Below are 57,671 nucleotides of genomic sequence, written 5' to 3'. Positions count from 1 at the left end.
CCGACCCAGGGGCTCGCCCCGGTGGCTCCGGTGACCGGTCAGCTCGGAGCCGACCCGCTCGTGGCAGACGTCACCGGCGCCGTCAGTCAGCTGCAGACGGCGACGCCGGAGCTCAGCATCGGCGGCCACAGCGGCCTGGACGTCAAGGCCGGTGTGCTCGGCGCCATCACCGTCGACCCGGCGGCCGTCGGCGTCACGGCCACCGTGCTGCCCGGGATCGGCCTGGGTGTCGGGCACAGCGGTCTCGACACCAACCTCGTCGGGGTGCACGACCTGGCGCACACCCTCGACGCCGACGTGGTCGGCGCGGTGGACACCACGGCCGACCCGGTGGTCGGGGATCTGGCCGGCACGGTCGGCAACCCGGGCAGCGTGCTCGACGCCACCGACCACGGCCTGCTCGGCACCCCGGACGGCCTGCTCGGGGGCGCGCTGTCCGGCACCGAGGGCCACGTCGGCGGGATCGTCGGCTCGCTGGGTGGCGACGACGCGCTGGGCGGGCTCGGTCTGGGCGACGGCGGCACCGGCCTGGTCCCGCCGGTCGACGTGCCGTCGACTGTGAGCGGCGTGACGGGCCAGGTGGACGGCGCCCTCGGCGGCGTCACCGGCGCGGTCGGCGGCGTGACCGGTGACGTCACCGGCGGCGTGAGCGGCAAGGCCGAGGTCCACGGCGAGGTCTCCGCCTCCTCCGGCGGCGGGCTGCTGGGTCTCGGCGACGGTCTGCTCTGACCGTTCCGGACGACGGCGAGAAAAGCCGGATCGCGGACGGCGATCCGGCTTTCTCCGCATCCCTCTTGATATTTGAGCCGAAATCCGCACACTTGGTGCGGTGATGGCGGGGATCTGGTTGGACGTGCTCGACGGGATCGCCCGCACGTGCCGCGAACACGGACGGGGCGACCTGCTCCAAGCCGTCCGCGACAAGCGCGTCCAACTGCTCGACCCGACCCTGCGCGTCCTGGTCGTCGGCGAGCCGAACCAGGGCAAGAGCCAGTTGGTCAACGCGATCGTCAACGCTCCGGTCTGCCCGGTCGGGGACGGTCCCACCACTGTGCTGCCGACGGTCGTGCGCCACGGCGAGGTCGCCTCGGCGGCGGTGGTCCACACGCCGCCCGCGGCGGGCCCGGTCGATGCCGCCACCGTCGAGCGAACCGCGGTACCGGTGGACCGGATCGCGCCCGCGGTGGCCGGCACGCTCGGGCGCCGGCCCGGCGGCGGCCCCGCGCACGTCGAGATCGGACTGCCCCGCGCGCTGCTCGGCGCCGGACTGGTGCTGGTGGACACCACCGGCAGCGACGAGGCGACCGCGATCGGTGGCGGCGCCCCGATCGCCGCCGTGAGTCGTGCGGACGCGGTGCTGCTGGTCTCCGATTCGACCCGGGAACTCTCCGTCGCCGAGATCAACATGCTGCTGCACATCACCCGGTCGCACCCGAACGTGGTGGTGGTGCAGACCAAGACCGACCTGGTGACGGATTGGCGTGCCGTCGCCGAGCGCAACCGGCGACACCTCGCCGAGGCAGGCGTACCGGCGGCGCTGATCCCGGTCTCGTCGGCGTTACGCCTGCGGGCGGCCGTCACCGACGACCGCGAGCTCAACGCCGAGTCGGGCTTCCCGGTGCTGATCGCCCGGCTCCAGCGGGACCTGGCCGGCAAGGCCGATCCGCTGGCGCGCGCCTCGGTGGCGCTGACCGCTCGAACGGTGGTCGAACAGCTCGCCGCGCCGCTCCGCGCCGAGCTGGAGAGCCAGGAGGCGCAGCGGCAGTCCGGCCCGATCTCCCAGCTGCACGCGGCCCAGCGGGAGGTCGACGAGTTGCGCCGCTGCTCCACGCGCTGGCAGAACACCCTCAATGACGAGATGGGCGACCTGCTCTCCGACATCGAGTACGACCTGCGCGACCGGACCCGCCAGATCCTGCGAATGGTCGACGAGGCGTTCGACACGGCGGACCCGCTCGTCGCCTGGGACACCTTCCAGGACTGGCTCGAACGCAGCCTGACCGAGGCGGCGAAGGCGAACCACGAGTGGCTGGTCCAGCGCTGCGACTGGGCCGCGCGCCGGGTGGCCGCCAACTTCGCCCGGTACGGCTACGACGTGCTGCCACCCTGGTCGGTGACCGTGCCGGAGGACATCGGCGACCGGCTGCCGGAGATGGAACGGCCGCACATCGACCGGTTCACCGCGAGCCAGAAGGTGATCACCGGCATGAAGGGCTCGTACGGGGGCCTGCTGATGTTCGGCCTCGCGCTCACGCTGGCCGGCATGCCGATGATCAACCCTGTCTCGATCGGCGCCGGCGCGCTGTTCGGCGGCAAGAGCATCCACGACGAGAGCAGACAGCTGCTCCGCCGCCGCCAGTCGACGGTCAAGACGGCGATCCAGCGCCACGTCGACGACTACTTCGTCCGCATGAACAAGGACTGCCGGGACACCGTCCGGCAGGTGCAGCGGATGCTCCGAGACCACTTCACCGCGCTGACCGAGGAGTTGCAGGAGGCCATCATCCAGTCGTTCCGCACCGCCAAGCAGGCTGCCGACACCGACCTGGCCGTCCGCGAGCAGCGCCAGCGCGAGATCCGACTGAAGATGACCCGGCTGGCCGCGCTCTACGACCAGGCCCAACAGTTGACCGGGGCCCGGACCGCCCCGGCGGGGCTGGGGTCCCCCGCATGACCGTCGGCCTGCGGCTCGACGAGGCGGTGTGGGGGCTGCTGCAGCGCGCCCTGCAGCTCTACCGGGACAACCCGCGGGCCACCGCTGCTCTCCGCCACCAACTGGCGCGGTTGGAGCAGCCGCTGCGCCTCGCGGTCGCCGGCCCCTGGCGTTCCGGAAAGTCCACCATGCTGAACGCCATCATGGGCGAGGAGGTCGCGCCCGTCGGCGACGCGGACGGCACCGACGTCTTCACCTGGTACGAGGACGCGCCGCAACCACGCGCCCTCGCCTACTCGACCAGTCACCCGCCGCAGGAGCTGGCGATGGTCAAGTCGGCGACGGGGATGCGGGTGGACCTCGTCGGCTGGCGAGCCGGCGAGCTGCGCGACATCGTGGTGCGGTGGCCCACCCGGGCCCTGCGGCAGGTGACCCTCATCGACACGCCCGCAATCACCGGCGTGGACGAGCACGGCCGGGCGCCGGTGATGGACCGGGTGCTGCGCGACGCCGACGCGGTGTTGTACCTGACCCGGGACGGTCGCGGCACCGACCTGAGGGTCCTGGAGACCAGCCGGGAGAGCGCCGTCGGCCAAGCGGCCCCGGTGAACGTCGTCCTGGTGCTGTCCCGGGCCGACGAGACCGGCGGCGGACGAATCGACGCCCTGATCACCGCCCGCCGACTCGCCCGCCGGCAGTACCGCGACCCCCGCGTGAACGCGCTCTGCGTGGACACAGTGGCGTGCAGCGGGCTGATCGGCCTGGCCGGCCGGGTGCTCAGCGAGTCGGACTTCGCGGTGCTCGCGCAGTTGGCCCGCGTGCCCCGCGAGGCCCTGGAGCCCCACCTGCTCTCGGCCGACCGCTTCGCCGGCGGCAAGCTACCCGTACCGCTGGACGCCGAGGTACGCGCCGCGCTGCTCGACCGGCTCGGCCTCTTCGGGGTCCGGCTCGCGACCACCCTGGTCCGTACCGGCTGCGACAACCGGGCCAAGCTGTCCGCCGAGCTCATCCGCCGCAGCGGCCTGACCGACCTGCGCGAGTCGGTGAACCGCCTCCTCATCGACCGGCGGGACGCGCTCAAGGCGCGCTCGGCGATGGTCGCCGTGGAGGCGCTGCTGCGAGCCGAACCCGAACCGGGCACCGATGAGCTGCTCACCATGCTGGAGCAGATCCTCGCCGGCGCGCACGAGTTCCAGGAGCTGCGACTGCTCGCGGCGTTGCGGAACACCCGGCTCGGATTCGACACCGGGTTGGCCGAGGAGGCACGGCGGCTGGTCGGCGGGGACGGCGTCGGCCTGGCCGCCCGACTCGGCGTCGAACACGACGCGACCACGCAGCAGCTCTGGGATGTCGCCGCCGACGCGCAGTGGAGCTGGCGGAACCGGGCGGAGGACAGCTCGCTCCGGCTGACCCAGCGGCGGGGCGCACAGGTCGTCGTCCGCAGCTGCGAGGGGATCCTCGCCGAACTGGCCGAGGGCAGCCGCTGACGTCGCCTGCGACTCCTGTTGTTCCGTCGGTTCCCGCGCGAAGCCAGTCGATCATGATTGAATGCTGCGCGTCGCGGTGCTCGGGGTGCGGATGCCGCGCCCCCGCCCCCTCATCGCAATGTGACGCGGGCCATGTCAGCCCATGTCACGAACGGAACGGCAGCTTGCGTCTGGTGGTCGTCCGCACAGCGGGAACGACCGACACGAAAGAGACAGCAGAGCGATGAACGCGACAACAGCGCAACAGCACGAGGTCCTGGTCCTGGGCGCCGGCTACGCCGCGCTCTCCGCCGCGATCCAGCTCGCGGCCCGCACCAGGAAGCGTGGGAACCTGCGAGCGACGCTGGTCAACCCCTACGACACCTTCACCGAGCGGCTCCGACTGCACATGACTGCCACCGGCCAGGAGACGGCCGAGATGAACATCCCGGAACTGCTGGACGGCACCGGCGCCGACTTCGTCCGCGGCTGGGTCACCGCCGTCGACGCCGAGGCGAAGACCGTCCGGATCGACGACGACCGGGTCCTGCGCTACGACACCCTGGTCTACGGCCTGGGCAGCATCGCGGACGCCGTCGCCGTCCCCGGCGCGGACGACCACGCCTACACCCTCAACGGCCCGGAGGATGCCGACCTCCTCCAGAAAACCCGCTGGCCGGCACCCGAACGGGGTACCGGCCAGCGGCATCACGCAACTGTCAGTTGTTCCAGTGCTCGGCCACGAGGTCGGCGGCCTGCTGCTCCCACTGGGCGTAGTGGTCCGGGTACGCCGACACCTGCACCGTCTGCGCGGCCTCGGTCAGCGGCATGTCCTGCCACCCGTCGACCTGCTTCAGACCCTTCAGGAACGCCGTCGTCGAGTACTCCGGGTCGGTGATCTGCTCCACCGTGCCCCAACCCGAGGACGGGCGCTGCTGGAACAGACCCTGCGAGTCGTGGTCGTTGCGGTCACCCAGATGACCCAGGTTCTCCAGCTTCGACTCCTGCAACGCCGTCGCGATCGACACCACCGCGGCCCGCTCGTCCATCCCAGCCTTCTTCGTCGCCGCGATGATCGCCTTCACGTTGGCGACCTGCTCGTCGGTCAGGTCGATGCGCGACTGCGCACCCTGCACGCCATGCGGGATCAGCTTCGTCTTGTCCACGGCCGGCTTGTCCGCCTGCACCGCCACGGCGGTGACCGGCGTCGCCGCCACGGGGGTGGTGTCGGCGTGGTTCAGCGGACCAGCAGCCAGACCACCAGCAACAGCCAGACCAGCAATACCAAGAACGCTCTTACGCACGATCGTGTTCATCAGGATGCTCCATTCGGGGGTTGGCACCACGACGCCGAAGGGGGTCAGCGAGGGGTGCAAGCACCGTCCGGCGCTCAAAGAACAGGGGATCCGGCGTCTCACCGGGAAGATCAGAACCGGCCATCCACGCGGGGCGAGGGGGTCGCCCTGCACGGGCCGGGACCATGTGTAACGACCGGCGGCCCACCATAATTCCGGGGACCCACACCCCGCCACCCGGAGGCGGCGCGGCCTTGCTCGGCCGTACGCATGGTGTAACGACCCCGGCCCCGCCACGATTCCGCGCCCACGATGCCCCCGGTCACACCCAGAAGCGAACCCGTCGGGGGTGCTACCCGGCCCCTGTCGAGCTGCCCCACAGATGGGGCACATGGTGCCGGCGCAGACCACCGAGCCTGGGGTGACACGTGGTCTCCCAGACGGGGCAGCTCGACGCCAATCGGACATCCCGGCGCGGACGGCCCCGCGACCACCGACGGGGTGTGGCCCGCCGTGCCCGGCGCAGGGATCAAGCCTGACCGCCCGGAGCCGGGCACGGCGGGGGGGGGCCCCGCCCCCCCGGGCCGGGGCGCCCCCCCCCCCCCCCGGGCGGGGGCCCGGGGGGGCCACACCCCCACCACGACGCACAGCAAACCCACACCCCACCACGACCGCAGCAGCAGCGGAGAGAAGAACTCAGACCCCGAGATACCGCAGCACCGCGAGCACCCGCCGGCTGTAACCCCCCGCCCGCGACAGCTCCAGCTTGTCGAAGATCGTGTTGATGTGCTTCTCCACCGCGCTCTGCGACACGTGCAGCCTCCCAGCGATCGTGGCGTTGGTGTGGCCCTGCGCCATGTGGTGCAGCACGTCCCGTTCGCGCGGTGTCAGCCGCGCCAGCGGGTCGGTGCGGTCGGCGCCGGCCAGGACCTGCCGCACCACCTCGGGGTCCAACGCCGTCGCGCCCTCGGCCACCCGGTCCAGGGCGTCGAGGAAGTCGTCCACCTGGGCGACCCGGTCCTTGAGCACGTAGCCCACGCCCTCGGGACGGTCGGCGAGCAGCCGGGTGGCGTACCGCTTCTCGACGTACTGGGAGAGGACCAGGACTCCGGTGCCGGGCCAGCGCCGCCGGATCTCCAGGGCGGCCCGCAGCCCGTCGTCGGTGTGGGTGGGCGGCATCCGTACGTCGGTGACGACGACGTCGGGCCGGTGCCGGGCGACGGCGTCGACCACGTCGTCGGCGGTGGCGACGGCGGCGGCGACCTCGTGGCCCTCCTCGGTCAGCAGCCGGACCAGGCCCTCACGCAGCAGCGTGGAGTCCTCCGCGAGCACTATCCGCACGGCAGCTCCACCGACACCGTGGTGGGCCCGCCGGCCGGGCTGTCGACCCACAGCCGCCCGTCCTGCGCCGCGACCCGTCGCGCCAGGCCGGACAGCCCGCGCCCGGCGGGGTCGGCCCCGCCGACGCCGTCGTCGTGCACCGTCATCCGGACGAACTCCTCCCCGGCCCCGATCTCGACGGTGATCAGGGTAGCGGCGGCGTGCTTCGCCGCGTTGGTCAGCGCCTCGCACGCGACGAAGTACAGCACGGTCTCGACCTGCCGCTGCGGGCGTACCGGCAGGTCGCAGCGGACGCGGACGGGAACGTCGGAGCGCTGGGCGACCATCTCCAGCACCTGCCCGAGGTCGGCGTCGTCGAGCGCGGACGGGTACACCCGCCAGGCCACCTCGCGCAGCTCCGCGACGGCCTGCTGCGCGTCGGCGTGGGCCTGGGCGAGCAGCGCGGCGGTGCGCTCGGCGTCCCGGCTGCGGCGGGCCCGGCCGAGCAGCATGCCGAGGGCGACCAGGCGCTGCTGGAGACCGTCGTGCAGGTCCCGCTCGATGCGCTGCCGTTCGGCGTCCACGGCGGCGATGACACCGGCGCGGCTGGCGGCCAACTCCCGGACCCGGTTCTCCAGCAGGGTGCGGGCGTTCGGGCCGAGCAGGCGCCGGGCAAGCCGGACGTCCAGCGCGGCCACGCTCACCACGGCCTGCACGTTGACCAGGAGCAGCGCCGCGCCGACGACGGCCTGCAGCAGCGCGTCGGTCACGCCGAGGTCGCCGCGGAACACGGCCCGCACCACGATCGACGCCAGCACCACGCCGACGGCCAGCACCCCGTACGCGAGCAGGCCCAGCGCCCCGGGCAGCAGGCGGGCGGCCAGGTAACCGACCTCCCGCCGGCCCGCCGCCCCGGGCGGAACCTCGACGCCGTGGAACCGGGCCAGCCGGTCCCGCTCGTACCGCGCCAGCGTCGCGGCGTACCGGCGGATCGCGGTGCGGACGCGGCGACGGGCCGGCGGCACGGCCGCGGCGCCGGCCACGGCGACGGCCGCGCCGAGGAGGAACAGCGCCTCGACCACGGCCGTGAGGATCCCGAGGGCGACCCCGACGGGGATCCGGGCCGGGCGTGGCGTCACCGACCGGGGCACCTCCACCGGCTCAGCGCACCCCGTCGCGGTCCCACGGGGCGGGCTGCCCCTCCGAGTGGGCGCTGCGGTAGATGGTGCCCCGCCCGGCCGGGTCGGGCCCGTGGTGCAGCGGGGCGGGTCCGGGGGTCGGCTCCGGCTCGACGGCCGCTGCCGCGCCCCGCCGGGCACGGATCACCCGGGAGACCACGAACCAGCCGACGGCCGCCACGCTGGCGACGATGACCACGTTCTGGAGCACGCCGACGTACCCCTCGACCAGGTGCCAGTTGTCACCGAGCAGGTAGCCGGCCATCACGAAGGTGGTGTTCCAGATCAGGCTGCCGAGGGTCGTGTAGACCGCGAACGTCCACACGGGCATGCGCTCCACGCCGGCCGGGATGGAGATCAGGCTGCGGAAGATCGGGATCATCCGGCCGAAGAAGACGGCCTTGACCCCGTGTCGCAGGAACCACTCCTCGGTGCGGTCCACGTCGCTGAGCTTGACCAGCGGCAGCCGCGCCGCGATCGCCCTGATCCGCTCCCGACCGAGCGCGGCGCCGATGTAGTACAGCGCGAGGGCGCCGAGCAGCGAACCGAGGGTGGTCCAGAAGATCGCGCTGACCACACTCATCCGCCCCTGACCGGCGACGAAGCCGGCGAGCGGCAGGATCACCTCGCTGGGGATCGGCGGGAAGAGGTTCTCCAGGGCGACGGCCAGGCCCGCGCCGGGACCACCGAGCCGTTCCACCAGGCCGGTGACGTAGCCGACCAGGCCGTCCTCCGGTGGTGCGGCCTCCCCCGTGGCGGTTCCGGTGGCGAGCAGGGCGTGCGCGGTACGAATCATGGCCCCCACGCTACGAACTCATCCTGAGAGCCGACCATGGGGCCGGCCGCCCGGTTCCGCCGGGCGACCGCACCGGGCGGGTGCGGAAAACCGCAGGGGCCGCGCCCGACGGACCCGGCGGCGGCCGCCGTCCTAGCGGGCCGCCCGCGCCGCGACCGCGCGGGCGGTCCGGCGGTGCGCGGCGGCCTCGTCGGGGCGGCCCAGCGCGGCGGCGAGGTCGCCGAGGTGGTGGGCGACCGGGCCGAGGGTGAGGATGCCGCTGCCGGCCCCGGCCAGCTCGTCGGCGGCGGGCGCCAGTTCGGCGTACGCCCACCGCATCGTCGCGCCGTCACCGAGGGCCAGGGCGGCTCGGGCGGCGAGGCAGAGCCGGGCCTCGCGGAGCAGGTCGTGCGGTGACTCCGGGAGGGCGCGCAGCGCGGCGGCGGCCTCGCCACGGTGGCCGGTGGAGAGCAGCACCAGGGGCCGGGCCCAGGGCTCGTACGGCCCGAAGTCCCCGTCCGTCCGATCGTGCCGCCCCGGCCCGCTGGCTCCCCGCTCCCCCGGTGCGGGTGCCAGGCGCAGGCACAGCAGCGCGAGGGCGAGCAGGCCGTGTTCCATGCCGGGCATCCCGCTGCCGGTGAGCGTGGCCTGCGCGGCCCGGTACGCGGCCTCCGCCCCTTCCGGGTCACCGCCGACCGCCAGCCGCAGGGCGGCGTACCACCGGGTGAAGACGCCCACCAGCGGCAGGTCGTACCGCTCGGCGAGGCGGTCCGCGGCGTCGGCGTGCGCGTCCGCGACCGTGAGGTCGGCGAGGGCGCAGTGCGCCTGCAGGAGGACGAGGTGGCCGAGGACCTCGAAGCTCACCAGCTCGTGCCGGGCGGCCAGGTCGACCAGTTCGGCGCCGATGCGGGCGCGCTCGGCGGCGAGACCGGCCCGGCCGAAGGAGTGCAGGAAGCGGGCGTTGAGCGCGTGCGCGAGCAGCGCCGGGTGCGACAGCCGCCGGGCGATGGCCTCCGCCTCGCGCGCCGCCCCGTGACCCCGGTCGGTGGTCGTTCCGCGCAACTCCAGGGCGAGGGTGCTCAGCAGCCGGCTGCGCCGTTCCGGCTCGTCGTCGCCGAGCGCGGCCAGCGTGCGCTCGGCGGCCCGGACGACCTGGCGGGAGAGCTGCTCGTCGTCGTTGCGGGTCCAGATCGCCGGGACGTCGAACGCGGTCAGCACGCTCGTGGCCAGGCCCGGATCGTCGAGCCCGACGGCCGTGGCGATCGCCGCCGACCGGAGCCGCCGCGCCTCGTCGAGGTGGCCGGTGACGGCGAGTGCCCGGCCCAGTCCCATCGCCGCGTCCAACCGCCCGCGTACGTCGTCGTCGCCCGCACGGTCGTGGGCGGCGACCGCCTGCCGCCACAGGCGGGCCGCCTCGTGCGGGTGGAAGCGGCGTTCGGCCTGCGCTGCCGCCGCCCGGGCGTAGCGCGCGGCGCGGGGCGCGGTGGCGCGGGTCGCCGCGCGGGCGAAGTGGTGGGCGAGGGCGGCGACGTCGTGCGGGTACAGCCGCTCGATGGCGTCCCCGGCGGCGGCGTGCCAGCGGGCCCGGCGCGGCCCGGACAGGTCGCCGTAGAGCGTGTCCCGCACCAGGATGTGGGTGAACCGCAGCCGCCCGTCGGCCTCGTGCTCGCCGAGGAAGCCGGCCGCCAGGGCGCGGTCCAGGGCGTCCAGCACCGGCGCGGGGTCGCCGGCCAGCGCGGCCAGCACATCCGGGTCGACGTCGCGGCCGAGCACCGCCGCCTGCCGCAGCACGGTCTGCGCCGCGTCCGGCAACCGGGCGAGGCGGTGCCGGATCACGTCCCGCACCCCCGCTGGGACCTGGTGCAGCGCCGACTCGCCCTCGGCCGCGAGCAGCCGCGCCAGTTCCCGGACGAAGAACGGGTTCCCGCCGCTGCGACGGTGGATCAGGCGTACCACCGCGTCGTCCAGTGCAGGCCCGGCGACGGCGCGGGCCAGGTCGCCGGTCGCCGGCTCGGGCAGGCCGCCGAGGTAGACCCGGACCGGTTCGGTGGGGGCCACCCGGGCCAGCGCGGCGGTCAACTCCGGGGTGATCTCGGCGGCGCGGTACGTCCCCACGACCAGCAGCGGGCCGGCGACCGGCTCCGGCTCGCCGACCAGGGCGGTCAGCAGGTCCAGGGTGTCGGCGTCGGCGCGGTGCAGGTCGTCGACGACCAGCAGCACCGGCGCCCGGCCGGCCGCCGCCGACACCACGGCGGCGGTGGCGCGGTGGACCCGGAACCGGGCCGCCGCCGGGTCCTCGCCGGGACCGACGGCGTACGGCCCCGCGCCGGTGCCGTACGAGCCCGGGCTGGTGCCGTCCGACCCCGCACCGACGGCGTGCGGCCCCGGGTCGGGGCCGCCGGGCGACGGCGCCTCCCGCCAGCCGGTGGCGTGCGGCGCCGGGTCGGTGGCCCCGGTGAGCGCGTCGGTGATCTGGGTCCACGGCCAGGCGGCGGGAGCGCCCTCGTACTCGGGGCAGTGGCCCCACGCCGTCGTCCAGCCGTCGGCGGTCAACTCCCCGGCGAGCGCGTCGGCCAGGGCCGTCTTGCCCGCGCCCGCCTCGCCCGAGACGAGGGCCAGCACGGGGGCGCCGTGCCGGGCGACGTGCCGGGCGGCCTGCCGCAGGAGGGTCAACTCCTCGTCACGGCCGACGAACGGGCGGCGGTCGTCGCGGTCCCGGGCACCGGTGGGCGAGGTCCCGCGCGGCGCCGCCGGGCGGTCGCGTCCCTGCTCGGTGCCGCCGCGAGCGGGCGGCACGGCGTCGGCCCGCGCCGGCGGGGACACCTCGGGCGGGATGAGTTCCGGCGCCTGGGCGAGGATGTCGGCCTCCAGTCGCCGCAGCCGGGGGCCCGGGTCGACGCCGAGTTCCGCCACCAGGGTGTCGCGGGCCTGCCGCAGCACGGCCAGTGCCTCGCCCTGGCGACCCGACCGGTACAGGGCCGTAGCCAGCAACTGCCAGGCGTCCTCCCGCAGCGGGTGACCGGTGGCGTGGGCCCGCAGCCCGGTGGCCGCCTCGGCGGCCCGGCCCAGGGCCAGCAGCGCCTCGGCCCGCCGCTCGACGGCCAGCATTCGCAGCTCGTCGAGCCGGTCAATCTCGGCCCGGGCCCAGGGCTGCCCGGCGAACTCGGCGTACGCGGGGCCGCGCCACAGGGCGAGCGCGCCGTCCAGGCACGCCAGCGCCGGGCCGGGCCCGCCCGCTGCCAGCAGCTCGCCCGCCTCGGCGACCGCCGCCTCGAACCGCCAGGAATCCACCGCCTCGGGCGCGGCACGCAGCGCGTACCCGGGTGGATCGGTCACCAACAGCCGGGCCGGCTGCCGGGGTGGCCGGCCCGGTTCCAGGGCCCGGCGCAGGTCGGCGACGAACGTCCGGATCGCCCCCACCGCGCCGTCCGCGGGCTCCTCCCACAGGTCACCGACGAGCCGGTCGACCGGCACGACCCGGCCCCGGGCGACGAGCAGGCGGGCCAGCACCGCCCGCTGGCGGGGGCCCTTCAGCGCGACGGGACCGAGGTCGTTCACCGCCTCCACCGGCCCCAGCACGCCGAAGGCCACCGGGGGTGCCGCCGACTGCCTGGTCATGTCACCAATCTAGGCACGCCCGAGCGCCGGCTCTCCCACGGCCGGGTCCGCGCGCCACTCACCCGTTGCTGACCGTTCACTGACCGGCCCCGGGCAGGCTCGACGCCGGACGACGTGGTCCCCGAGGACCACCGCGCCCGCCACCTCACCCGCACCGCAGAGAGGACCACCCGTGAACCCGACCATCAGGGGATTCGACTACCGGCGCGTCACCGTCGCCGACGGCGTCACGCTCAACGCGGCAGTCGCCGGCTCCGGCAGCCCGGTCGTGCTGCTGCACGGCTTCCCACAGACCCACCTCATGTGGCGGCACGTCGCCGCCGATCTCGCCGCCGACCACACCGTGATCTGCCCGGACCTGCGCGGCTACGGCGACAGCGACAAGCCCGCCGACCCCGACGGCACCGCGTACGCGAAGCGGACCATGGCCGCCGACGTCGTCGCGCTGGCCCGCGCGCTGGGGCACGACCGCTTCGCCCTGGCCGGGCACGACCGAGGCGCGCTGGTCGCCGTCCGCGCCGGCCTCGACCATCCGCGGGCGGTCACCCACCTCGCCGCGCTCGACGTGCTGCCGACCCTCGACATGTGGGACGTCCTGCACGGCACGACCGCCGCCGTCGGCTTCCACCTCTACCTGATGGCCCAGCCGCCCGGCCTGCCCGAGCAGCTCATCGGTGCCAGCCCGGACGCCTTCTTCGGCCACTTCCTCGACGCCTGGACCCGGGACCCGGACGCCCTGCCCGCCGACGTGCGGGCCGCGTACCTGCGGGCGTCCCGGGAGGCCGTCACCTCGATCGTCGCCGACTACCGCGCCTCGGCCGGCATCGACGTCGAGCACGACCGGGCCGACCGCGCGGCCGGCAACAGGCTGCGCATGCCGGTGACGGTGCTGCAGCAGGACTGGGGCGCGGCCCTCGGCTACGACGCGGCCGGGCTGTGGCGGGCGTGGGCGCCGGACCTGGAGCACCGCACCGTCTCCTGCGGCCACTTCATGGCCGAGGAGTCGCCCGCCGAGGTCGTCAAGGCCCTGCGCGCCCTCCTGGCCAGGTGACCGGCCGGCGGCCGTAGTGGGCTGGGGTGACCCAGCGCACCCCGCACGCCGACGACCGGCCCGGATCTGGGGTCCGGGTCGGCTGAGCGGGGCGTCGGATCGGCTCGGCGCGGCTCAGTCGTCGTCCTCGTCGTCGCCCGGCGAGCCGATGTCGACCCGGTCGAGCAGGGCATCGAGGCGGGCCGCCGTGTCGGGCGAGATCCGCCCCTCCTCGACCGCCTCGGCGAGCCGCTCCCGCAGGTCCTCGACCCGCTTCGGCCGGTCCTTCGGCTTGCCGCGGCTCAGGTCGGCGAGCTTGTCCCGAAGCTGCTCGACCGTCTTCCGGTCGATCTCGCCCCGGGCCTGTGCCTGCACGAGCGCGGCGGCGAACTCGGCGGCGAGTTGACGCAGGCCGATCGGGGCCGACTGGGCGGTCGACGGCGGGGCGGAGGGGCTGGCCTCCGGCGTCGGCGACGCGGTGCTCGGCTCCTCGGCCGGCGTGACCACGGACGGGGCGGCGGTCGGCGGCGGATTCCCGTTGTCGTCGAGGGCGAGCACCCCGACGAGCCCGACGAGCAGCGCGACGCCGGCGGCGACCAGCACGGCGATCGGCCGGTTCCCCGAGGCCCGCGAGCCGGTGGCGGGGACGGGACGCGGGCCGCCGGCGGCCACGGGTCGGCCGCCCGCCGCCGGCACGCCGGCCCGGCCGGCGGTCACCGGGGATCCCGGCCGACCGGTGGAGGCCGCCGCCGAGGTGGGCAGCGAGCGGTCGACCAGCGTGGGCGGGTGCGCCGGCGGGACCGCGCCCGCCGCCGGTGCGGGCAGGGTCGGCAGGACCGCGGTGTGCGGGTCGGCGGGCGCCGCGCCGGCGAGGCGGGCGGCGAGCTGGGCCGCGGTGGGCCGGCGGGCCGGGTCGGCGGCGAGGCAGGCCAGGGTCAGGTCGGCGACGTCGGCGGGCAGGCCGGGGATCCGCAGGGGCGGCACGGGCGTGTGCCCGGCGTGCACCTCCAGCGCGTCCTCCCAGGTCCGCACGGGCAGCGGGGCCCGGCCGGTGAGGGTGCGGTAGAGCAGCGCGCCGAGGGCGTAGACGTCGCTGGCCGGGTTCGGCGGCCCGGGCCGCATCCGCTCCGGCGCGAAGTAGGCGGGCGTGCCCATCAGCAGCTCGCCGGTCTGCCCGGCCAGCGGGTGGTCCGGGCCGGCGAGCGCGGCGATGCCGAAGTCGAGCACCTTGGCGCCGGTCTCGGTGAGCATGACGTTGCCCGGCTTGATGTCGCGGTGCACCACGCCGATGCGGTGGGCGGCGGCGAGCGCGGCGGCGACCTGACCGGCAAGCCGGACGGCGTCCGGCCAGGCGAGTGGGCCGTCGGCGAGCCGGTCGGCGAGGTTGCGCCCCTCCACCAGCTCCATCACCAGGTACGGCACGACCGCGCCGCCGGCCAGGCTCGCCTCGCCGTAGTCGTACACCTGGGTCACGTGGGGGTGGGTGAGCCGCGCGGCGGCGCGGGCCTCGCGCTGGATGGTGGCCCGCAGGTGCGGGTCGGTGCCGAACTCCCCGGCGAGGGCCTTGACCGCGACGGGGCGGTGCAGCACCTCGTCGTCGGCGCGCCACACCTCGGACATCCCGCCGAGGCCGATGCGCTCGCGCAGGACGTACCGGTCGTGCAACCGAAGGGTGGGCGAGAACGGCGACATAGCCGTTCAGTCTGCCTGGCCGGCGGGGCGGCCACCACCCGCCATGCCCGGTTGGGCTCCGGCCGTCCCGATGCTGCCGAGACGACCGGCCGCGCGGGTGACGCACACCACCCGCGCGGCTCGCAGCGGGTCAGGAGCAGCGCTGCGGCGTGGGCAGCGACGGCGGCTGGATCCGGTCGGCGAGCCGGCGCAGGGCGCCGGCGGCGGCCAGCCGGGTGGGGGCGAGCCGCGCGGTGCGGGGACGCTCGGCGCGGACCGGTGCGTCCGGCCGGGCGGAGTTGACGTGTCGGGTCACCGCGTCGATGGCGACGACGAAGCCGGTGGGCTGTTCCATGGTCAGCTCCTCGGGACGGGTCCGGTGGAGGTCCGGACGACGAGTGCGGTGGGCAGCAGGACATGGCCGGCCGCTGGGTCGGCGGGCGGGTCGAGCAGGAGTCGGGCGGCGATGCGCCCCTTCTCCTCGGCGGGTTGCCGCACGGTGGTGAGTCCCGCCGCGGCGGCCTCGGCGATGTCGTCGAAGCCGGTGACCGAGACCGGTGGCGAGCCGGCCTCGGCGAGCGCGTCGAGGGCACCGAGGGCGAGCACGTCCGAGCAGGCCAGCACCGCGGTGGGCGGCTGCGGCGCGGCGAGCGCGGCGGCGACGGCCGCGGCGCCCGCCGCCCGGCTGTTGCCGGTGGCGGCGAGCAGGGTCAGCTCGGACCAGGCGACGCCGACCTCGGCGAAGGCGTCGGCGAACCCGGCGAGGCGCGCCCGGGTGGTGGGGTGCGCGACGTCGGCCACGTCGGCGAGCCGCACCTCGCCCGGGGCCGCGCCGGGCCGGACGGCGTCGCCGAGCAGGGCGACGCGGCGGTGCCCGAGCCCGGCCACGTGCGCGGCGACGGCGCGGGTGGCGGCGCGCTCGTCGATGCCGACGTAGCGGTCGTCGGGGCCCGCGTCGTCGCGGGGCGCGGTGGTGACGACGGGCAGGCCCCGGTCGCGGAGCACGTCGACGATCCAGCCCTCGTCGCCGACGCAGTAGACGCAGAAGCCGTCGACGGCGGCGTTCTCCACCGCCCGCCGCGCGGCCGCCTCGTCGGCGGGCAGGGGCACGAGCAGCAGGCTGGTCCCGTGCCGCTCGGCCGCCTCGGCGACGCCGGCCAGGAAGCGGACCGCGAAGGGGTCGGTGAAGGCGTACGACAGTTGGGACTCGAAGAGCACCCCGACGGCGCCGACCCAGCCGCGCCGCAGCGACCGGGCCGTGGGGTTGGGACCGGGGTAGCCGAGCTGCCGGGCGGTGTCGAGGATCCGCTGGCGCAGCGCGGCGGAGAGCTGGTCGGGGCGGCTGTAGGCGTTGGAGACGGTGCTGCGGGACACGCCGACGGCGTCCGCGACGGCCTGCAGGGTCGGCTTCACCGCGCGCTCGCTCCTCTGTATCGATTCAGTCTGGATCGGTACAGAGATTAGTGCCGACGGGCGGCGGCGTCAATGCGGCGCAGCGATCGGCGGCGCCGACACGCCGCGACGGGCGGAGAGGAGAAGGTAGCCGCACCGCCGCCCGGGGCGGGGCCCTGCGGCCGGTCAGCCCGGGTAGAGGTCGTCCAGGATCCGGCCGAGGATCTCCGGCGTACGCTCCGGCGGCTCGGCCTCGACGCAGAGTCGCTCCATCGCCACCGCGTAGTAGTCGAGGTCGTCGCGCTTGTCGAGGTAGAGCGCGCTGGTGAGCTGTTCGATGTAGACGATGTCCGGCAGGTCCTGGTCGCCGAAGCGCAGGATCGTGAAGGCGCCGCCCGCCGCGGCGTGCCCGCCGGCCGCGAACGGGATGACCTGGAGCCGGATGTGCGGCGACTTGGTCGCCTCGATGAGTGCCGCCACCTGGCCGCGCATCACCTCCGGGCCGCCGATGGGCCGGCGCAGCGCGGCCTCGTCCACCACCGCCCAGAGCAGCGGCGGGTTCTCGCGGCGCAGCAACCGCTGGCGCTGCATGCGCAGGGCGACCCGGCGCTCGATCTCGGCCGGCGCGGCCGTCCCGTGGCCGAGCAGCACCACCGCCCGGGCGTACTCCCGGGTCTGGAGCAGGCCGGGGACGAACTGGACCTCGTAGGACCGGATGAGTGCCGCAGCGGCCTCCAGGCCGAGGTACGACTGGAACCAGCTCGGCAGCACGTCGCCGTAGCGGTGCCACCAGCCCGGGCTGTTGGCGTCCAGGGCGAGCTTGAGCAGCGCCTCGCGTTCCTCGGGCGCGGTGACACCGTAGAGGGTGAGCAGGTCGGCGACGTCGCGCTCCTTGAAGCCGACCCGGCCCAGCTCCATCCGGCTGATCTTCGACTCGGAGGCCCGGATCTCCCAGCCGGCGCCTTCCCGCGTCACCCCGCTGGACTCGCGGAGACGACGCAACTGGGCGCCGAGCAGCATGCGCAGCACGGTGGGCCCGGTGGCCGGGCCGCCCTCGGCGGGAACCATCGTCACTGCCGACCTCCGCATGCCGGATCGTGCCCGGCCGGGAGCCCCACCCCGGCCGACGTGTAAGCATGCCATGGACCGTGAGTGAGGAGAACTCCCAGGGAGCGGGGCCGTCGGTACCGCAGGCGGGACGAGCGATCAGCCGATGAGGTGATCGAAGTCGCCGTCGCGGGCCCCGAGCACGAAGGCGGCGATCTCGTCCATCGTGTAGATCAGCGCGGGTCCTTCCGGGTGTCGCGAGTTGCGCAGGGCGATGCCGGCGCCGCCGGGCAGTTGGGCCAGCTCGACGCAGTTGCCGCTCGGATTGCTCCGGCGGCTCTTCTGCCAGTTGAGCGGGGGCAACTGGGTGGCGGGAACGCCGTTCGGTGGCTGCTGCATGGGGCGTCTTTCTCTCCGCGGGACGCCGCTGCCGGGCGGGCGGGGCTGCGGAGAGTCGCACGGCATCGACGAGAGGGGTTGGCTGCACGTGCATCTGCTCTTGCATCTGCACCGGCCAGCGAGCATGATAACGCAGGTGCGCGGTGCCCATCCGCTCACTCTGCGTCACCAACCGCTGGGCTGCCACCAGCGACGAAAGGGCCCCGGGACGGGGCGCGGCACGCCGCGCGCCGGGGCCACGGGCATCGTGGCGATGGGAGGTCTCGTGCCGGATCCGTTCACCGTCGCGTCCGGCATCTGCGCCGCGGGGGCCCTCGTCACCACCTGGCAGCTACGCAGCCGCGCGCTGCGCGCCGAGGCCGAGATCCGGCACCTCCAGGCGGAACTGACCGCCGAGCGGCACGCCGCGAGCCACGACCCCCTCACCGGCCTGCCCAACCGCCGCGGGTTCTACCGGATCGCCGCCACGCTGCTCACCGACGCGGCCGGGCAGCCGCTGATCGCCGTGGTGCTCGACCTCGACGACTTCAAGCAGATCAACGACCGCTACGGGCACGCCGCCGGCGACCAGGTGCTGATCAGCGTGGCCCAGCGGCTCGCCGCGTTCGCCGGGGACAACCTGGTCGCCCGGCTCGGCGGCGACGAGTTCGCCGGGCTGCTCACCAGCCCGACGGTGGACCGGCGATGGATCGAGCACGCCACCCGCCGGCTCTGCGAGAGCCTCGCCGCGCCGATCCCCCTCGGCGGGCTCAGCGTCCGGGTGACCGCGTCCGTCGGGCTGGCGCCGGTCACCGGGCCGACGCAGCTCACCGAGGCGCTCGACCGGGCCGACGCCGCCATGTACCGGGCCAAGAGCCTCGGATCGGCGGGCGCACCCCGGCAACTCGTCGACACCACCCACCTGGCGGAGTGCTGACCCGGCGGAGCCGCCCCGGCCGACCGCGGCGACCGGCCCCGTCGGGCGTCGGTCAGCGCTGGCAGGCCGGGTCGGCCAGCGCCGCGTCGGCCAGGGTGACCAGACCGTGGGGTGACACCAGCCCCCGCACGATGTCGAGCGCCTGCCGCCGGTCGGCCTCGGCGGAGGCGGCATCGAGCACCTGGCGGGACCAGTCGCCGATGTCGTCGAGGGCGCGCACGCTCAGGAACCAGGCCAGCCGGGTGGCGTCGACGTCGACCCGGCCGTAGCCGGCGAACGCGGCGGCCTGTTGCGCGGCGGTGACGGGAGCGAAGGCCAGCACACCGCCGATGAGGAACATCAGGTCGCACTCGCGCGGGGCGAGCACGGCGTCGTCCCAGTCGATCAGCCAGACCTGGCCCCCGGGCCCGAGCAGCAGGTTGCCCAGGTGCGGGTCCGCTGCGCGCCAGCAGAACGTGGTTTCGACGTGTCTCGCGCCGCCTGCCGGGTATGCCGACACTGTCAGCGCAGCGCCAGCGGAGAGGAACGCTCGTGGCCACCATCCGGGCCCTGGTCCTGAACTGCACCCTGAAGCGGTCACCCGCCCCGTCCAGCGCGGAGGTGCTCGGGCGCGAGGTGCTCGAGGAACTCGCCGAGCAGGGCGTCGAGGGCGAACTGGTCCGGGTCGTCGACCACGACGTACGGTTCGGGGTCTCCACCGACGAGGGCGACGGGGACGGATGGCCGGATATCCGGGCCAAGCTGCTGGCCGCGCAGATCCTCGTCGTCGCCACACCGATCTGGCTCGGCCAGCCGTCGGCCGTGTGCAAGATGGTCCTCGAGCGCCTCGACGCCGAGCTGTCCGAGACCGACGCCGAGGGTCGGCTGCTCACCTACGGCAAGGTGGCCGGCGTCGCCGTCGTCGGCAACGAGGACGGCGCGCACCACACCATCGGCCAGGTGCAGCAGGCCCTCAACGAGGTCGGGTTCACCTGCCCGGCGGCCGGCGCCAGCTACTGGGTGGGCGAGGCACTGCACAAGGTCGACTACATCGACGCCCGGCCGAAGCCGGACACCACGGGCCGCACCACGAAGGCCCTGGCGCTCAACAGCGCACACCTCGCCCGGCTGCTGGCAGAGCAGCCGTACCCGCCGCCGGACGCGAAGGGCGCCGGGGTCGGGCCCAGCCGGGAGCCGGCCTGACCGTCAGCGCCCGGCGGTCGTCGGCACCGGCAGAAGCCGAGCGGTCAGCGCCAGCCGTAGCCGGCGCGCAGGGCCTGCCCGACCCGGTCGAAGCGGGCCCGGTCCAGCACCGCGCCCTCCCGGCGGATGCTGTCCTCCCGCATGGTCAGCACGCGGTCCAGGCGCACCCAGCTCGGCCGGTTGTCCCGGTCCCACTCGCCCGGGCCGAGCGCGAGCCAGTGCCGCTGGCCGTCGCGCTCGCTCTGGCTGGAGAGCATCAGCCCGAACAGGGTCCGGCTGTGCCGGCCCACCACCAGCACGGGGCGGTCCTTGCCCTGGCGCGGGTCGTCCTCGTACGGCACCCAGGTCCAGACGATCTCGCCCGGGTCGGCGTGCCCGTCGAGCTCCGGCGCGTACGCCAGCACGCGGCGCTGCAGCGCGGCGACCTGGCGGCGCCGGGCGACCTGCGCCGGGGCGGGGCCGGGCCGCCGGGGCGACGGGATGACACCGCCGATGCGCGCCGCGACACTCCTCAGAAGACCTGCCACGAGCGGCAGCCTATCTGCCGCCGCGCGGCCCGGGCGGACCGGGACAATCCGGTGGACCCGGGGCCCGTGGTCGATCAGGATCGGCGACATGACGGTCCCCGCCCACCAGATCCGCGCCGACTTCACCGCCGACACCGTGACCGTGTACCAGGCGTACCCGCCGGAGATCGCCCGCGCGGCGCTGGCCGCCGGCCGCTTCGTGCCACCGTTCAAGCGGGAGCGGATGACGTGGATCAAGCCGTCGTTCCGCTGGATGATGTACCGCTGCGGCTGGGCCACGAAGCCCGGCCAGGAACGGGTGCTGGCCGTTGAGATCACCCGGTCGGGCTTCGAGTGGGCCCTGGCCCACTCCTGCCTGAGCAGCTTCGACCGCGACCGCTACCCCGACCGGGAGACCTGGTCTCGGCGGCTGCGCGCCAGCCCGGTGCGGGTCCAGTGGGACCCCGAGCGGTCGCTGCGGCTGGCGCCGCTGCCGCACCGGTCGCTCCAGGTCGGGCTGGCCGGCGAGGCGGTGCGCCGGTACGTCGACGAGTGGCTGGTCGCCCTCACCGACATGACCCCGACGGCCCACTCGGTACGCGCGGCGCTCGACGCCGGCGACGACTCGGCCGCCGAGGCGCTGCTGCCGCCGGAGCGCCCGTATCCGCTGCCGTCGGACGTGGCCGCCGTCGTCGGCGCGACGATCCCGTGAGGGGATTCCGCGACCGGGCGGGCGTCGGCCCGCCCCGTGGTGCGGCACGTGCTTGACTGAGGTGTCGGTGCCAGAGCAAGGAGGCGGTGCAGGTGGCCTTCGAGGTGCGGGGCCTGCCCGACGCCCGCCGGTGTGAGCCGTACCGCCCACGCGGCCCGTGGCCGGCTTGCCGCAGGCGGAGCGTCGCGGGCGCGACGGCTCTCGCCCTGGCCCTGCTGGCCGGCGCGGCCGGTTGCGCCGGGAGCGAGCGCCCGCAGCCCCCGCCGGCCGACGGCCCGTCGGCCACCGCCGCCTCACCTCGCCGGCTGCGCCGGCGGTCGAGACCCGCGACGACCTGGCGAGCCTGTTCCGGCAGGCCGGCCTCCAGGGCACCTTCGTCCTGTACGACGTGACGGCGGCGCGCGTCGTCATGGTGGACCGCGCCCGGGCCGAGCGCCGGTTCATCCCGGCCTCGACGTTCAACGTGGCCTAACGACCTCGTGCACGGTTGGGCGGGACATCGCCTGCGGCGGAGAACTGCTTTCACCGGCTGTGGGGTCTGGCTGGTGGGGCCTTGAGCGGCGTCACACGGCATTCCGCTGAGGCCGCCCTATTCTGGTCGCTCTTACGCCCCCGTGGTGGTGTCGAACCGAATGCCGCTGGAGCCTTCGCCGCGGCCCGGGCCCTTGCGGCGTGCCCGCCACAGGTGACTCCGGCCATCCGCAGACCGACCCAATGTCCACAGTCGGGTCAGCCTCACCCCTGTCTGTGGCACCTCCTCGTCATAGATCTCCAACGGGGTACCAGGTTCCGGGAGTCTTCCGCGCGGTGGGATGGCGGCGCCGCCGACTGGTTCACGTATGGCGCCCCGCGCCAGCCATCGCCCGGTGACGCTACCGGTCCCGTCGCTGTCGAACCTGGGCAGCAGCGGAACCCAGTTGCGGGGTACCAGCGTCTGTAGCAGGTACCGCCGAAGGCCGTCGCCGTCGGGGCCCTGTTGCCCCGCCCGCCGGGTCACCTCGTCCTCGTGCAGATCCAGCGGGCGGCCGGTACGGCTCTGGACGGTCTTCTCCACCGCCCAGGCCATGTTCGCCAACTCGCCGCGTAGCAGCAGGACCTGATCGGCCGGAGCCACCCAATGGCGACCGACCCCACCGGCAACTGAGCCGTCAGGCGCCAGACCTGCACTCCCTTCGCACGCCCTCGGCATCTCCGCTCGAATACCTCGCGCCCCGGCAAACGAGAGCGGCAGATCCGTGCGCCGTTCCCGAGGCAACTCTCGGCGCGAACGGACCGCTGCCAGAAGATCCGCGATGTCCGCGACGGGGAACAAATCGACGAGCAGCCGACCATGCATCCCGCGCAGGGCAGCGGCGAAGCGCCGGCTACAACGATAGGCTGCGTCGATGCGCCTGGCCGTCCTCGGACCACCCGGCTCCGATCGGGATACCATCGCCGGCTCCATCGCCGCGAGCCTCGGCGTTCCGTGCCTCAGCCTGACGGACGCCGTCCAGGCCGAGATGCAGGCGAAAACCCCTGCCGCGCTCCAGGCCCTACAGCATATGAACGCTGGCGAACTCGTACCAGACCAGGTTCTCCTGTCCATGATCCGTAACCGCCTCGCCTGACGTGGTGTTGCGCCCGTACAACGCTGAGCGGACTCTCCAAACCTGTTCCGGGTGCTGGATGACCCGATCGTCTGGCTGCACATCCCCGTAGGACCGTCCATTTCGAAGTATCGGGGCGACGGTGCCTGGCCCGGGCCCTGTACCGTGTGACGCACTCTGGCAGAACCGCCCGGCGCCCTCGGCCCGGGCACATGACATCTGACGTGAGGGCGCGCATGACGGCCGCCGACTTCGGCGTCGACCCGACCACCGCGACCAGTCCGGAGCAGTACGTCAGGCTGCTGCGTCGCGTCCGCGACCAGTCCGGCCTCGCCTATCGCGAGATCGCCCGCCGCGCGCAGCGCAACGGGGACGTGCTGCCGGCGAGCACCCTGGCGACGATGCTGGGCCGGTCGACGCTGCCCCGCCGTGATCTGGTGTCGGCGCTGCTGCGGGCCTGCGACGTGCCGGACGACCGCGCGACAGCGTGGCTGGCCGTCTGGGGCCGGCTGGCCGCCGCCCGTACGGCGGCGACGCCCCCGACGGCCACGCGGGCGCGCTCCTCGGGCCGGCCCGGTCACTCCCCGATCGGTCCGGCCGCGCGCGTCAACGGTCCGAGCGGCCCGGTCGGCGGGCCGGACACCACGGGTGCCGGGCCGAGATCCCACCCGCAGCGCTCCGCCGCCCTACGCCTGATCCCCGCAGGTGGCGGGACCGGGTCGGCCGGCCCGGAACGGGGGCGGGTCGCCGCGTCCGGCGGCGGCCGGGATCGGGCCGTACTACGGGGGCTGTCGTGGCCGGCGGCAAGCGAGCCGCCGCCGGTGGAGAGCGGGTCGGGGACACCGGTCCCCTATCAACTGCCACCTGCGCCCCCGATGATGACGGGCCGCTCGGCGGAGGTCGGCCAATTGCTCACGGCCACGGAGACCGACGCCGCGGTGTGCCTCGTCGAAGGTGCCGGCGGGGTCGGCAAGTCCGCGCTCGCCCTGCACGTCGCGCACCGGATCGTGGGACGTTACGACGGCGGTTGCCTCTACGCGGACCTGCGCGGGGCCACCGACGGCGTCGCGGCGGCCGAGCCCGCGGACGTGTTGGGCCGGTTCCTGCGGGCGCTGGGCCTGCCCACCGTCCCTGCCTCGCTCGACGAGGCCTCGGCGTTGCTGCGCACGTGGACCGCCGGACGGGGCGTGCTCATGGTGCTGGACAACGCCGCATCGGCGGCGCAGGTCCGACCGCTCCTGGCCAGCGGGCCCGGATGCACCACGATCGTCACGAGCCGGTGGATGCTCCCCGACCTCGACACGACGGCGCGGATCCGCCTCGGCCCGTTACCCGACGACGAGGCGCTCGCCCTGCTCACCGGGCTCACCGGCGCCCACCGCGTGCAGGCGGAGCCCGCCGCGGCCGCGACGGTGGTCCGCCGGTGCGGCGGGTTGCCGCTGGCGTTGCGAATCGTCGGCGCCCGCGCCGCGGCCCGGCCGGACGCCTCGCTGACCGGCCTCGCCGAGCGGATGGACGACGAGGGCATGCGGTTGGACGTCCTGGAGGTCGGTGACCTGTCCGTACGGGCCAGCCTGCACCTGGGCTACCAGGTGTTCGGGGACGCGCGGCAGGGCGGACGCTGGCAGGCGGCCCGCCTCTTCCGGCTCGCCGCGCTGCCCGACTGGACGCACCTCACGCCGTACGGCTGCGCGGCACTGGCCGACCTGCCGGTGACCGTCGCCGAGCAGGCCCTGGACGCGTTGGCCGACGCGCACCTGATCGAGTCGGCCGGTGGCGGCGGATACCGGTTCCACGACATCGTCCGGCTCTACGCCCGGGAGCGGGCGCAGGCGGTGGACGACCCGCACCACCGGGAGTCGGCCCTCGGTAACCTCACCGCGTGGCTGCTCGCGGCCACCACCCGCGCGGCGCGGCTGCTCTACCCCGACGACCGGTTCGGCATCGACGAGCCGACCGGCCCGACTCGACCCGGCCCGCCCCTCGCCGACGCGGCCGACGCGTGGACCTGGTTCGAGCGGGAGCACACCAACCTGTTGCTGGTGGCCAGCCAGCAGGCGACGGCGGGACGGGCCCTCACCGAGGTCCGCGACCTTGCCCTTGTGGCGGTCAAGTTCCTCGACTACGCCGGGCACATCGCCGAGCAGCAACAGTTCGGCCACCTCGCCGCCTCGGCGGCGAGCCGATGTGGCGATCGCTCGGGCGAGGCCGCCGGGCTCAACATCGTCGCCGTCGCGCTACTGCGCCAGGGCCGGCTCGACGAGGCGATCCCCATCCTCGAGCGGTGCCTGGCCGTCCAGCGCGAACTCGGCGACCGGAGCCGGGAGGCCGCCATCCTGAACAACCTCGGCAACGCCCTGCGCGACGGCGGCGACCTGACCGGCGCCCTGAACCACCTGCGGGCCGCCCTGGTCATCCGGCGGCAACTCGGCCACCGGCACAAGGAGGGGTTGGTGCTCGACAACCTGGCCCTGGTATACCAGCGCCTCGGCGACCACGCCCGGGCCGTCGCCTGCCACGAGGCGGGACGCGCCGTGGCCGACGGCGGCACCGATCCGTTGCGCGAGGCCCAGGCGCTGGTCAACTTCGCCGAGACGCTGCACGCTGGCGGTGACCACCGGGAGGCGATCGCTCGCGCGACCGAGTCGCTGGAGATCTGCCGACGCTACGAGCACCGGCGGGGCATCGGCTTGGCGCTACAGGTGCTCGGCAACGCCCACGCGGGCCTCGGACACCGCGCCGTGGCGCGCCGGCACTGGCGGGAGGCCTTGGGCCGGCTCGACGGGCTGGACCCGCAGGCGTGCACCCGCCTCCGCGCCGCCCTGGCGGCGGACCCGACTGCCTGACCGTCGCTGGCGGGGCAGCGCGGTTCCGGGTGTCGACGCCACCCCGGTGCGCTCCCGCCCGCGGCCTCACGACGCGCGTCTGGCGGCTGCCGGGCGGGCGCTCGCCGTGCTCAGCAGCGTATCCGTGGTGCCAGCCGGACGTCGGCGGGGCCGGCGCGGTCCAGGTAGGTCGACTCGGCGAAGGCCAGGAAGCGTTCCGCGTCGGCCGCGGTCGAGGCCAGACCGAAGGAGACGCGTACCGCTCCGCCGGTCGGCAGCCGCAGCGCGGCGAGATGCTCGTCGATCGTGCCGGCGTGGGCGAGGTTCGTACGGCGCAGCGAGCGGCGGCTGATCCCGAAGGCGGCCTCGGCCGCGCCCGGGTTGCAGAAGCAGCCCGTACGCAGGGCGAAGCCGGCCGCCGACGATTCGAGCGCGACGAGCCGCTCGTCGACCAGCGAGCCGTCCGGGTAGCGGAAGTTGAACGCCACGGTGCCGCCCCGGGCGTCGCCCGTCGACGGCCCGTAGACGTGGACGAGCGGCCGGCCATTGCGGTGTCGCAAGGCGGTCAGCCGCTCCAGCAGCCACCCGGTGAGCAGGCCGACCCGGGTGTGGACGAGGTCAACGCCGATCGAGTCGAGCCAGCGCAGCCCGAACTCCACGTCGGGGAGGCTGAGGAAGTTCAGCGTGCCGTCCTCGAACCCCGACTCGTCCCCCATCGGCTGGTGCCAGTCGCCCTGCACGCTGACCGCCCGGACGGTGCCACCGGCGAACCAGGGTCGGCGCAGTCGGGCCAGCGCCTCGCGCCGGGCCAACAGCGCCCCCACCCCGGTGGGGTAGCCGAAGAGCTTGTACCAGCTCAGGCAGACGAAGTCCGGCTGCACGACGCTCAGGTCCAGCCGGTTCGTCGGGGCGAAGGCCGCGGCGTCGAGCAGCACGTCGTAGCCGCGCTGCCGGGCCAGTTCCACCCACCCGAGCGGATGCTGCACGCCGGTGAAGTTGCTCTGTGCCGGGTAGGCGAAGAGCCCGGCGGGGCCGGACCTGCCCCGCCGGCCACGACCGCCCGGCCCGCCTCGGCCGGCGGCCAGCGCGGCGATCACGTCGGACTCGGCCACCCGCAGGTCGGGCCTGGCCAGCGGCACGTAGCGGACCGGCGCGCGGGCCGCGCGGGCGTACTCCCGGACGCCGTTGACGGAGTTGTGGTTGTCCCAGGTCAGCACGAGCGGGCGGCCGCGGCCGAAGACGTACGCCTCGCCCACCAGGCGGCAGGCGCCACTGGCGTTCGGGGTGAAGACGACCACGTACTCGCCGGGGTCGGCGCGAAAGAAGTCGAGCACCGCGCGTCGGGCCGAGGCGAGCAGCGCGCCGGTCGCCTCGGAGGTGGGGTTCTCCGAGTGCGGATTGCCGTACGGGCCGGCGAGCAACCGGTCGTGGTGGGCGGTGACCTGTGCCCGGGCGGCCACCCCGGCCCCCGTGTAGTCGAGGTAGACGCGTCCGTCGCGGTCGAGGTGCCGATACTCGGTGGCGCGTAGCTCGTCGATCCGGGCGGTGCTCGCGTACGCGGCGGTCGCGGCGACGCGCACGCCGGCCGGCGCCGGGGACCCGTGCCGCTCAGCCATGAGGTGGAGTGTGGTCGGACCGGCCCAGAGCGCGCCTGTCGAGTTTGCCGTTGGGCAGGGTGGGCAGCCGCTCCATCCGCTCGAAGGCGGTGGGTACGGCCACGGCGGGCAGCCTGTCGAGCAGGTGCGCGCGCAGGGTCCGCTGAGGCACCGGTTCGGCGCAGACCACGTACGCGACGCCCTGGTAGGGGACGGCGACGCCGGCGAGGAGCACCGCCGGGTGGGACATCAGGGCGTGCTCGATCTCGGCCGGTTCGATGCGCATCCCGCCGACCTTGAGCTGCTCGTCGACGCGCCCGTGGTAGCGGAGCAGGCCGTCGGCGCCCAGGCTGACCCGGTCGCCGGTGCGGTAGGCCGGTCCCCCGGACACCACCCCGGGCGAGGAGATGCACAGCTCGCCGTCGTCGATGGAGATCGTGGTGCCGGGGATCGGCCGGCCGATGGGGACCGGGTCCTCGCCCGGCGCGCACCTGTGCACGGTGCTCCAGACGGTGCACTCGGTGGGACCGTACTCGTTGTAGAGCGTCGCGTGGGGCATCCGCTCGTGGTGCAGGTCGACCAGGCCGGGCGGGCAGCTCTCCCCCGCCACGATCACGGTGGTCAGGCTGGGCACCGGCGAGCGCAGCACCAGCCGGTACAGGGACGGCACCATCAGGGTGTGGGTGGGCCGGTGCACGGTGCCGGCCCGGACCAGCGCCCGCACGTCGAACGGCCGGTCGCTCGGGATGACCAGTGTGCCCCCGGTGCACAGCGTCCAGTAGATGCCCGCCACGGAGCTGTCGAACGAGATGGACGAGCACAGCAGGAACCGCTGCGGCGCACGACCGTAGTACTCCAGCCGGGCGCCGGTCGAGTAGCTCAGCGCCGCCCGCGACACCGTGACCGCCTTCGGCACGCCGGTCGAACCGCTGGTGAACAGCGTGTACGCGTCGGGTCCGTCCCGCCAGCCGGAGCGGGCCGGGCGCAGCGACGCCAGCAGGCTCTCGGTGAGTGTCACCCGGGCACCGCTGCCCGCGGCCATCAGCTCGCGGCGCGCCGCCGGGAAGGCCGCGTCGACGGGGACGTAACGTGCTCCCGCCCGCAGTACGCCGAGCATGGCCACGACGGCCCAGCACGACAGCCGGGTGTGCACGACCACCGGCTCCCCGGCGGCCACGCCCCGCTGCTGGAGATGGAGGGCGACCGCACCGGACAGGCCGTCCAGGTCCGCGTACGTCAGGGCCTGCTCGGGATCCGTCACGGCCGGCGTCTCCCGGCGGGAGCGCAGCTGAGCGGCCAGCGCCTCGGTGATCATCGTCGCCCGGCCACGACCGGCATCCGCTTGATCCCGCCCAGCCAGGTCGACCGTACGCGCTCGACCTCGCCGGCCGGCTCGAAGGACGCGAAGGTGGCGAAGAGTTCCTCGAAGAAGACGCGCAACGTCAGTCTGGCGACGGCCGCTCCCAGGCAGTAGTGCCGCCCGTCCCCGAAGGCCAGGTGCCGGTTCGGGTGGCGGTCCGGGTCCAGCGTGTCGGGGTCGGGGAAGACGGTCTCGTCGCGGTTCGCCGACCCGAGCCACACCACGACGGCGTCGCCCGCCGCGACGCGTACGCCGCCGACGGTGGTGTCCCGTGTCGCCAGCCGCATGAAGTGCCCGGCGGGAGAGGTGAACCGCAGCGCCTCCTCCACCGCGCGGCCGACCCGCTCGGGCCGCTGGGCCCACTGCTCGTAGCGGTCGGTACGGATCAGCTCGGCCAGGGCCGCGCGGGGCACGTGCGGGATGGCGGCGCTGCCGCCGAGGAGCAGGCTGTAGCAGTTGGCGACGATCGCTCCGGGGCGCAGCGGCATGGCCCCCAGCAGGTCCACCAGGTCTCCGCGTGGGCGCCGACGGTGTTCGAGCACCAGGTGGAGCAGGTAGGCGAAAAGTTCCCGGTGCCCGCGGTCGAGGGTCGCCGACGGGCCGTCGGGCAGCGCGACATCCGGGTCGTGCTCGGCCACCGACATGGACACCCACCGGGCCAGGTCGGGCCAGTCCGCGGCGGGAATGCCCATCAGCGGCCCCAGGAAGGCCAGCGGCAGGGCGGAGGTGAGCTCGGCGAAGTCCAGGGTCCCGGCGGCGGGGCGGAGCAGCTGCCGGACGAAGGACCGGATGGCCGGCGCGTGCCGCGCCACCGCACGCGCGGTCATCTGCCGTTGCAGCGGCCCCCGGATGAGGCCGTGCCGCGGCGGGTCGGTCGCCGCGAACTGCTGGTTCTGCGCCGGCTCCGCCCGGCCGAGCATGGTGAGCATCACCCCACCGGTGGAGGTGAACCTGGCGTGGTCGGCCAGGACGGTCCTGGCGTCGGCGTAGCGGGTGACCGCCCAGAAGCCCGGCCTGCCCTCGACCGGCTGCCAGCCGACGGGATCCCACCGGCGCAGCGTCCGCCAGGCGGCGTGCGGGTCGCCGACGCCGTGCAGGGCGGGGTCGGCGAGGTCGATCCGGCCCGGTGGCCGGGTCCGGAGGCAGGGCGGGGTCCTCATGCGGCCAGCACCTCGTCGACCAGTTCGGCGATGGTCGGCTTGAGGAACAGCACCGCGGCGTCGACCTCGACGCCGAGCTGCTCGTAGAGGTCCATCAGCAGGTCGGCGGCGAGCAGCGAGTCGCCGCCGAGGGCGAAGAAGTCGTCCTCGACGCCCACCGGCGTGACGTTCAGCTTCTCGCTCCAGAGCCGGGTCAGCATCGACTCAAGCTCGCTCCGCGTCGGCACGGACATCCTCCCAACTGTCGATGAATCGCCGGGTCAGGGCCTGCATCTCGGCCTCCCGGTAGGAGCGGCGGTACCGCAGGCAGGCGGTGTAGCCTCCGCCCGCGCCCGGCTCGAGCCAGAACGCCAGCCCGTTGACGGGCAGCACCGGCCCGCCCAGCCCGAGCCCGGCCGGGATCGTCAGCGGCTCGATCCCGGCGCCGTCGGGCACCTGGATGACCTCGAACTGGGCCAGAGCCGGTCCGCCGTCGGCGAACAGCGCGTCGGCCTGCGGCACCGCGTCCAGCAGCACCGGAAACGGAATCTCGTGGGCGTACGCCTCGGCGAACGCGCGGTGCACCGCGCCCACCGTCGGCGTGCCGAGCCGCACCGGCAGCACGTTCATGTACAGCCCCACGGTGTCCCAGTCGGACCGCTGCCGGCCGTGGGTCAGCACCGGGACGACCGCCTCGCCCGGACACAGCGGGCCGAGGGCCCGCGCGAACGCGGTGAGCAGGACGACGAATGGCGTGCTGCGCACGGTCCGGGCGACCGCTGCCGCCTGCTGCTGGGTGATGCCGCTCGGCGTCCTGATCTCGGCCGTGCCGGTGTCGCCGCCGGGGTCCGGGGCCAGGGTCGGCACGTCGGCCAGCATCCGGCGCCAGAACGGCAGGGACCGGTTCATCCGCCTGGGCGCGGGGGAGGACACGCTGGCGCGGTAGGCGGGGGCCGGGCCGGTCCCTGGTTTCATCACCTCGCGGAGCAGCAGCCGCATGGACCACGGGTCGGAGACGGTGTGGTGCGCCACGAGAAGCAACTCGCGGCCGGCCAGGTACGCCCAGAGCAGGCACCGCGCGTCGGGCGGGTACCGGCCGGCGGCGGCCGCCGCCCACACGTCGTCGACCGTTCGCAGCGGCACCGGCCCCTTACCGAGTACGGGATGCCGGGCCAGGAGCGCGTCCAGGGCCCGGCGCAGGGCTGCCGGGTCGGGCTCGGCGGGCAGCCGTGCCCCGCCCAGCGCGACGAACCGGTCGGTGTCCGCCGGCCCGCCCGCCCAGGACAGAATGTGCTGCGCGTACGGCTGGTCATCCACCTCGTACACCTCCCATGGCCTTTCCGGCCGGGTCGACCGGCGACCGCCCGTGCGGCGCCGGGAGTCTCGGCGGCGGCTGCCCGCCGTCCGGCGTGCCGGCCTCTTCCGGCAGGTCGCGCCACCGCCGCAGCGGCGAGAGGTAGAGCAACAGACCGGACGCCCACACTCCGGCGGCGGCGATCCACAGCGTCGGGCGCACCCCCAGCCAACTGCCCAGCAGTCCGCCCGTCAGGGCGCCGACCGGCATCACCCCGAAGATCACCCACCGGACCGACGCGGTCATCCTGCCCAGCAGGTCCGGCGGGCAGACCCGCTGCCGGTAGCTGACCGCCGCCGCGTTGTAGATGGCGAACACCGCGCCCAGCCCCGCCATGCCGGCCGTGTAGGCGATCGCACCCCAACCGGGCTGGGCGAGCGGTACGAGCAGCACCGTCCAGCCGAGCCCCAGTGGGGCGATCCAGATGACCCGGGCCGTGCCCACCAGGCGCGCCAGCCGCGCGGAGACCAGGCCGCCGCCGATCCCGCCCAGCGTGGTGAGCGCCAACACCACACCGACCATGTGCTCGCTCAGGTGGAGGTCACGCACGAGGTACAGGACCGCCAGCGCGAAGATCATCTGGCTGAAGAGGTTGAGCGACGCCGAGGCCGCCACCAGTCTGGGCATGATCGGGTGGCGGAACACGAAGGAGAGCCCGGCGCCCAGCTCCCGGCGGAAGTTCCGGCGCCGCGCCACGGCCGGCGGTTGCTCTGGACGGCGGAGCAGCATGAGGGACACGGCGTTGACCACGTAGGCGAGCGCGTCGATGCCCGCGGTACGCGCCACGCCCAGCGCCGACACGAGTACGCTGCCCACGCCGTATCCGGCAATTCGCGAGACCGAGTACGTGGTCGTCAGCTTGCCGTTGGCGTCAAGTAGCTGGTTGCCGGCGACGACCGACGGCAGGAAGCTCTGGTGCGCGGTCTCGTACAGCACGGTGCAGACGCTGGACAGCAGCGCCACGATCCACAGCTGCGCCATCGTGACCCAGCCGGCCCACGCGCCGATGGCGACGGTGGCCACCAGCCCGGCCCGCACGAGGTGACAGGCCACCATGACCCGTCGTTTGCGCATCCGGTCCACCCACACCCCGGCGGGCAGGGAGAGGAACAGGTAGGCGATCATCCGGGTGGCGCCGAGGACGCCGACCTCGACGGCGGAGGCGTCCAGCACGGTGACGGCCAGCAGCGGAATGGCCAGCATCGAGACGGCGTCGCCCACCTCGCTGAGAGTCCGGCCCGACCACAACACCATGAAGTCACGGTGCCGCCACAGACTGTCGCTCATGCCGGGTCCTCGACCGCGCGCAGCAGGAGGTCGGTCATGGTGGTCAGGAAGCGTTCCACCTCGGCGCGCCCGTACCCGCTGCGCATCACCCGCATGGTGAGCTGCACGCAGGGGTGCACCCAGGCGATCAGGTAGAAGCTGGCCCCGCTGTAGGCGCGGGGCGGAAGGAACTCGACACGCCGGGGCGTCACCTCGGACGGCGCGGGGTCGGCGTCGGCGGGGGCCGGGATGAAGGTGAAGAAGCTGCCGTGGTCGAAGTCCATGGGCGCGACGGCGAACGGGTCGTACACGCCGTGCTGCATGGCGCGCACCGCCGCGACGTTGACCTCGCGGGCCATCGGGCGCAGCGGCCCGTCGGGGTCGCAGGCGGCGAGCATGGGCACCCACTGGGTCATCGACGACACCAGGTGCCGCACCGCGCGGTCCATCCGGTTCGCGGCCAACTGCCACAGCAGTTGATCCGTCCGGCCGGTGGTCGCGGCCAGCGCCTGCGCGTAGACGGTGAGCAGCAGGGTGGGCACGGTGACCTGCAGGCGCCGCGCCGCGTGGCGAACCGCGCCGTACGGGATGCCGGTGTGCGCGCGAGCCCGCACCAGGGAACCCCGGGACACCGGAACCCGCGGTGCGGCGGCGACGATCCGCCGGCGGTACTCGCCGGCCGCGGTCAGCCTGGCCCGGAAGTCGTCGGCGCGCTGGAGTTCGGCCACCTCGCGGGGCGCGGGGGCGTCGGCGAGGCGGTCACCGCGCAGCAGGGCGCGCAGGTCGGATTCCAGGATCCGCACGGCGGCGCCGTCGGCCGCGAGGTGGTGGATCACCAGATGGACCCGCGGCGGTCCACCGTCGTCGGAATCACGCACCCAGGCCCGCCAGGCCGGCTGGGCGGCCAGGTCGAACGGCTCCCGTACGGACGCCTCGGCGAAGCGCACGAGCGGGTCGCGCAGGACCACCTGCCGCACGGCGTCGGGCTCGTCCGCCGGCCGGTAGACGGTGCGCAGCGACTCGTGCCGCACCGCCAGCGCGGTGAGCGCCCGACGTACCTGCTCCTCGGTGGTTCCGGCCGGAACCGGCCAGACCACGTCCTGGTTGGACTCCCAGAGTTGCTCCGGAGGGCGCACCGAGAGGGCTCGCCACATGGAGAGCTGACCCATGGTGAGCGGGTGGCCACCCTGACCGCGCATGACTCCTCCAGCGTCGAGGGGGGGTGGGTGGTCACCCGCGGTGACCACCCACCGTGGTTCACGGATCTCAGGCAGTGCAGTCGTCCTTCCGCATCGCCCGCACCTCCTTTCGTGAGAGCGGTCGGCTTCCTCCGGCGGTGAGGTCGGAGCCGGAGGCACGTCGCCGACGTGATGGAACGTCAGGGTCAGGTCCAGCTGACGCCACGCTTGCGGACGCTGCGCATGCGCTTCTCCTCTCCCTTCGTGGCGGCCCCGTGCCCGCCCGTGATCTCAGCGTCGGCCGCCGCCCGCCTCGGCGGTAGGGCTGTCGGCGGTCGAGGTCGTTCGGCATTGTTCGACCGGGATCTCGAACGGCGTCGGCGTGCAGGCAGACCGCCGCGGCCACAGCGGCACGAGGGCGAGGACCGCCGCCGCGCCCGACAGTCCGCTGAACCCGATCACCGTGGTCGCCGGCCACCGGTCCGCGGCCACACCCGCCATGACCATCGCCGCCCCCTGGAGCCCGCTCAGACCGGTGATGGCCACCCCGAACGCGCGTCCCCGGTACTGCGTCGGCACGGCCCGGCCGAACAACGCGTTCAGCGGAATGGCGAAGGCGCTCGCGGTGCCGGCCAGCACCAACAGCAGAAGGACGACCCACAGTGGAGGGACGAGCCAGACCGCCGCCAGCACCCCGGCGGAGAGCGCGGCCAGGGGCAGGATCAGTCGTGGCCGGGCCGCCGGCGGACAAAGCCGGGTGAGGGCGACCCCGCCGAGGGCCATCCCCGTCGGCGCCGCCGCCAGCAACAGCCCGACGGTGCCGGCGCCGCCTCCGTACTGTCGGGCCAGCGGCGCCATCAGTCCTTCGGCGGCGTAGGTGAAGGCGCTGGCTGCCCACAGGACGAGGACGTAGGCGCGCAGCCGGGGATCGGTGAAGATCACCCGCAGGCCGGCCGCCCGGCCGCGGCGGGCCGGGCGGCCGGGCGGCTGGGGCGCGGGGCGGGAACGAACGCCGATCATGATCAGAAGGGCGGAGACGAGGAACGTGCCGGCGTCCGCCAGCAGCGCACCGCGCAGCGACAGCAGCGCCACCAGGCTCCCCCCGACGGCGAAGCCGAGCACCTGCACGACCTGGGCGCAGATGTTGTCCACGCCGTTCGCCACCGCGTAACGGTCACCGTCGAGCACTTCGGGCATCAGCGCCGCCCTCGCGGCCACGAACGGCGGCCGCATCAGGTTGACCGCGAACAGCAGCGCCACCAGGGCGGGCGCGGGGAGGTCCGGCAGCGCCGCCGCCGGGACGAGCGCCGCCCGGGCAAGGTCGCACGCGACCAGGATCCGCCGCCGGGGGAACCGGTCGGCGAGGCCGGACAGTAGCGGCCCGCCCGCGAGCCAGGCGAGGTAGGAACTGGCGTAGGCGGCCGCCGCCAGCGCGGCCGAACCGGTGCCGGTGTAGACGAGGTACGCCACGGTCACGGCCGTGAGCTGGTCACCCGCCAGGGACAGCAGGTACGCCACGAACAGGTAGCGGTACTCGCGCACCGCGAACACCTCGGCGTACGTCGCGGCGCGCTCGGTCACTCCGCCCCCGTCCTGTCCCACCGCCGGCTGCCCTCAGGGCACTGGGTCCAGAACGTATCCACGCCTGCGCCGTCGGGGCCGGGGCCAGGCGTTCGGGGATGTTCGGATCCGTACGGGTGGGCTCGGGCGGCCGGCGGGCTCCGCTCGTGATCACGCGATCGCACCTGGCGCACTCACGGGCGGCGTGTCTGCGTGGGGAATGGCCCGACCGTGTCGATTGCGTCGAACAGAGCCCCACTGCCGCTGCGGTGTCCCCACGATGGGAACGACATGGTTGGACTCGACAGCGAGATGGGTGGGCGAGATGAGGCGTCGACGGAGCAGGAAGGTGCGCTGATGCAGGCGGCGGCGATGTCCGTGGCCGCGGTGGTGACGGCGGCGGTCGTCGTACCAGCCGCACGCCGCCACGATGACGCACATCCCGTACCGGGGTCAGACCCGTGCTGCTACACGCATTCGCCGGCCATGATGGTGGGAGCCGACGCGCCGGAGCCGGCAGTGCTCGAACCCGTGACCGGCAGCCCGTTCGGCACGCAGCGCGCTCCTTCTTCACCTTCGCCAGGACCGCAACCGCCAGCGACGCGCATCTCGACATCACGGTGCCGGATGTGCACGCGGCGTGCCGGAGGCGCTGGCCGCTAGTCGACGGCTGCCTCGCCGAGACCGGCCTCGCGATCACTGGCCACACCCCGACCCCGCACCGAAAGCCTCAGGAAGCGTTGCGGTACAGGTCCCGTCTCTCGGGCAACTGCTCGAGGCCGGCCGACTGGTAGGTGGCGACGGCGGCGACGTTGGAGCTCGGGGTGCACACGTCCACGCTGGACGAGCCCAGATCCTGCAGTGCGCGCGCCGCGGCGACCGTGATCGCTCGGCCGTAACCGTGACCGCGGCGTGCCCGGTGCACCCCCATCGGCTCGATCAGCCCTGGCCTGCCCTCACCCGCCGACCAGACCGTCACGGCCGCCACCGCCTCGCCCTGCTCATTACGAACGACCAGGCACCGCGCGTCGACATACGGCGCACCTGCCGCCATCGCGGGCCAGCGCTCGTCGGTGACGCGCCATCCAGCAGCCCGACCGCCACAACCTCCCCAACCCGACTCCAAGTCCGCGTGGCCTCCGCCGTCCGCTCCGCCCCGAACCGCCAGAACCACCCCACATCCCCCGGATGCAACTGCACAAGCCCTCGGTCGTACTGAACGTGGACATCCGCACCGACGCCGACGCGGACAAGCGACTGCCGCTCGGCCGGCAACTGCTGCGCCGCCTCGGCGCCATGCCCGCCGCCTGACCGTCCCTCACTGGTTACCCAGCGGCGGCGGCCCGTGGCCGGCTGGTCGGAGCGACCGACCTTCACCGGAACGTCAAGCAAAGTCAACGCCCGGTACGCGTAGCGCGGCTGGTCCGGCCCTAGGTTCGGCGACCATGAACCGATCGCCCCTCAACCACGCCGTACGCGTCGCAACCGCGCTCTCCCTTGTCGCTGCCGGCGCTGTCGCCGGAGCAGCGCTCACGACCGGCCGGCAGGCACCTGCCGCCCTCGCCGTCGCCGCCAGCGGCGTAGGCACTCCTCCCCCGGCGCTCCTCTATGGCGGGCCGGGTCGGGGTGGCGGCACGCCGGCCGAGCGCGCCTACCATGACATCCTCGACCACGGTCCGAAGGCCAAGATCCTCACCGCCGCGCACCGCGGCCAGTGGCGTGACGCCCCGGAGAACTCCCTGCCCGCGATCGCTGCTGCCTACGAGGACGGCGCTGAGATCGCCGAGATCGACGTGCGGCTGACCAGGGACGGCGTCCCCGTGCTCATGCACGACACCACCGTCGACCGCACGACGAACGGAACCGGCGCCGTCGCCGACCTCACTCTCGCCCAGGTCAAGGCGCTCCGCCTGAAGCAGGGCCTCGGCGGCGCTCAGGCGGCGGTCACCGACGAGCGGGTTCCGACTCTCGCCGAGGCCATGGAGGTTGCGAAGACGCGTGGTCTCGTCAATCTCGACAAGGGCTGGCCGTTCCGCGAGGAGATCTGGAAGGTGCTCGTCGAGACCGGGACGGTCCGCAACGGGCTCTACAAGAGCGCTGCGCCGGTGGCTGAGGTCCAGCGGTTCCTGGCCGGCCACGAAGGCGCGCTCTACCTGCACATGATCGGCGACGCCAATCTCGCCGACGTCGAGGCGTTCGGCGGCGACCAGCCGGTCGGCTACGAGGTCAACTTCGACAGTCAGTACGACGTCGTGGCACGCCAACCGTTCCTCGACCGGCTGGCGGCGAGCAGCAGGGTCTGGGTCAACTCGATGTGGAACGGCCTGGCGGACCACTTCACCGATGAGGCCTCGCTCATCGATCCTCGTCGCGGCTGGGAGGGGCTGGTCACCAGCTTCGGCGCCACCGTCATCCAGACCGACGACGTCGAGAAGCTCGAGCGGTGGCTGCAGACCGGCGACGGCGACCCGCTGCCGAAGGGTAGCGTCCGGGTCCAGGCCGAGGACTTCCTTCCGGGCGAGGGCGTGGGCTACCACGACCTCGACGCCGGTAACCGCGGCGGGCTGGCGATGCGCCCCGGCGAGGGCGTGGACATCAGTGACGCCGACGGCAACGTGCGGCTCTCGTGGCTGCGCGGCGGCGAGTGGCTGACGTACGCCATCGAGGTGCCTCGCAGCGGCAGGTACGCCGTTTCGGCACGGGTGTCCTCGCCGTACTCTCCGGCCGGCGCGTACACGATGTCGTTCGACGGAGGCCCGGAGAGCGAACGGGTGGCGGTCCTGAACACCACGAGCCACAACAAGCAGGTGCTCCAGGCCAGTGGCGTCGTCCAGGAACTCGCGGCCGGCCACCACACCGTGCGGGTGAGCCTACCGGCCGACGCCTACCAGAACTGGAACCTCGACTACCTCCAGTTCGACCCGGTCCGCCCCTGAGCGAGTGTTGTGACACCTGGACGTGATCTTCGCTGACGCGGTCGGTGAAGATCACGTCTGTGTCGCTTCGGCCGCTGCGGTGTCCCCGTCGGCTGGTCATCGACACGGTTCTGTACGTGCTGCGTACGGGAACCGCCGCATGACCTCGTGCCGTGGGACGTGGCCTACCGGTGTTTCGTTGCTGGAGCGCCGACGGCACGTGCTTGACTGAGGTGTCGGTGCCGGAGCAAGGAGGCGGTGGCAGGTGAGCTTCGAGGTGCGGGGCCTGCCCGACGCCCGCCGGTGTGAGCCATACCGCCCACGCGGCCCGTGGCCGGCTCGCCGCAGGCGGAGCGTCACGGGCGCGACGGCTCTCGCCCTGGCCCTGCTGGCCGGCGCAGCCGGTTGCGCCGGGAGCGAGCGCCCGCAGCCCCCGCCGACCGACGGCCCGTCGGCCACCGCCGCCACCGCCGCGGCGCCCTCGCCGGCCGCGCCGGCGGTCGAGACCCGCGACGACCTGGCGAGCCTGTTCCGGCAGGCCGGCCTCCAGGGCACCTTCGTCCTGTACGACGTGACGGCGGCGCGCGTCGTCATGGTGGACCGCGCCCGGGCCGAGCGCCGGTTCATCCCGGCCTCGACGTTCAAGGTCCCGCACAGCTTGATCGCGCTCGAGACCGGCGTGGTGCGCGACGAGCACGAGAAGGTCCCGTACGGCGGCCGGCCCCAGCGCGTCGCGGCCTGGGAGCGGGACATGGGGCTGCGTGACGCGGTCCGGGTGTCCAACGTGCCGGTTTTCCAGGAACTGGCCCGGCGGATCGGGCCGGAGCGGGAGCGGGAGTGGCTGCGCCGACTCGGCTACGGCAACGGCGAGGTCGGCGCCGCGGTGGACCAGTTCTGGCTACGCGGGCCGCTGACGATCTCGGCCGACGAGCAGGCGCGGTGGCTGGCCCGGTTGGCCCAGGGCGAACTGCCGGCCGACCGGGGGCACCAGGCGACCGTCCGGGACATCCTGCGCCTGGAACGCACCGCCACGCACACCCTGTACGCCAAGACCGGCCAGACGGACGCCACCGAGCCGGGCACCGGGTGGTGGGTCGGCTGGGTCGAGCGCGGCGACCGGCTGTACTGCTTCGCGCTGAACGTGGACATCCGCACCGACGCCGATGCCGACAAGCGGCTGCCGCTCGGCCGGCAACTGTTGCACCGCCTCGGCGCCCTGCCCGCCGCCTGACCGTCCCCACAGCGGGCACCGGAGAAGCGCTCGTGGATTGGCTTCAGCTTGCCGGACAGACCTTGCCATCGACTACCGTCAGGACCATGCTCCCCTTGCATGTCACCACGTGGGACGCGCCCCACGCACGCGACGACCAGGTCATCCTGATCCACGGCACGATGACATGGGGACTCGCCGCCTTCGCGGCGCAGCAGCCGCTCGCCGGTCACCGACGGATCTTGGTGGTCGACCGGCGCGGCTTCGGCGCCAGTCCGGACACCGAGCAGAGCGACTACGACGTCGACGCCGACGACATCGTCGGGCTGATGGATCGGCCCACTCACCTCGTGGGTCACTCGTACGGCGGCGTGGTCGCGCTCCTCGCCGCGGTTCGCCGCCCGGAGTTGCTGCGGTCGCTGGCGTTGATCGAGCCATCGGCGCTGGCGGTTGCGGCCGACCATCCAGTCGTGGCCGCCGCGCTGAGGAACAACCGGCGGTACGTGGCGGCCGCGCGATCGATGTCGGCGGAGGAATATCTCCTCGCCGCGTACGGCGCCGATCAGCCCGTGCCCGAGCCCTGGGAGTTCGCGGTGCGGGCTGCGGGGACCGCCCTGCGGGAACGGCCGTGTTGGGAGGCTGACCTGCCAGTCGACGCGCTCCGGTCGCACGACTGCCCCAAGTTGGTGCTCGCCGGAACCTGGGAAACCGCGCAGCCGGACTACCGGTCCAGCGTCGGCGAGGCGCTGATCGTCACCGCCGGCATCGTGGCGAGCCGGATCGGCGCCCGTCTCCATCGGGTGTCGGGGGCGGACCATGCACCGCATCAGCAGCGCCCGGAGCAGGTCAACCGCCTGCTACTGCAACTGTGGGAGGAGGCAGACATCGCTGCCTCAGCCCGTAGCGGCGGTGGTGGGCAGGTGCCCCAGACCGGCGGCCGCCGCATCGACGACTGACCCCGGCCGCGGGTGCACCGCCGGCACCGGGCCCGCGGTGCCGTTCGCGGTCGAGCGTGAGGCCGGACCGGCCGCGCGTACACCAGGGAGGAACGCGGATGGTCGAACTGCCCGACGACCTGCCGGTCGTCGAACGCAGCGCGGTGCGGCTGGTGGTGCTCGACGGCGACGGCCGGGTGCTGCTGTTCCACACCCGCGACCCGGACCATCCCCGCCTGGGCACCTGGTGGGAGCTGCCCGGCGGCGGGATGGACCCCGGCGAGACGTACCTGGACACGGCGGTGCGCGAGTTGCGCGAGGAGACCGGCATCGTGGCCGACCCCGCGCAGATCGGTCCGCCCACCTGGCGGCGCCGGGCCAGCTTCGTGCACCGGCAGTGGCGGCACCTCCAGGACGAGGTGATCGCCCCGGTACGGCTGAACGGCCCCGGGCCGGACGTGGACGAGGCGCACCGGCTCGACTACGAGGTGGAGGACTACTTCGGGTTCCGGTGGTGGCCAATCGCCGAGGTGGTGGGCAGCGGCGAACGGTTCTACCCGGGCCAGCTTCCCCGGCTGCTGACCCCCTTCCTCGCCGGCGAGGAGATCGACGAACCGTTCGAGTTCCGGTCGTGACCGCACCGGAGACCGGTCGGCCGACGGTGGTGACGAGCGCCCGACCAGCGGGCACAGTGGAGCGGTGACGATCGACATCCGCACTTCCCTGGCCCGCTACGCCGACCGCCTGCACGCCGTGATCGGCGACGGGCACCACGTCGCCTCCCCGCTGGGCGCGTGGTTGCTGCTGGCGCTCGCCGCGCCGGCGACCACGGACGCGACCCGCACGGCGCTGGAGGAGGCGCTCGGCACGGACGCGAAGACGGCCGCCGAGGCGGCCCGCGCCCTGCTGGAGGCACCGCACCCGCTGGTGCCGTCGGCGACCGCGTTCTGGCACCGGCCGGGGTCCGGGACCGCCGGGCTCGACGGGTGGCGGGCGACCCTGCCCGGGCCGACCGCCACCGGGCCGCTGCCGGAGCAGGCCGGGCTCGACGCGTGGGCCCGCGAGAACACGCTCGACCTCATCGACGCGTTCCCGTTGACGGTCACGCCGGAGGTGCTGCTGATCCTGGCCAGCGCCCTCGCCACCCGGGTCTCCTGGATGGACCCGTTCGAGGTCGCGCCCGCCGACGCCCTCGGCCCGGGCAGCGCCTGGGCCGGCCGGCTGGGCCGGGCGCTGCGCACCCCGGAGTACGGCCACCGGTGCTGGATCGCGGACACCGCGCGGGCCGGCACCGTCGCCGTGCACGCCGCCGCCGCCCGGCCGGCGCGGACCGCCGACCGTGTGGCCGGGCTGCTGGTGGTCTCGGTCGCCGCCGCGTCCGACGTGCCCGCCGGGGACGTCCTGGCCGCCGCCCACGAGGTCGCGGCGGTCGCCGCCGCCACGCCGGAGGACCACCTGCCGGCGTCCCGGCGTTCCCTGTACGACCTTCCGCTGGGCGACGCTCCGCTGTGGACGCTGCGGGAGGAGCCGGGCGAGACGTTCGCGCCGGGCGGCCGGGAGGAGCGGGCGACGGCGGTGCTGCCCTGCTGGTCGGCGGAGAGCCGGCACGTTCTGACGGCACCTGAGCTGGGCTTTCCCGCCGTCGCGCGGGTGTTCGGCGAGCTGCTGGGCGCCGCGGGGCTGGGGTTCGAGGTGGCGCAGGCCGCGATGGCCCGCTACGGCCGGTACGGCTTCGAGGCGGCCGCGGTCACCGGCTTCGCCACGCTCGAGTGCCTGCCGCCGCAGGGGGTCGTCCGGATCGCCGAGCTGCGCTTCGGCCACCCGTACGCCGTGGTGGCGGTCGCCACCGACGGTCGGGCCGGTGGCGGCGCGGCCGGCCCGTGGGACGGGGTGCCGGTCTTCTCGGCCTGGGTCGCCGACCCTGAGGACGTGCCCGAGGCCGACCTCGCCGACCGGTACGACGGCGAGTGAGCCCCCGGGGGCCCGTCAACCGGGCCCCCGGGGAACGACTCACACCCCTACCGGCACCTTCTCCTCGGCGCGCTCGGCGGCACGGGCGGCGAGCCGCTTCTCCCGCTCCTGCGCGCCGATCAGGTCGTCGGGCAGCGAGTCCGGCACCTCGATGTCGAACCGGCGCAGCAGCCGGATCGCGAAGCCGCCGAGGGTGATCAGCACCAGCGCCGCGCCGAAGCAGACGTACGCGAAGCCGATGCCGCGGCCCGGACCGGTGCCGATCACCGCGCCCACCGACCCGGCGAGCGACCCGCCCGGGGCGAGCATCGGCTCGAACAGGGCGGTCGCGCCGGGGGCGAGCAGCGCGAACCCGATCGGCAGGGTCGACCAGGAGATGGTCTGGTTGAGGCTGAACACCCGGCCGTGGAAGCGCTGCGGCACCTTCACCTGGACGATGGTGGCGTAGATCGACTGCGCCGTGGTCATCGCCATCGCCAGCCAGAACGCGCCGACGCAGATCATCGCCACCGAGGCGTCCAGGCCGATCAGCATGCAGCCGACCGCCGTGCCGAGGTTGCCGATCAGCACGCCGATCATCCGTCGGTGCCGAGGGCCGCCCCAGAGCGACATGAGCACGCCGCCGGCGACTGCGCCGAGCGCCTCGGCGAGGGCCACCTGGGCCACCTGCGTCGCGGTGCCGAAGGAGAGCACGAGCGGCGTGGTGAGCACCAGGGCGGGCGCCAGGAAGATGTTGCCCAGCGCGAAGTAGCCGAGCATCAACCGGAAGCCCCGGTGCTGCCAGGAGTAGCGCATGCCGTTGGCGATGGCCACCAGCAGCCGCTCCTTGGGCCGCCACCCGAGCAGGTCGGGGAAGCGGACCACGGCCAGGGTCAGCACCGCCACCACGTAGCTCGCCACGTCGATGAGCAGGATGCCCTTGAGCTCGATGGCGGCCAGCAGGCCGGCCGCGAAGACCGGCATCAGCAGCATGGCGAAGCCGTTGGTGAGCTGGGTGATGCCCATCGCGTGGCCGAGGTAGCGCTTCGGCACGAGCTGCGGCACCGCCGACTGGAACGCGATGCGCTGGAACGACCCGGCGACCTGGCTCAACGCCACCAGCAGGTAGATGTTCCACAGCTGAAGGTTGTCGGTCCAGAGCAGCGCGGCCAGCACCAGCTGGATCGAGCCGGCGCTGCTGCTGGCGATCATCATGATCTTCCGACGGCTGACCCGGTCGGTGATCGCCCCGGCGATCGGCAGCATCAGCACGCCGCAGATCAGGGCGAGCGCCCAGAGCAGCCCGAGGTTGGCCACCGAGCCGGTCTGCGTGAACAGCCAGATCGGCAGGGCGAACGCGGTCAGCGCCGACCCGGTGGTGGAGACCAGCTGCCCTGCGGTGACCGCCACGAACCTGGCCATGGACGGCTTGACCACCGTCTTCTCCGGCCGGTCGTCGACGCCGATGCGCTGGTGGTCGGCGACCCACCAGCCGGCGTCCTCGCCCCGGGCGGCCGGGGTGAGAGCCGAGACGTCGCCGGCCACGATCGCCGGGTGGACCCGGGTGACGATCTCAGCCAGTTCCTCGGCGCGGTACTTCAGGAAGAAGTGCCCGGCCTGGTCGAGCACCACCAGGCCGAGGGTGTCGCTGAGGAACTGCCACTCGGCGTACCGCTCGGTGTGGTAGTCGGTGACCGGGTCCTCCGAGCCGACCACCGAGACGATCGGCACGCGCAGCTTGGCCGCCTGCCGGTCCAGCAGGCCGGTGAAGTACTCCTCCGAGGCCCGGGAGTCGGCCCGCATGTTGCTGATGATCCGGTCCGCCTGCTCCGGGTCCAGTTCGTCGGTGTCGACGCCCATCGACTTGAGCCAGCTCGCGTAGTGCCGGTTGCTGCGCAGCTGCTCCATCCGGTTGCGCAGGGTGGCGAACGCGCCCTTCGGGCGGGCGAACGGGAACATCGCCCCGATGTAGAGCGCCTCCAGGTTCCGCCCGGCCGCCTCGACCTTGCGGGCCACCTCGGCGACGATGGCGCTGCCGACGCCGCAGTGGCCGTACAGGGCGATCGGCCCCTCGACGCGTTCCAGGATCTCCTCGGCGACCCGGCTGGTCAGCTCGTCGAACGGCAGGCCGTCCTCGCTGAGGCCGACGTCGTGGCCGGGGATGGCGAGGGACCACAGCGCGTGCCCGGCCGGCAGCGCGTCGGCGAGCGGCTGGTAGACGATCGCGCTGCCGCCGCCGTAGGGGACGCAGACGTACGACAGCACGCGCTTGGCCGCCGGGATCGGCTTGGTCAGCTCGTAGAGCAGCCGGCGCGGCCCGTCGGCCTCGGCGCTGCCGGACATGAAGGCGGCCAGCTCGCGGATGGTCCGCTGCTGGAACAGGTCCATCACGCCGACCGGCCGGCCGCCGTGCTCCGCCTTGCGGATCTTCGCCACGACCTGGGTGGCGAGCATCGAGTGCCCGCCGAGGTCGAAGAAGTCGTCGTCGATGCCGAGCGTGTCGACGCCGAGCACCTCCGACCAGATCCCGGCCAGCAGCCGCTCGGTGTCGTCGCGCGGCTCCACCAACGCCACGGACGCCTCGCGGGTGACCACCGGCGCGGGCAGCGCCCGGCGGTCGAGCTTGCCGTTCGGCGACAGCGGCAGCGCGTCGAGGGTGACGAACGCGCTCGGCACCATGTACTCGGGCAGCGTCTCCTTCAGCGCCGACTTCAGCGTGGCGTGCTCCGCCCCGCCGACCACGTACGCGGTCAGCCGCTTGTCGCCGGGGCTGTCCTCGCGGACGATCACCGCCGCCTCGGCCACGCCCGGCTGCTCGCGCAGCGCGCTCTCGATCTCGCCCAGTTCGATCCGCAGGCCGCGCAGCTTGACCTGGTGGTCGATGCGGCCGAGGAACTCGATGACGCCGCCGGTGCCGCCCGGGGCGGTGCGCCACCGGGCGAGGTCGCCGGTGCGGTACAGCCGCGCCCCGGGCTCGGCGGAGAACGGGTCCGGCACGAACCGCTCGGCGGTCAGCGCCGGCCGGCGGTGGTAGCCGCGGGCCAGCCCGACCCCGCCGATGTGCAGTTCGCCGGCCACCCCGACCGGGCACTCCTCGCCGCGCTCGTCGAGCACGTGCAGCCGCAGGTTCGCGATCGGCCCGCCGATCGGCACGCTGGTCAGCCCGGTCAGCAGGGCCGGGTCGCAGTGCCAGGCGCTGACGTCGATGGCCGCCTCGGTCGGGCCGTACAGGTTGTGCAGCCCGCACCACGGCAGCCGGGCGGTGAAGTCGACCGCCGAGGCCAGCGGCAGTTCCTCGCCCGAGCAGATCACCCGGCGCAGCGCCGTCGCCGCCTCGACGCCGTCCTCGGCGAGGAAGACGGTCAGCATCGACGGGACGAAGTGGGCGGTGGTCACCCGCTCGGCGACCAGCAGGTCGCGCAGGTAGCCGGCGTCCTTGTGCCCGCCGGGCTTGGCGAGCACCAGCCGGGCGCCCTCGCGCAGCGGCCAGAAGAACTCCCACACCGACACGTCGAAGCTGGCCGGGGTCTTCTGCAGCACCGCGTCGTCGGCGCCGAGCCCGTAGGTCTTCTGCATCCAGTCGAGCCGGTTGACGATGCCCCGGTGGGTGTTCGGCACCCCCTTCGGGCGGCCCGTGGAGCCCGAGGTGTAGATGACGTACGCCAGGTGCCCGGGGCCGACGACCGGCGCGGGGTCGTCCGCCGGCTGGTCGGCCCACACCCGCTCGTCGTCGAGGGCGAGGACCGTGGCGCCCGTGTCCGGCAGCACGTCACGCAGGTGCTCCTGGACCAGCACCACCGGCGCGGCCGCGTCGGTGACCATGAAGGACAGCCGGTCGGCCGGGTACTCCGGATCCAGCGGAAGGTAGGCCCCGCCGGCCTTGAGCACGCCGAGCAGCCCGGCGACCAGCTCCACCGAGCGCTCCGCGCAGACCCCGACCAGGGTCTCCGGGCCCACGCCGGCGGCGCGCAGCCGGTGCGCGACCCGGTTGGCGGCGGCGTTCAGCTCGGCGTACGTGACGCTGCGGCCCTCGAAGGTGACGGCCACCGCGTCGGGGGTGCGGGCGGCCCGCTCCTCGATCGGCCCGTGCAGCGTCTGCGCGGCCGGGAAGTCGGCGGCGGTGTCGTTCCACCCCGCCAGCAGGTCCCGCTCATCGGCGGGGAGCAGGCCCAGCGCGGAGATCGGGGTGTCGGGGGCGGCCACCACCGCGCGCAGCAGGGTGCTGAACCGCTGCGCCACCCGCTCCACCGTGTCGCGGGTGAACAGGTCGGTGTTGAAGACCAGCTTGCCGTAGAGCCCGTCGAGGATCTCCACCGCGTGGAACTCGAAGTCGAACCGGGTGGCCCGCAGCTCCATCGGCGTCCAGTCGAAGGTGACGTCGGTGGCGTCGGAGACCTCGTTGAACCGGCCGATCTCGTAGTTCTGCAGCACGAACATCGCCTGGAAAACCGGGGAGCGGCTCACGTCGCGGGGCAGGCCCAGCTCGTGCACCACCCTGGCGAACGGCACCTCGCCGTGCTCCAGCCCGTCCAGCACGCTGCGCCGGGTGCGCTCCAGCAGCTCGGCGAAGGTCGGGTCGCCGGCCAGCTCGGCCCGCAGCGGCAGCATGTTGATGAACATGCCGACGACGTTCTCCAGCTCCGGCGCGGAGCGGCCGGCCACGGACGCCCCGACGGCGAAGTCGTCCTGGCCGGCGTGCCGGGCCAGCAGCACCTGGTACGCCGCGAGCAGCGTCATGAACAGGGTGCCGCCGTAGGAGCGGGTGAGCGCGTTCAGCCCGTCGGCGGCGGCCCGGTCCAGCCGGAACTCGACGAAGTCGCCGGCGTAGGTCTGGGTGGCCGGGCGGGGCAGGTCCAGCGGGAGTTCCAGCGGGGTGATGCCGGCCAGCCGCTGGTTCCAGTAGTCGAGGTGTCCGCGGGCCTGCGGCCCGTCCAGCTCCTGGGCCTCCCAGTGGGCGAAGTCGCCGTACTGGATCGGCAGGGCCGGCAGCTCCCCGCCGCGGTAGAGGGTGATCAGGTCCCGCAGCAGCACGTCGACCGACCAGCCGTCGCCGATGATGTGGTGCTTGCCGAGGAACAGCACGTGGTCCTCGTCGGCCAGCCGGATCAGCAGGGCGCGCAGCAGCGGGCCCTCGGCCAGGTCGAACGGCTCGGCGGCGGCGGCGTCCACCAGCGCCTGCGCGGCGGCCTCGTCGGGGGCGTCCACGATGGTCAGCGGCACCTCGACGGAGTCCGCGACCACCACGGTGGGTCGGCCGTCGGCGTCGGCCGGGAACCGGGTGCGCAGCGACTCGTGCCGCCGGCTCAGGTCGGCCAGCGCCCGACGCAGCGCCGCGACGTCGATCGGCCCGCGCACCCGCAGCGGCACCGCGATGTGGTACGCCGCCTCGCCCGGAGCGAGCTGGTCCATGAACCAGACCCGCTCCTGGGCGTACGACAGCGGCACCTCTGCGTCCGGCGGACGCGGGGTGATCCGGGCGGTGGGCGTGGCGGCCTGCCGCTTGCGCAGGCGCTGCGCGATGAGCGCCTGGCGGGCCGCGTCCCGCGCCGGGTCCTTCACGTCGGTCATCAGGGAGTGTCCTTCTCCGCCGCGAGCAGCGCGGCGACCTCGGCTTCGGAGAGCTCGTCGAGTTCGGCGGCGATCCGCTGCTCGATCTGGGCGGCCAGGTCGGCCACCACCGGGGTGCTGAACAGCGCCCGCATCGGCAGGTCCACGTCCACCTCGGCCCGGATCCGGGCCATCGCCCGCATGCCGCGCAGCGAGTTGCCGCCCAGGGCGAAGAAGTCGTCCAGCGCGCCGACCTTGTCCACCTGGAGGATGTCGGCGTACACCTCGGCGACGAGCGCCTCGGCGTCGGTGCGCGGGGCGACGAACGCGTCGGCGGCCGGGGCGGCGGCCGGGGCGGGGAGCGCCGCGGCGTCCAGCTTGCCGTTCGGCGTCAGCGGCAGTGCGTCGAGGCGGACGAACGCCGCCGGCACCAGGTGCGCCGGCAACTCCCGGGCCAGGTCGGCCGCGAGCGCCGCCTCGTCGGCCGCGCCGACGACGTAACCGACCAGGGTCGGCTCGCCGGAGTCGGTGCGTACCACCACGGCCGCCTCGCGGACGTCCGGCCGGGCCAGCAGGGCCGACTCGATCTCGCCCAGCTCGATCCGCATGCCACGGATCTTGACCTGGTTGTCGCGGCGGCCGAGGTAGTCCAGCGTGCCGTCGGCCCGCCAGCGGGCCAGGTCGCCGGTGCGGTACATCCGCTGCCCCGGCGGCCCGTACGGGCAGGGCAGGAAACGCTCGGCGGTGAGGCCGGGCCGGCGCAGGTAGCCCCGGGCCAGCTGGTCACCGGCGACGTACAGCTCACCGGCCACGCCCGGCGGGACCGGGTTCAGCGCGGCGTCGAGCAGGTACACCCGGGTGTTCCAGGTGGGCCGGCCGATCGACACCGCCCCGGCGGGCAGCTCCTCCCCCGGCGCGACGCGGGCGGCCACGCAACCGACCGTCGCCTCGGTCGGGCCGTACTCGTTGATCACGGCGACGCCCGGGTGGGCGGCCCGCCAGTCGGCGAGCTGCTCCGCGGTCAGCGCCTCGCCGCCGATGACCAGGTCGGTCGTCGGCGACAGCTCGGCGTCGAGCAGCGGCAGGTGGCTGGGCGTGACCTTGAGGAACGCCGGCCGGTCGCCGACGCGGGCCGCGGCCTCGTCGATGGCGGCGAGCCGGACGGTGCCGCCGGCGGTGAGCGGGCCGAGCAGGCCGGTGACGGTCAGGTCGAACGACACCGGCGAGTGCAGCAGCGCCGTGCCGGCCAGCCCCGGGTAGGTGTCCCGGGCCCACGCCAGGTAGGCGGTGACCGCCCGGTGCTCCACCACCACGCCCTTCGGGCGGCCGGTGGAGCCGGAGGTGTAGAGGACGTACGCGGGGTGCCCGGGACGCAGCGGGGCGACCCGGTCGGTGTCGGTCAGGTCGGCGTCGTCGCCGTCGAGCGGGCCGTCGAGCACCAGCGCACCGGCGGGCACCAGCCCGGCGGTCTCGGGCGTGGCGAGCACGAGCGCCGGCTCGGAGTCCGCCAGCAGGTAGGCGATCCGCCCGGCCGGGTAGCCGGTGTCCACCGGCACGTACGCGGCGCCGGACTTGAGCACCGCGAGGATCGCCACCACCAGCTCCGCGGAGCGGGGCAGGGCCAGCGCGACCCGGGCCTCCGGTCCGGCACCCCGCGCCACCAGGACGCGCGCCAGGCGGTTCGCGGCGGCGTTCAGCTCGGCGTACGTCAGCGAGACGCCGTCGCGGACCAGGGCGATGGCGGCCGGGGTGGCCGCCGCCTGCCGCTCGAACTCGGCGACCAGGGTGGACGCCGGCACCTCGTGCGCGGTCTCGTTCCAGCCTGACACCACCTGGTTCCGCTCGGCGTCGTCGAGCAGCGGCAGGGCGGAGATCCGCTGGGCCGGGTCGGCGACGGCCGCGGCGAGCAGCCGGACGTACCGGGCGACCACCGCCTCGGCGGTGGCCCGGTCGAACAGCTCCGTGCGGTAGACCAGCCGGCTGGTCCCGGTGGTGATGTCGAACGCCAGGTCGTCCTTGGTGGTGCCGAGCTCCACCGGGTCGAGCCCGGAGTCCGGGATGAAGTTCAGCGCGGTCTGGAAGATCGGCTGCACCGACGGGTCCCGCTGCGGGGCGATCGACTCGACGATCTTCTGGAACGGGGTCGAACCGTGCTCCATCGCGTCGACCAGTCCGCCACGCACCCGGCCGAGCAGCTCCGCGAACGTGGGGTCGCCGGTCAGCTCGCAGCGCAGCGCCACCGGGTTGACGAACATGCCGATCAGCGGGGCCAGCTCGGCCGTGTCCCGGCCGGCGGTGGAGACGCCCACCACCACGTCGTCGTCGCCGGAGATCCGGGACAGCAACGCGGTGAACGCGGCGAGCAGCACCATGTACGGGGTGGCGGCGGAGCCGGTGGCGAGCTGGCCGACCCGGTCGAGCAGGCCGTCGGGCAGGTCGAAGCGCACCTCGTCGCCGGCGAAGCCGAGCTGCGCGGGGCGCGGCCGGTCCAGCGGCAGGGCGGTCACCGGCGGCGCGCCGGCCAGGTGGCCCCGCCAGAAGGCGAGCTGCCGGTCCAGTTCCGCGCCGGTGAGTTGGTCGCGCTGCCAGACCGCGAAGTCGGCGTACTGGATGGGCAGCTCGGGCACGTCGGCGGGCGCGCCGGTCAGCGCGGCCCGGCTGAACGCGGCCAGCTCGTTGGTGAACACCACCGCCGAGTGGCTGTCGAAGACCGCGTGGTGCGCCACGAACAGCAGCGCGACCTCGTCGTCGGCGAGCCGGACCAGCCGGGCCCGCCACGGCGGCGGCGCGTCCAGCGGGATCGGCGTGCGGGCCAGCCCGCCCAGCAGCGCCGCCACCTTCTCGTCGCGCTCCGGCCCGGCGAGGCCGCGCAGGTCGTCGACCGGCAGCGCGACCGGCTCGGCCGCGCGGACCACCTGGGTGAGGGTGCCGTCGTCCATCCGCAGGTGGGTGCGGAGGGACTCGTGTCGGGCGACGACCTGGCCGAACACGTCGTTGGCCTGTTCCGGGCTGGTCCCGATCGGGAAGCGCCACGGGTTGGAGACGTTGTAGACCGGCGAGTCGGTGTCGAGCTGGTTGGCCATCCACACCCGCTCCTGGGCGTAGGAGGCCGGGAAGGTCCACTCCTTCGGGGTACTCATGCGCCAGCCTCCCGCACGGAACGCGGGCGCATGTCCGTCCAGACGGTGTCGATGTGCGCGAGGCACTCCTCACGGGTGCCGGCGAAGCCGGCCTCGTGCCAGCCCGCCGGGAGGTCGCGGTCGGCCGACCAGATCGAGTACTGCTCCTCGTCGTTGCGAACGACCAGGAATCGGGTTTCGGCCATCACTTCTCTCCAGCGCTCTCGGGGGTGTGCGGTTCGGCCATCGCGACGGCGATCTTGCGGGGGCCGGTGAACGGCTCCCGCCCGTGCGCGGCGGTCATGTTGTCCACCACCAGCACGTCGTCGCGCTGGTAGTCGAAGCGGACGCTGGCCGCCCGGTACGCGGCCCGCAGGTGGTCCATGACGTCGGCGGGGATCTCGCCGCCGTCGCCGTAGTAGGTGTTCGACGGCAGCCCCTCGGGGCCGAACATGGCCAGCAGCCCCTCCTGGTAGTCCTTCGGGAGGGTGCTCAGGTGGAAGAACGTGGCGTGGTTGAACCAGCGGGGGGTGTCCGAGCCGGGCCGGTGGTGCACCACGTCGCGGACCGCGCGGGTACGCAGCCCGTCCTTGCCGAGCCACTCCAGCTCGATCCGGTTCGCCGCCGCGTACGCCTCGACCTCGGCGCGGTCGTCGGTGTTGAACACGTGCTGCCACGGGGTGCCGAAGTCGCCGTGGAAGTTGCGCACCAGCATCCAGCGGCGGCGGACGAACTCCTCGCGGACCGCCGGGTCGATCTCGGCGTACACCCGGCGCACGTCGGCGAGCGGGGTCGCGCCCTGCGTCAGCGGCGGGGTGATGCAGTAGAAGAACAGCGTCAGTGGCCAACGGGCCTGGTACGAGTTCTCGTTGTGCAGGAAGATCTCCTCGTCCGGCGGGTAGTCGGTCGAGGTGTAGACCCGGCCGGCGATGGCGTGCCGGGGAGACGAGCGCTCGGTGTAGACGAGTGGCTCGCCGGCCAGCGCCCGCACCACCCGGTCGAAGCCCTCGACGCCGCCGACGTCGAACCCGCGGAACAGCAGCCCGCCGTGCTCCACGAGGCTCGCGCGCAGCTCCGCGCGGCGGGCGGCGATCAGCTCGGTCAGCTCCCGGCCGTCGTTCTCGACGACCACCGGCAGCGTGGCGATCGTGTCGCTCATTGCTTCCTCACTCCTGTTGTCGCTCGTCGTCACGCGCGGGGCAGCCGCGGGATGTTGGGGGTGGTCGGCGCGGCCGGTTCGTCGGTGGGGGCGGCGGCCCGCATCTCCTCGATCCGCGCCGCGATCCCGGCCACGGTGGGCGTCTCGAAGAGGCTGCGCATCGGCAGCCGCACCCCGGTCGCCTTGCGCATCGCGGCGATCAGCTGCACCGCCACCAGCGAGTTGCCGCCGAGGGCGAAGAAGTCGTCGTCGACGCCGACCTCGGCCACCCCGAGCCCGTCCTGCCAGACCCGGGCGATGATCATCTCCAACTCGGTGCGGGGCGCGGCCGAGCCGCCGCCGGTGCCGGACGGCGCCGTGGAGGTCGTCTCCGGCTCGTTCTCCAGGCTCTCCGTGGTCATCCGGCCGGCGCGGCTGCGGATGTCCGCCACCGTCCGAGTGGTGATCACGACCTGGGCACCCAGCCCGGCGGTGAGACTGCGCCGGAACGCCTCCACCCCGTCCACCGGCCGGATGTCCTCGGTCGGCCCGGCGGAGGTCGCCGCCGGGTCCGCCTCCGGCGCGGCGGCCAGGCCACCGGTCACCGCGCCCTGGTCGACCCGCCGCAGCACGAAGTCGCTGATGGCGACGAGCTCCCGGCCGTCGGCGTCGCGCAGCGACAGGTCCGCGGCCACCACCTCGGCGGTGGCGCTGTCCCGGTGCCGCAGGTGGCTGTGGAACCGCGCCGGCAGCGACCCGCGCACCACGATCCGCCCGTACGACAGCGGCAGGTAGGTGCCGGAGCCCTGGCCGCGGCCGAACGCGGTCGCCACGTCCAGCAGCGCCGGGTGCAGGCCCCACGACGGCAGGTCCCCGACCGCCTCGGCGGGGGCCTCGATGCGGGCCAGTTCCTCGCCGTCGCCGAGGTGGTGCTCGCGCAGCGCGGCCCAGCGCGGCCCGAAGGTCAGCATGCTGGTGCGTCCACGGCCGAACGACGAGTCGTCGTCGACCCGGCGGCCCGTCACGGCCGGCTGCTCCGCCGGCGGGGCGGGCTCGACCGTCCAGCCCGCCGACCCGCGCACGTGCGTGCGGGACTGGCCGGCGGCGAGGCTGCACACGGCGAAGTCGACGCCGTCCTCGGCGGGGGTCAGCTCCACCCGGTACTGGGCGACGGTGCCGTCGGGCACCGAGAACGGCTCCAGGAACACCACGTCGCGCAGCTCCACGGCGGCGTCCCCGGCCGGGGCCGGCAGCGCGGCCGTCACCGCCGCGCGGACGGACTCCAGGTGGGCGGTGCCCGGCACCACGGGCACCCCGCCGATGCGGTGCTCGTCGAGGAGCCAGTGGCTGGTGGCGGAGACCAAGCCGTGCAGCACGGTGCCGTCGGGGCCGGTGACCTTCGTGGTGAGCACCGGGTGGTCCACCGGGGTGGCGACCGTGTCCCGCGCGGCGGCCCGGAAGCCGGCGGGGACGTCGGTCTCCACGGCCATGCCCACCTCGGCCCAGCCGCCCCAGTTCTGCGACACCACGGGCGCGGCGAAGCCGGCACCGGCCCGGGCGTACGCGTCGAGGAAGTTGTTCGCCGCGCAGTAGTCGACCTGACCGAAGCCGCCGATCACCGCGGTGACCGAGGAGCAGAGCACCACGAAGTCCAGCGGCAGGTCGCCGAAGACCCGCGCCAGGGCGAGGGTGCCGGCGAGCTTCGGGGCGAGCACCCGCTCCGCCTCGGCCCGCTCCTTGATCTCGGCCATGCCGCCGCCGGGCAGGCCGGCCGCGTGCACGATGCCGTCGATTCCCCCGTACGCGCGCTCGGCCTCGGCCCGCACGCGGGCCAGGTCGGCGGGGTCGGTGACGTCGGCGGCGAGCACCAGCACCTCGGCGCCGGCGGCCTCCATCCGGCGGATCGCGGCGATGGCCCGGCCGGCCCGGTCGCCGCCATGCACGGCCAGGTGGTCGTCCCACTCCTCGCGGGCCGGCAGCCCGGAGCGGGCCAGCAGCACCAGTTTCGCCCGGGCCCGGGTGGCGAAGTCCTCGGCGAGGGTGATGCCGATACCGCCGAGCCCGCCGGTGATCACGTACCGGCCGCCCTCGCGCAGCGCCCCCGGCTCGCCCTCGGCGTCGACGGTGACCTGCTCGTACCCGGTCACCCAGCGGCGTCCGCCGCGCAACGTCACCTCGGGCCGCTCCGGGTCGACCGGGCGGCGCAGCTCGGCCACGAGGGCCCGCTCCCCCGCGTCGGCCGGGCCGGCGTCGAGCAGCCGGACGGTCAGGCCGGGGACCTCGGCCGGGAGCACCCGGGCCAGGCCGGCCAGGGTGGCGTGCTCCGGCCGGGTCAGGTCGGCGCCGGTCACGTCGCCGATGCCGGCGGTGACGACGTCCAGGGTGAACGCGCCCTCCTCAGCGGTCAGGCCGGCGCCCGCCAGGGCCTGCACCAGGTGCAGCGCGCTGAAGAAGCCCCGGTCCTGGGCGGCCCAGGTGGCGGCGATGTCGGCGCCGGTCGGCTCGCCGTCGAGGGCGAACGCGTGCACCAGCCGGGCCGGCACGCCGTCCGCGGCGAGGGCGGCGACCAGCGCGTCGTAGTCGTCCCGCACGCCGGGGCGCAGCCGCCAGCCGTCGGCCTCGGCGGCGAAGCCGTCGCCGGGGCGTACCGTCAGCGGCTGCTCACCGGCGGCCCGCAGCGCCGCGACCAGCGCGTCGCCGCGCGGGCCGTCGGCGAGGACCAGGCAGCGGCCCAGCGGCGCGGTCCGCGGCTCGGGGGCCGCCTGCCGCCACACCGGCACCGCGAACCACTCGGGCAGCGGCCGGGGCCCGGTCTCGACCGGCGCGGCGGCGCCCGGCTGCACCGGGTCCGGGTCGACCCAGTAGCGGCGCCGCTCGAACGGGTACGTCGGCAGCGGCACCCGCCGCGCGTCCGGGTCGGAGCCCAGCCGCACCGGCGTACCGGCGCACCAGAGCGCCGCCGCCGTGCCGAGCAGGGTGGCCAGGTCGCCGGTGGGCTCGCCCGGGCCGGGCAGGCTGCCCAGCGGGACGAGCTTGCGCTGCGCCTCGGACGCCTTGGCCACCTGCATCCGGGCCAGGTTCGCCAGCTGGCGGCCCGGGCCGCACTCCACCAGCGACCACGTGCCCTCGGCGAGCAGGGTGGCCACGCAGGCGCCGAAGCGCACCGGCTGGCGCAGGTGCGCCGCCCAGTACGCCGGGTCGGTGGCCTGCTGCTCGGTGATCCAGGTACCGGTCACGTTGGACAGGAACGGGACGGCCGGCGGCCGCAGCGTCACCGTCGCCATCAGGGCGGTGAACTCGGCGAGGATGGGGTCCATCATCGGCGAGTGGAAGGCGTGCGAGGTCCGCAGAGCCTTGGTCTTGGCGCCGACCGTGTCGGCGAAGGCGGCGACCGCGTCGCTCGGGCCCGCCACCACGCACGTGCCCGGGCCGTTGACGGTGGCGATGGCCAGTCCCTCGGGCAGCCGTTCGGCGACCACCGACTCGTCCAGCGGCACGGCGAGCATCGACCCCGGCGCGACGGACTGCATCAGCCGGCCCCGGGCGGCGACCACCCGCAGCGCGTCGGGCAGGCTCAGCACCCCCGCCACCGTCGCGGCGACGTACTCGCCGATCGAGTGCCCGATCATCGCGGCCGGCCGCACGCCGGCGGACTGCCAGAGCACGGCCAGGGCGTACTCGACGACGAACAGGGCGGGTTGGGTGTAGCGAGTCTCGGTGAGCTTCTCCCCCGCCTCGGGGTCGCGGCCGAGGATCAGGTCGCGGATGTCCAGGCCCAGCTCCGGGCGGAGCAGCTCGGCGCACTCGTCCACGACGGCCGCGAAGCCCGGTTCCTCGGCGTAGAGCTGCGCGCCCATCCCGGCGTACTGGGAGCCCTGGCCGGAGAAGAGGAACGCCGTCCGGGGCGCCGGGCCCTCGGCCACGCCGGCCTGCCGGCGGCGCTTGGTGCGCAGCGCGGCGACCGCGTCGGCCAGGTCGGTGGCGACCACGGCGACGCGGTGCGGGTACTGCTGGCGGCCGACGCGCAGGGTGTGCGCGACGTCGGCGAGGTGCTCCGGCCCCCGGTCGGCGGCGGACTCCAGGTGCTCGGCGAGCCGCTGCACCGCCGTCTCCAGCGCGCCGGCGGTCTTCGCCGAGACGTGCAGCAGCTGCGCCGGGCGGACCCGCCGCTCCCGGTACGCCGCCGGCGCCTGCTCCAGCACCACGTGCGCGTTGGTGCCGCCGATGCCGAACGAGCTGACCCCGGCGCGGCGGGGCGTGCCGTCGGTGTCCCACTTGGTCAGCGTGTTCGCCACGTAGAACGGGGTGTCGGCGAACTCGATCGCCGGGTTCGGCGTCTCGTAGTTGATGGTCGGCGGGATCAGCCCGTGCTCCATGGCGAGCACCGTCTTGATCACGCTGACGATGCCGGAGGGCTGGCTGAGGTGGCCGATGTTGGACTTCACCGAGCCGATGCCGCACCAGCCCCGCTCGTCGGTGTCCTTGGTGTAGACGGCGGAGAGCGCGGCGATCTCGATCGGGTCGCCCATCGCGGTGCCGGTGCCGTGCGCCTCGACGTAGCTGATGGTGCGCGGGTCGACGTCGGCCATCGCGACGGCCTGGGCGATCGCCTCCATCTGCCCGTCGACGCTCGGGGCGGTGAAGCCGACCTTGCCGGCGCCGTCGTTGTTGATCGCGTTGCCGAGCACCACGGCGCGGATCGCGTCGCCGTCGGCGATCGCGTCGGAGAGCCGCTTGAGCAGGGTCACCCCAGCGCCGCTGCCCCAGACCGTGCCGTTGGCGTCCGCGTCGAACGGGCGGCACCGGCCGTCGGGCGAGGTGAAGCCGTCCATGCCCAGGTAGCCGACGTGCGGCAGCTCGATGTTGACGCCGCCGGCGAGGGCCATGTCGCACTCGCCGTTGCGCAGCGCCTCGCAAGCCAGGTGGAACGCGACCAGCGAGGTGGAGCAGGCGGTGTGCACGGTCAGGCTCGGGCCGCGCAGGTCCAGCCGGTACGACACGTTGGTGGCCACGTAGTTCGGGGAGTTGCCGGTGGCCAGCGAGACGGTGCCGTGGAGGTTGCCGCCGACCCGCTTGTTGCGCAGCACGAAGCGGTGCAGGTAGGTGTTGCCGCCCGTGCCGGCGTACACGCCGATCGAGCCGTCGTAGCGGGTCGGGTCGTAGCCGGCGTCCTGCAACGCGGTGTAGCAGGACTCCAGGAACAGCCGGTGCTGCGGGTCGGTGATCTCCGCCTCGCGGGCGGTCATGCCGAACAGCCCGGCGTCGAACTCGTCGTACCCGTCGACGAGCGGGGCGCGGTTGACCCAGCCCGGGTCGTCGACCTCGTCGGCGGTGGCGCCGCGGGCGAGCTGCTCCTCCCGGGTCAGCTCGGTGGCCGACTCGACCCCGTCGACCAGGTTGCGCCAGAACTCGTTCACGTCGGCCGCGCCGGGCAGGCGGGCGGCCAGCCCGACGATGGCGATCGGCTCGATGCCGTCGCCCTCGGGGAGGTCGGTTGCGGTCGGGTTGCTCATCAGGCTGTCCTTCGTCACGCGGTGCCGCCGGGGCGGCGGGGTGGGTTGCGGCGGGTACGACTGCGTCGGGCGGCGGCGCGCAGCGCGGCGCGGGCCAGCTCCGGCCGGTCGGCGGCGCCGTCGAGGCTGGCGGCGAGCGCCCGGATGGTGGGGTGGCGGAAGAGGTCGAGCATCTTGATCGAGCGGCCGGTGGCGGCGGTGAGCCGGGCGTGCACGGCGGCCAGCGCCAGCGAGTGCCCGCCGATGTCGAAGAAGTTGTCGGTGACCCCGACCTGGTCGCGTTCGAGGACCTCGCGCCAGATCCCGGCGATCAGCTCCTCG

At 74.4% G+C, this 57,671-nt stretch carries 43 protein-coding genes and 1 pseudogene (2 of these 44 running past the window's edge); 17 read left to right on the top strand and 27 right to left on the bottom strand.

Features of this window, described 5'->3' with window-relative positions:
- The 4 genes and pseudogenes from ACGF5G_RS27735 to ACGF5G_RS27720 form a co-directional block, all read left to right on the top strand.
- Positions 1-729: the 3' portion of an IniB N-terminal domain-containing protein gene (locus tag ACGF5G_RS27735; protein ID WP_393267979.1), read on the top strand. The gene continues 234 nt to the left of window position 1, outside the view; the window shows 729 of its 963 coding nt (coding positions 235-963); the start codon falls outside the window, past its left edge; it ends in the stop codon at positions 727-729.
- A 103-nt stretch (positions 730-832) separates the two neighbouring features.
- Entirely contained in the window at positions 833-2,674 is a 1,842-nt protein-coding gene (locus ACGF5G_RS27730) for a dynamin family protein (protein WP_393267976.1), read from the top strand.
- Complete coding sequence (locus ACGF5G_RS27725) at positions 2,671-4,140, top strand: dynamin family protein (RefSeq protein WP_393267973.1); 1,470 nt, start codon at positions 2,671-2,673, stop codon at positions 4,138-4,140. The genes ACGF5G_RS27730 and ACGF5G_RS27725 overlap by 4 nt, the downstream gene beginning before the upstream one ends.
- 142 nt (positions 4,141-4,282) lie before the next feature.
- Positions 4,283-4,729 (top strand): annotated as a pseudogene (locus ACGF5G_RS27720) (FAD-dependent oxidoreductase); the annotation flags it as partial.
- A 109-nt stretch (positions 4,730-4,838) separates the two neighbouring features.
- Here ACGF5G_RS27720 and ACGF5G_RS27715 read toward each other — a convergent pair.
- The 5 genes from ACGF5G_RS27715 to ACGF5G_RS27695 all read right to left on the bottom strand — a co-directional run bounded on the left by ACGF5G_RS27715 (position 4,839) and on the right by ACGF5G_RS27695 (position 12,305).
- Positions 4,839-5,435 carry a hypothetical protein gene (locus ACGF5G_RS27715; RefSeq protein WP_393267972.1) on the bottom strand — a complete coding sequence of 199 codons (597 nt, stop codon included), beginning with the start codon at positions 5,433-5,435 and terminating at the stop codon, positions 4,839-4,841.
- Between the two features lie 675 nt (positions 5,436-6,110).
- The gene (locus ACGF5G_RS27710) at positions 6,111-6,755 is read right to left on the bottom strand and encodes a response regulator (protein WP_393267970.1); all 645 of its coding nucleotides are present in this window, start codon (positions 6,753-6,755) and stop codon (positions 6,111-6,113) included.
- Entirely contained in the window at positions 6,746-7,873 is a 1,128-nt protein-coding gene (locus tag ACGF5G_RS27705; protein WP_393267967.1) for a sensor histidine kinase, read from the bottom strand. The genes ACGF5G_RS27710 and ACGF5G_RS27705 overlap by 10 nt, the downstream gene beginning before the upstream one ends.
- A 22-nt stretch (positions 7,874-7,895) precedes the next feature.
- The gene (locus ACGF5G_RS27700; RefSeq protein ID WP_393267964.1) at positions 7,896-8,708 is read right to left on the bottom strand and encodes a DedA family protein; all 813 of its coding nucleotides are present in this window, start codon (positions 8,706-8,708) and stop codon (positions 7,896-7,898) included.
- 132 nt (positions 8,709-8,840) lie between these two features.
- Positions 8,841-12,305: a BTAD domain-containing putative transcriptional regulator gene (locus ACGF5G_RS27695; protein WP_393267961.1), complete on the bottom strand. Its 3,465-nt coding sequence runs from the start codon at positions 12,303-12,305 to the stop codon at positions 8,841-8,843.
- A gap of 172 nt (positions 12,306-12,477) precedes the next feature.
- Between ACGF5G_RS27695 and ACGF5G_RS27690 the strand changes: the two genes are divergently transcribed.
- Positions 12,478-13,356, top strand: a complete 879-nt coding sequence (locus tag ACGF5G_RS27690; RefSeq protein WP_393267959.1) for an alpha/beta fold hydrolase — start codon at positions 12,478-12,480, stop codon at positions 13,354-13,356.
- Positions 13,357-13,470: 114 nt separating this feature from the next.
- Here ACGF5G_RS27690 and ACGF5G_RS27685 read toward each other — a convergent pair whose 3' ends face one another.
- From ACGF5G_RS27685 to ACGF5G_RS27665, 5 genes are all read right to left on the bottom strand, one after another.
- Positions 13,471-15,027, bottom strand: a complete 1,557-nt coding sequence (locus ACGF5G_RS27685; protein ID WP_393267956.1) for a protein kinase — start codon at positions 15,025-15,027, stop codon at positions 13,471-13,473.
- A gap of 130 nt (positions 15,028-15,157) precedes the next feature.
- Positions 15,158-15,361 (bottom strand): hypothetical protein, encoded by a 204-nt coding sequence (locus ACGF5G_RS27680; RefSeq protein WP_357704238.1) that lies wholly within the window; start codon positions 15,359-15,361, stop codon positions 15,158-15,160.
- Positions 15,362-15,363: 2 nt separating this feature from the next.
- A complete protein-coding gene (locus ACGF5G_RS27675) occupies positions 15,364-16,419 on the bottom strand; it encodes a LacI family DNA-binding transcriptional regulator (RefSeq protein WP_393267953.1) in 1,056 nt (351 codons plus the stop codon).
- A gap of 165 nt (positions 16,420-16,584) precedes the next feature.
- Positions 16,585-17,472 (bottom strand): helix-turn-helix domain-containing protein, encoded by an 888-nt coding sequence (locus tag ACGF5G_RS27670; RefSeq protein WP_393267950.1) that lies wholly within the window; start codon positions 17,470-17,472, stop codon positions 16,585-16,587.
- A gap of 132 nt (positions 17,473-17,604) precedes the next feature.
- The gene (locus ACGF5G_RS27665) at positions 17,605-17,844 is read right to left on the bottom strand and encodes a DUF397 domain-containing protein (RefSeq protein ID WP_393267947.1); all 240 of its coding nucleotides are present in this window, start codon (positions 17,842-17,844) and stop codon (positions 17,605-17,607) included.
- 265 nt (positions 17,845-18,109) lie between these two features.
- Here ACGF5G_RS27665 and ACGF5G_RS27660 point away from each other — a divergent pair, with 265 nt between their 5' ends.
- Positions 18,110-18,760 carry a GGDEF domain-containing protein gene (locus tag ACGF5G_RS27660; RefSeq protein WP_393267944.1) on the top strand — a complete coding sequence of 217 codons (651 nt, stop codon included), beginning with the start codon at positions 18,110-18,112 and terminating at the stop codon, positions 18,758-18,760.
- Between the two features lie 52 nt (positions 18,761-18,812).
- On the opposite strand, the gene ACGF5G_RS27655 is transcribed toward ACGF5G_RS27660, so the two are convergent.
- Positions 18,813-19,259, bottom strand: coding sequence for a phosphotransferase (locus ACGF5G_RS27655; protein WP_393267941.1), 447 nt, complete (start codon positions 19,257-19,259; stop codon positions 18,813-18,815).
- Between the two features lie 32 nt (positions 19,260-19,291).
- On the opposite strand from ACGF5G_RS27655, the gene ACGF5G_RS27650 reads away from it, so the two are divergent.
- The gene (locus tag ACGF5G_RS27650; protein ID WP_393267939.1) at positions 19,292-19,942 is read left to right on the top strand and encodes a flavodoxin family protein; all 651 of its coding nucleotides are present in this window, start codon (positions 19,292-19,294) and stop codon (positions 19,940-19,942) included.
- A gap of 44 nt (positions 19,943-19,986) precedes the next feature.
- Here ACGF5G_RS27650 and ACGF5G_RS27645 read toward each other — a convergent pair whose 3' ends face one another.
- Positions 19,987-20,469: a type II toxin-antitoxin system PemK/MazF family toxin gene (locus tag ACGF5G_RS27645; protein ID WP_350684091.1), complete on the bottom strand. Its 483-nt coding sequence runs from the start codon at positions 20,467-20,469 to the stop codon at positions 19,987-19,989.
- An 88-nt stretch (positions 20,470-20,557) separates the two neighbouring features.
- Between ACGF5G_RS27645 and ACGF5G_RS27640 the strand changes: the two genes are divergently transcribed.
- The 4 genes from ACGF5G_RS27640 to ACGF5G_RS27625 all read left to right on the top strand — a co-directional run bounded on the left by ACGF5G_RS27640 (position 20,558) and on the right by ACGF5G_RS27625 (position 25,592).
- The gene (locus ACGF5G_RS27640; protein WP_393267937.1) at positions 20,558-21,160 is read left to right on the top strand and encodes a DUF4291 domain-containing protein; all 603 of its coding nucleotides are present in this window, start codon (positions 20,558-20,560) and stop codon (positions 21,158-21,160) included.
- A 232-nt stretch (positions 21,161-21,392) separates the two neighbouring features.
- Positions 21,393-21,632, top strand: a complete 240-nt coding sequence (locus ACGF5G_RS27635; protein ID WP_393267934.1) for a hypothetical protein — start codon at positions 21,393-21,395, stop codon at positions 21,630-21,632.
- Positions 21,633-22,545: 913 nt separating this feature from the next.
- Entirely contained in the window at positions 22,546-22,767 is a 222-nt protein-coding gene (locus tag ACGF5G_RS27630; RefSeq protein WP_393267932.1) for a nucleoside monophosphate kinase, read from the top strand.
- A 203-nt stretch (positions 22,768-22,970) separates the two neighbouring features.
- Entirely contained in the window at positions 22,971-25,592 is a 2,622-nt protein-coding gene (locus ACGF5G_RS27625; RefSeq protein WP_393267929.1) for a tetratricopeptide repeat protein, read from the top strand.
- 110 nt (positions 25,593-25,702) lie between these two features.
- On the opposite strand, the gene ACGF5G_RS27620 is transcribed toward ACGF5G_RS27625, so the two are convergent.
- From ACGF5G_RS27620 to ACGF5G_RS27580, 9 genes are all read right to left on the bottom strand, one after another.
- Entirely contained in the window at positions 25,703-27,187 is a 1,485-nt protein-coding gene (locus ACGF5G_RS27620; RefSeq protein ID WP_393267928.1) for an aminotransferase class V-fold PLP-dependent enzyme, read from the bottom strand.
- A complete protein-coding gene (locus tag ACGF5G_RS27615) occupies positions 27,180-28,481 on the bottom strand; it encodes an amino acid adenylation domain-containing protein (RefSeq protein WP_393267925.1) in 1,302 nt (433 codons plus the stop codon). Before ACGF5G_RS27615 ends, ACGF5G_RS27620 begins: the two co-directional genes overlap by 8 nt.
- Complete coding sequence (locus ACGF5G_RS27610; RefSeq protein ID WP_393267922.1) at positions 28,478-29,686, bottom strand: cytochrome P450; 1,209 nt, start codon at positions 29,684-29,686, stop codon at positions 28,478-28,480. Before ACGF5G_RS27610 ends, ACGF5G_RS27615 begins: the two co-directional genes overlap by 4 nt.
- Positions 29,683-29,919, bottom strand: a complete 237-nt coding sequence (locus ACGF5G_RS27605) for a phosphopantetheine-binding protein (protein ID WP_350708107.1) — start codon at positions 29,917-29,919, stop codon at positions 29,683-29,685. Before ACGF5G_RS27605 ends, ACGF5G_RS27610 begins: the two co-directional genes overlap by 4 nt.
- The gene (locus tag ACGF5G_RS27600) at positions 29,891-30,982 is read right to left on the bottom strand and encodes a hypothetical protein (protein ID WP_393267920.1); all 1,092 of its coding nucleotides are present in this window, start codon (positions 30,980-30,982) and stop codon (positions 29,891-29,893) included. The genes ACGF5G_RS27605 and ACGF5G_RS27600 overlap by 29 nt, the downstream gene beginning before the upstream one ends.
- Entirely contained in the window at positions 30,975-32,306 is a 1,332-nt protein-coding gene (locus ACGF5G_RS27595; RefSeq protein ID WP_393267917.1) for an MFS transporter, read from the bottom strand. Before ACGF5G_RS27595 ends, ACGF5G_RS27600 begins: the two co-directional genes overlap by 8 nt.
- Positions 32,303-33,484 carry a hypothetical protein gene (locus tag ACGF5G_RS27590; RefSeq protein ID WP_393267915.1) on the bottom strand — a complete coding sequence of 394 codons (1,182 nt, stop codon included), beginning with the start codon at positions 33,482-33,484 and terminating at the stop codon, positions 32,303-32,305. The genes ACGF5G_RS27595 and ACGF5G_RS27590 overlap by 4 nt, the downstream gene beginning before the upstream one ends.
- A 270-nt stretch (positions 33,485-33,754) precedes the next feature.
- Positions 33,755-35,044, bottom strand: coding sequence for an MFS transporter (locus ACGF5G_RS27585; protein ID WP_393267913.1), 1,290 nt, complete (start codon positions 35,042-35,044; stop codon positions 33,755-33,757).
- 709 nt (positions 35,045-35,753) lie between these two features.
- On the bottom strand, positions 35,754-36,077 hold the full coding sequence (locus ACGF5G_RS27580) for a GNAT family N-acetyltransferase (protein ID WP_393267910.1): 324 nt from the start codon (positions 36,075-36,077) through the stop codon (positions 35,754-35,756).
- Between the two features lie 134 nt (positions 36,078-36,211).
- Here ACGF5G_RS27580 and ACGF5G_RS27575 point away from each other — a divergent pair, with 134 nt between their 5' ends.
- From ACGF5G_RS27575 to ACGF5G_RS27550, 6 genes are all read left to right on the top strand, one after another.
- The gene (locus tag ACGF5G_RS27575; protein ID WP_393267907.1) at positions 36,212-36,334 is read left to right on the top strand and encodes a hypothetical protein; all 123 of its coding nucleotides are present in this window, start codon (positions 36,212-36,214) and stop codon (positions 36,332-36,334) included.
- 134 nt (positions 36,335-36,468) lie between these two features.
- The gene (locus ACGF5G_RS27570) at positions 36,469-37,959 is read left to right on the top strand and encodes a glycerophosphodiester phosphodiesterase family protein (RefSeq protein WP_393267906.1); all 1,491 of its coding nucleotides are present in this window, start codon (positions 36,469-36,471) and stop codon (positions 37,957-37,959) included.
- A 244-nt stretch (positions 37,960-38,203) separates the two neighbouring features.
- The gene (gene blaOXA / locus ACGF5G_RS27565; RefSeq protein ID WP_393267903.1) at positions 38,204-39,169 is read left to right on the top strand and encodes a class D beta-lactamase; all 966 of its coding nucleotides are present in this window, start codon (positions 38,204-38,206) and stop codon (positions 39,167-39,169) included.
- A gap of 32 nt (positions 39,170-39,201) precedes the next feature.
- Positions 39,202-40,104, top strand: coding sequence for an alpha/beta fold hydrolase (locus tag ACGF5G_RS27560; protein WP_393267902.1), 903 nt, complete (start codon positions 39,202-39,204; stop codon positions 40,102-40,104).
- Between the two features lie 98 nt (positions 40,105-40,202).
- On the top strand, positions 40,203-40,718 hold the full coding sequence (locus ACGF5G_RS27555) for an NUDIX hydrolase (RefSeq protein ID WP_393267899.1): 516 nt from the start codon (positions 40,203-40,205) through the stop codon (positions 40,716-40,718).
- Between the two features lie 64 nt (positions 40,719-40,782).
- The gene (locus ACGF5G_RS27550) at positions 40,783-42,054 is read left to right on the top strand and encodes a hypothetical protein (protein ID WP_393267898.1); all 1,272 of its coding nucleotides are present in this window, start codon (positions 40,783-40,785) and stop codon (positions 42,052-42,054) included.
- Between the two features lie 39 nt (positions 42,055-42,093).
- Here ACGF5G_RS27550 and ACGF5G_RS27545 read toward each other — a convergent pair whose 3' ends face one another.
- The 6 genes in view from ACGF5G_RS27545 to ACGF5G_RS27520 are tightly spaced (at most 29 nt apart) and all read right to left on the bottom strand, a layout consistent with a single transcriptional unit that may run on beyond the window.
- On the bottom strand, positions 42,094-47,601 hold the full coding sequence (locus ACGF5G_RS27545) for an amino acid adenylation domain-containing protein (RefSeq protein ID WP_393267895.1): 5,508 nt from the start codon (positions 47,599-47,601) through the stop codon (positions 42,094-42,096).
- Positions 47,601-50,720, bottom strand: a complete 3,120-nt coding sequence (locus ACGF5G_RS27540; RefSeq protein WP_393267894.1) for an amino acid adenylation domain-containing protein — start codon at positions 50,718-50,720, stop codon at positions 47,601-47,603. Before ACGF5G_RS27540 ends, ACGF5G_RS27545 begins: the two co-directional genes overlap by 1 nt.
- Positions 50,717-50,905, bottom strand: coding sequence for an MbtH family protein (locus tag ACGF5G_RS27535; RefSeq protein ID WP_393267893.1), 189 nt, complete (start codon positions 50,903-50,905; stop codon positions 50,717-50,719). Before ACGF5G_RS27535 ends, ACGF5G_RS27540 begins: the two co-directional genes overlap by 4 nt.
- Positions 50,905-51,858, bottom strand: a complete 954-nt coding sequence (locus tag ACGF5G_RS27530) for a TauD/TfdA family dioxygenase (protein WP_393267892.1) — start codon at positions 51,856-51,858, stop codon at positions 50,905-50,907. Before ACGF5G_RS27530 ends, ACGF5G_RS27535 begins: the two co-directional genes overlap by 1 nt.
- Before the next feature lie 29 nt (positions 51,859-51,887).
- Positions 51,888-57,350: an SDR family NAD(P)-dependent oxidoreductase gene (locus ACGF5G_RS27525; RefSeq protein WP_393267889.1), complete on the bottom strand. Its 5,463-nt coding sequence runs from the start codon at positions 57,348-57,350 to the stop codon at positions 51,888-51,890.
- Between the two features lie 14 nt (positions 57,351-57,364).
- Positions 57,365-57,671: the 3' portion of an amino acid adenylation domain-containing protein gene (locus tag ACGF5G_RS27520; protein ID WP_393267887.1), read on the bottom strand. It continues 3,203 nt past the right edge of the window; the window shows 307 of its 3,510 coding nt (coding positions 3,204-3,510); the start codon falls outside the window, past its right edge; the stop codon is at positions 57,365-57,367.

Source organism: Micromonospora sp. NPDC047730, from assembly GCF_043204765.1.
Classification (GTDB): domain Bacteria; phylum Actinomycetota; class Actinomycetes; order Mycobacteriales; family Micromonosporaceae; genus Micromonospora.
The sequence above is the reverse complement of the archived record's forward strand: the minus strand, read 5'-3'. Positions and strand labels throughout refer to the sequence as shown.

What these genes read in the sequence shown, in the direction of transcription:
- ACGF5G_RS27730 (WP_393267976.1), top strand. Translation starts at nt 833, where the DNA reads ATGGCGGGGATCTGGTTGGACGTGCTCGACGGGATCGCCCGCACGTGC.
- ACGF5G_RS27725 (WP_393267973.1), top strand. Translation starts at nt 2,671, where the DNA reads ATGACCGTCGGCCTGCGGCTCGACGAGGCGGTGTGGGGGCTGCTGCAG.
- ACGF5G_RS27715 (WP_393267972.1), bottom strand. Translation starts at nt 5,435, where the DNA reads ATGAACACGATCGTGCGTAAGAGCGTTCTTGGTATTGCTGGTCTGGCT.
- ACGF5G_RS27700 (WP_393267964.1), bottom strand. Translation starts at nt 8,708, where the DNA reads ATGATTCGTACCGCGCACGCCCTGCTCGCCACCGGAACCGCCACGGGG.
- ACGF5G_RS27695 (WP_393267961.1), bottom strand. Translation starts at nt 12,305, where the DNA reads ATGACCAGGCAGTCGGCGGCACCCCCGGTGGCCTTCGGCGTGCTGGGG.
- ACGF5G_RS27685 (WP_393267956.1), bottom strand. Translation starts at nt 15,027, where the DNA reads ATGTCGCCGTTCTCGCCCACCCTTCGGTTGCACGACCGGTACGTCCTG.
- ACGF5G_RS27680 (WP_357704238.1), bottom strand. Translation starts at nt 15,361, where the DNA reads ATGGAACAGCCCACCGGCTTCGTCGTCGCCATCGACGCGGTGACCCGA.
- ACGF5G_RS27665 (WP_393267947.1), bottom strand. Translation starts at nt 17,844, where the DNA reads ATGCAGCAGCCACCGAACGGCGTTCCCGCCACCCAGTTGCCCCCGCTC.
- ACGF5G_RS27640 (WP_393267937.1), top strand. Translation starts at nt 20,558, where the DNA reads ATGACGGTCCCCGCCCACCAGATCCGCGCCGACTTCACCGCCGACACC.
- ACGF5G_RS27630 (WP_393267932.1), top strand. Translation starts at nt 22,546, where the DNA reads ATGCGCCTGGCCGTCCTCGGACCACCCGGCTCCGATCGGGATACCATC.
- ACGF5G_RS27620 (WP_393267928.1), bottom strand. Translation starts at nt 27,187, where the DNA reads ATGGCTGAGCGGCACGGGTCCCCGGCGCCGGCCGGCGTGCGCGTCGCC.
- ACGF5G_RS27615 (WP_393267925.1), bottom strand. Translation starts at nt 28,481, where the DNA reads ATGATCACCGAGGCGCTGGCCGCTCAGCTGCGCTCCCGCCGGGAGACG.
- ACGF5G_RS27610 (WP_393267922.1), bottom strand. Translation starts at nt 29,686, where the DNA reads ATGAGGACCCCGCCCTGCCTCCGGACCCGGCCACCGGGCCGGATCGAC.
- ACGF5G_RS27605 (WP_350708107.1), bottom strand. Translation starts at nt 29,919, where the DNA reads ATGTCCGTGCCGACGCGGAGCGAGCTTGAGTCGATGCTGACCCGGCTC.
- ACGF5G_RS27595 (WP_393267917.1), bottom strand. Translation starts at nt 32,306, where the DNA reads ATGAGCGACAGTCTGTGGCGGCACCGTGACTTCATGGTGTTGTGGTCG.
- ACGF5G_RS27590 (WP_393267915.1), bottom strand. Translation starts at nt 33,484, where the DNA reads ATGCGCGGTCAGGGTGGCCACCCGCTCACCATGGGTCAGCTCTCCATG.
- ACGF5G_RS27580 (WP_393267910.1), bottom strand. Translation starts at nt 36,077, where the DNA reads ATGGCGGCAGGTGCGCCGTATGTCGACGCGCGGTGCCTGGTCGTTCGT.
- ACGF5G_RS27575 (WP_393267907.1), top strand. Translation starts at nt 36,212, where the DNA reads ATGCAACTGCACAAGCCCTCGGTCGTACTGAACGTGGACATCCGCACC.
- ACGF5G_RS27570 (WP_393267906.1), top strand. Translation starts at nt 36,469, where the DNA reads ATGAACCGATCGCCCCTCAACCACGCCGTACGCGTCGCAACCGCGCTC.
- ACGF5G_RS27555 (WP_393267899.1), top strand. Translation starts at nt 40,203, where the DNA reads ATGGTCGAACTGCCCGACGACCTGCCGGTCGTCGAACGCAGCGCGGTG.
- ACGF5G_RS27545 (WP_393267895.1), bottom strand. Translation starts at nt 47,601, where the DNA reads ATGACCGACGTGAAGGACCCGGCGCGGGACGCGGCCCGCCAGGCGCTC.
- ACGF5G_RS27540 (WP_393267894.1), bottom strand. Translation starts at nt 50,720, where the DNA reads ATGAGTACCCCGAAGGAGTGGACCTTCCCGGCCTCCTACGCCCAGGAG.
- ACGF5G_RS27535 (WP_393267893.1), bottom strand. Translation starts at nt 50,905, where the DNA reads ATGGCCGAAACCCGATTCCTGGTCGTTCGCAACGACGAGGAGCAGTAC.
- ACGF5G_RS27530 (WP_393267892.1), bottom strand. Translation starts at nt 51,858, where the DNA reads ATGAGCGACACGATCGCCACGCTGCCGGTGGTCGTCGAGAACGACGGC.
- ACGF5G_RS27525 (WP_393267889.1), bottom strand. Translation starts at nt 57,350, where the DNA reads ATGAGCAACCCGACCGCAACCGACCTCCCCGAGGGCGACGGCATCGAG.